Source organism: Sphingobium sp. CCH11-B1 (assembly GCF_001556865.1).
Classification (GTDB): domain Bacteria; phylum Pseudomonadota; class Alphaproteobacteria; order Sphingomonadales; family Sphingomonadaceae; genus Sphingobium.
In genome coordinates, this window is the sequence record NZ_LSJY01000134.1 from 114,337 (window position 1) to 169,980 (window position 55,644).

Consider the following 55,644-nt stretch of genomic DNA (forward strand, 5'->3'; position numbering starts at 1 on the left):
GACCGTGCGGGAGCCGCCCGCAACAGTGGCCCGGCTGCTGTCCCTCTTCCTGCCGCTGGTCATGTGGTTCGCCGCCGCCGCCATCGGCTGGTTCGTGGTCAACCGGCTGTTGATCCGCCCGCTCGTCATCCTGCGGCGCGTGGTCGCTGCCTATCAGCCAGGCGAAGTGCTGGAGCCGATGCAGCGGGTCCGCACGCCTGCGCAGGAGATCATCGCGCTGGGCGACACGTTCCGCGAGATCAGCGAGGACGTCGCCACCCATGAGGCGGAGATGGCCGAGGGACTGGAGACGCAGCGCAAATTGACGCGCGAGGTGCATCACCGGGTCAAGAACAACCTCCAGATCATCTCCAGCCTCATCAGCCTGCATGCCCGGTCGGCGCACGAGCCCGAAGCGGTGGAGGCCTATTCATCGATCCAGCGCCGGGTCGACGCGCTGTCCGTGGTTCACCGCAATCATTTCGCCGAGCTGGAGGAAAATCGCGGCGTCGGAGTACGGTCGCTGATCAGCGAATTGTCCGCCAGCCTGCGCGGCACCGCGCCGGCCGCGGCGCGACGCTTCGCCATCCAGATCGAAAGCGACAATCTGAACATCAGCCAGGATGTCGCCGTGCCGATCGCCTTCCTCATCACCGAACTGGTCGAACTGGCGATGATGCTGGCACCGCAGGGATCGATGCACATCGCCGTGCAGGAAGATGCGGAGGGGACCAATCGCGCGCAACTGATCATGCGATCGCGCGGACTGGTCGAATCGGAGGCGATGAGCGCATATCTGAACGATCGATATGGCCGGGTGCTGACGGGCTTGTCCCGGCAACTGCGCGCACCGCTCGTTCATGACGGCGAGGCTGGCAGCTACGCGATCGCCATCACCGTCCTGCCCTGAGCCGTCAAACCCGCCGATAGTCGCGGCGGAAATCGGTGGCGAAGCTCGCCAGCCTGCCCGCTGCGATGCTGTCGCGCAGGCCCTGCATCAGTTCCTGATAGAAGTGGATATTATGCTGCGTCATCAGCATCGCGCCCAGCATTTCCCCTGCCTTCACCAGATGATGCAGATAGGCGCGGCTCCATGTGGCGCAGACCGGGCAACCGCAGCGCGGATCGAGTGGGCCCTGATCCTCGTTGAACTTGGCGTTGCGGATGTTGAGAGGCCCTGCCCATGTAAAGGCCTGGCCGTTGCGGCCCGAACGGGTCGGCAGGACGCAGTCGAACATGTCGATGCCGCGTTCGACCGCGCCGACGATATCGTCGGGCTTGCCGACGCCCATCAGGTAGCGGGGGCGATCCGCTGGCAGCATGTCGGGCGCGAAGTCGAGCGTGGCGAACATCGCATCCTGCCCTTCCCCCACCGCGAGTCCGCCCACGGCATAGCCGTCGAAGCCGATGTCGATCAGCTGCTCCGCTGACGCGCGGCGCAGCCCTTCGTCCAGCGATCCCTGCTGGATGCCGAACAGGGCGGCGCGTTCGGCATGATCGCCGCCCGCATCGAAGCCTTCGCGCGAGCGCCTGGCCCAGCGCATCGACCGCTCCATGGACCTGGCGGCTTCGTCATGGGTGCAGCCGTTCTTCGTGCATTCGTCGAAGGCCATGACGATGTCGCTGTCGAGCAGGCGCTGGATTTCCATCGAGCGTTCGGGGGTCAGCATATGTTTCGACCCGTCGATATGGCTGGAAAAGGCGACGCCTTGCTCGCTCATCTTGGTGAGGGCGCTGAGGCTCATCACCTGATAGCCGCCGCTGTCGGTGAGGATCGGCCGGTCCCATCCCATGAAGCCGTGAAGGCCGCCCAGGCGCGCGACACGCTCCGCGCCCGGACGCAGCATCAGATGATAGGTGTTGCCAAGGATGATGTCCGCGCCTGCCGCGCGCACTTCGGCCGGGCGCATCGCCTTGACGGTGGCGGCGGTGCCCACGGGCATGAAGGCGGGCGTGCGGATATCGCCGCGCCGCATCCGGATGACACCGGTCCGCGCCTTGCCATCAGTGGCGCTAATGGAAAAGGAAAAACGGGGTGCAGTCATGCCGCGCCTCTAGGGGCGAAGCGACCGGGACACAAGGATTGACGGGCTGTCAGCCCGCCCGCTTCACGCCGTCGAACAGGGCAAGCGCGTCGATATTGAAGCCTTCCACCCGGCGATAAGGACCGACAAAACGCAGGCAATCGGCAGACAGGCGCAGCGGCCATGGCGCGCCAGCGGCATCATGCAGGGCGAGTGTGACGGACGGCGAGGAGGAACGGATGTGGCGCATGACCCCTTTGTAAATGGCGAAGGTTAACAAAGGGCTAGACGCCGGCACAGGAAAGCCGGCCCCAAAACTATTTGTGGCTTTGAGGTGACATGGGGGTCGATTTCCGGCGGTCAGGACGAGTCTTATTTGCAACAGTTGCAATGAAAAATGGTTAATGCTCTGTCAATATCCGGCCGGTTGATTGCATCATGCCTGCAAGCCTGTTCACTTCATTTCCAATAGAAAAACGGGGACGCAGATGATTGATTCAGGCCGGTTCAGCCCGACCAGACACGATGCGGAGGACGCGTCGGAGGAACATTTTGCCGCGGCGGACGACCTGCCGCCGCTCGCGCGGGGCAAGCCAGCGGGCGGGGAAGAAACAGGCCGGTCGGCCTTGTTCGACCTGGGCCAGATCGATGTCCGGTGGGACGCCGACGCTGCGACATTATGGGCCTATATGGCCCCCACGCATCGTCCCAATTTCAGCATGACGATGCTGCGCGATGTCCAATATTGGTATGCGGAATCGAAGCGGCTGTTCGACGCCGGTGTGCTGCCGATCAAATATATGGTCGCTGCATCCCATTTCCCCGGCGTGTTCAACCTTGGCGGCGACCTGGAACTGTTCGCCGGCTGCATCGAGCGCGGCGACCTGCCGGGACTGGTGCAATATGGCCATGCCTGCATCGACGTGGTGCATCGCACATGGCGCAACGCCGACATGCCCGTGATATCGGTCGCCCTGGCGCAGGGCGACGCGCTGGGTGGCGGTTTCGAGGCGCTGCTCTGCTTCGACGTGGTGATCGCCGAACGCAGCGCGCGGTTCGGCCTGCCCGAAATGCTGTTCGGCCTGTTCCCCGGAATGGGTGCCTATTCCATCCTGAGCCGGAAGCTTGGCCGCCTGGCCGCCGAGCGCATGATCCTGTCGGGCAAGGTCTACAGCGCCGAGGAAATGTACGACATGGGCATCGTTCACCGGCTGGTGGACGATGGCGAAGGCGAACAGGCCGTGCGGGACTATGTGACGGAGAACCGTCCGCATCATGCCGGGCATGTCGGCGTGTTCGAGGCGGGACGACGGGTCGATCCGCTCCACTATGACGAATTGAAGGACATTGTGGAGAATTGGGCCGCGTCCGCGCTGAAGACGGACCTGCGCGATATCCGCATGATGCGGCGGCTGGCATCGGCCCAGACCAGGCTGGGCCGGTAAACGGGAGGCTCAGGCGACGCGGCGTGCCTGGATCAGGGTCGCCGCCGCGGCTGGCACGGTCTGCCGATCCCCCATCAGCGCGAGCAGCCGGTCCTGCGGGATCGGGCGGCTGAGGATGAAGCCCTGCAAATTGGTGAAGCCGGCATCCTGCGCATAGCGCAGCTGTTCCTCCGTTTCGATGCCTTCGGCCACGGTTTCGACATAGAGGGCGCGGGCGAGTTGGGCGACGGATTGCGCGATCACCCGGTTGCGCGGATTGTCCGCGACATCGCGCATGAAGCTCTGGTCAACCTTGATCGTGTCGAATTCGTGCGTCCGCAGCGATCCCAGCGACGAATAGCCGGTGCCGAAATCGTCAAGGGCGAGGCGCAGGCCGATGCGGCGCAGTTCGTTGAGAATGAGGTGAGTGCGGCGATCATCGTCCAGGAAGATCGATTCGGTGACTTCCAGTTCAAGACGCCGCGCCGCAAGGCCCGAGGCCAGCAACGCGGAAATGACCGAGCGGGGTAAACCGTCGGCCTTGAGCAACGCAGGCGAGATGTTGACGGCGAGCCGCACGTCGTCGGGCCATTCCATCGCGTCGTGGCAAGCCTTTCGCACCGCCCAGTGGGTGATCGGCTCGATCAGCGCGGTGCTTTCCGCGATCGGGATGAATTCGCCCGGCGAAATGGGGCCGTGCACCGGGTGGTTCCAGCGCATCAATGCTTCGCACATGGCGATGCGCCCCGTCGCGCTGTCGAAGATCGGCTGATAGTGCAGATGCAACTCGTCGTTCGCAAGAGCGGCGCGCAGACCGGTTTCCAGTTCGTAGGTGCGGTCCTGCTCCGCCCGCATGCTCCAGTCGAAGGTGGTGAAGCGATTGCGGCCGGCATGTTTGGACCGGTACAGTGCCAGGTCGGCATGCTGGAGCAGTTCGTCGCCGCCCTGCCCGTCCTCCGGCGCGACCGCGATCCCCATGGAGGCAGTGACGGTCAACTGGTGGCTGCCGATTTCCATCGCGCCTTCGACGGCGCGCATGATGTCGGACGCGATCAGGCGCGCATCGTCGCGATCCGCGTTCGGACAGATGAGGACGAATTCGTCGCCGCCGAAGCGGGCGACATGACCACGCGACCCGACCACGATTTTCAGCCGCTCCGCCACCGCGCAGAGCAGTTGATCGCCGACGATGTGCCCCAGCGTGTCGTTGATTTCCTTGAAACGGTCGAGGTCCATCCACAACACGGCCATGGGCGCATCATCGACGGCCCGGCTGTCGAACAGGTCGCGCAGCCGCCGCTGCATCGCCATGCGGTTTTCGACGCCGGTCAGGCTGTCATAATGGGCGAGCCGCTCGAACTTGAGGGCGAGCTGCGACTTTTCATATTTGCCCTGATGCGCGTCGAGCACGATGCGGTGCGTGGACCGCGTGATTTCCGCCATGGCAAAGATCATGAGGAAGCAGAGGATGCTCAGGATCACATAACCAAGCCCGCCCGCCAGAATCAGGCCAAGGGCTGTCGGCAGAAGGGAAAAGCAGGTCTGCCCCACGGCAACCGGCACGCGACCGGCATTGCGGCCCGATATGCCGCCCGCATAGGAAGCGACCATGCCGACGGCCAGGACATGCAGCTTCGCGTCGTGCGTGAGGACGAGGGTCGCAAGCGATTGCAGTCCAAGGAGAGCGGCGTAGAACCACGCACCCAGCTCGTAGGCCAGGCCCCAGATGGGGCGGGCGGGCTTGTCCCGATGCGCGAGCGCGCGCTGGAAATAATAGGACGACACCGACCGGCTGAAACCGATCATCACCACCAGGCAGGCGATGATGGTCATGGGAAGCGTCGCCGCCTGCCATGCGAGCACCGCGCTCAACGACCCGCCCGAAATCGCGCCGGCCAGCAGCGAGGCAGGCGAGGCGTAGAGCGCCTTCAAAAGACCGTCGCGCACCTCCTCGCCGTGCTCGGAGAGTGGCGCAGCGCGCCGGCGCAGAAATCCCGCGCCCCGGAGGCGGAATGGTAATGACACGTCGACAGCATAATGCCGCCACAGCCTTTCCATTTGGTAAACCATTCCGGGCGACCCGCCACGCGCCGGAAAAACCCGCCGCCCGTGCCGCCGGGCGGGATGGAAAAACCGTTCAGCCCGGCTTCTTGTCCGGTACGGTGGCCGCGTCGACGCGGCCGATATTCTTCATGCGCGACCAGAGATCGTCCGGCACGGGGACGTTGTTGGCAATGACTTCGGCAGGATCCACCGCTTCGGGAAAGCGGATGCCGCACACGCCGTCCAACAGCCACATGATGCGCGCCTCCGCCTCGAACCGGCGGGCCTTGAGCATTATCCAGTCGCCGACCGCAAGACCGCGATTGTCATTGAGCATCGCGCCCCCGGCTGAAATGTCACCGACGACGATGGGCCAGCTTTGTTGGCCCCGGATCAGTTCGGCCGAAAATTCGGTGGTGAACCGGGGATGACGACGCCGTTCGGGAAGGCCGGAACGATCTTGGGACGTCATCTGCGCACACTCCTCGATGCTTTCTGTCCACTCCTGCGCACCGGCCCAGTGCCGATGTCGCGGAGCCGCACGCCACCGGCAACCAGCGCCCACCAGCAGATCAGCGGCTGGGCGAACAGGCGGGGAAAATGATAGAACCAGCCAAGACCCGTCCCCGTCGACAAATCCCGGACCGCATGATTGATGTTCACAGGATAGACGCAAACGGCGTATATAGCTAGCATTACCCCGGCAAGCGCCCGCACGCGCGGGACGAAAAGGCCGAGCGCTCCGGCCACTTCCGCCATCCCGGTCAAGGCTATCACCAGGAAGGGCATAGGCACGTCGCGCGGCATCAGCGGCGCGAAGATGTCCGGCCGCCAAAGGTGGAAGCCGCCCGCGACCAGGAAAACAGGCGCTATCGTGATGCGGGCGATGTCCCCGCGATGAAGCCGCTGCACAAGCATCGCTCCTTATCCCCCCACCCCGGTTCTTAGGCAAGCAGGCGCGAAAAGGGCCGACGCATCGCTGCGCCGGCCCCTTTCATTCCGTGCAGGCTCTCGCCTGCCGGGTGAGATCCCGGCCTGCGCCGGGATGACACCGGGTCCACGTCTTCCATCGCGATCGAACCACGGGCCGGGCAAAGCCGGCCCGCTACGATCGCTTTAGAAGTCCATGCCGCCCATGCCGCCCATGCCGCCCGGCATCGCGGGAGCAGCGGACTTGTCGTCCGGCAGCTCGGCGATCGTGGCTTCGGTGGTGATCAGCAGGCCAGCGACCGATGCAGCGTTCTGCAGCGCGGTGCGCACGACCTTGGTCGGGTCGATGACGCCAGCGGCGACCAGGTTTTCATACACGTCGGTCGATGCGTTAAAGCCGAACGAGGTGTCGTCCTGGTCCAGCAGCTTGCCCGAAACGACCGCGCCGTCATGGCCGGCGTTGGCGGCGATCTGACGCACCAGAGCCGTCAGCGACTTGCGGACGATGTCCACGCCACGGGTCTGGTCGTCGTTGATGCCGGTCAGGCCTTCGATCGCCTTGGTGGCATAGAGCAGCGCGGTGCCGCCACCGGGAACGATGCCTTCTTCGACGGCTGCGCGCGTGGCGTGCAGGGCGTCGTCGACGCGGTCCTTGCGTTCCTTGACTTCCACTTCCGACGCACCGCCGACCTTGATGACGGCAACGCCGCCAGCCAGCTTGGCCAGACGCTCCTGCAGCTTTTCGCGGTCATAGTCCGAAGTGGTGACTTCGATCTGCGCGCGAATCTGCTCGGTGCGGCCCTTGATCGCGTCGGCGTCGCCAGCACCATCGACGATGGTGGTGTTGTCCTTGTCGATGGTGACGCGCTTGGCGGTGCCGAGCATGCCGAGCGTGACGTTTTCGAGCTTGATGCCGAGGTCTTCGCTGACGACTTCGCCCTTGGTGAGGACGGCGATGTCTTCCAGCATGGCCTTGCGGCGGTCACCGAAGCCGGGCGCCTTGACCGCAGCGACCTTCAGGCCACCGCGCAGCTTGTTGACGACCAAGGTCGCCAGCGCTTCGCCTTCGATATCCTCAGCGATGATGAGCAGCGGACGACCCGACTGCACGACCGCTTCCAGGATCGGCAGGATCGACTGCAGGTTGCTGAGCTTCTTTTCGTGGATCAGGATGTAGGGGTCGGCGAGTTCGACCTGCATCTTTTCCGGGTTGGTGATGAAGTAGGGCGACAGGTAGCCGCGGTCGAACTGCATGCCTTCGACGACGTCCAGCTCGAATTCGAGGCCCTTGGCTTCCTCGACGGTGATGACGCCTTCCTTGCCGACCTTTTCCATGGCTTCGGCGATCTTCTCGCCGACTTCACGGTCGCCGTTGGCGGAGATGATGCCGACCTGGGCCACTTCGTTCGACCCGGAAACCGGCTTCGAGCGCGACTTGATGTCTTCCACGACCTTGCCGACGGCGAGGTCGATACCGCGCTTCAGGTCCATGGGGTTCATGCCGGCCGCAACCGACTTCATGCCTTCGCGCACGATCGCCTGGGCAAGGACAGTGGCGGTGGTGGTGCCGTCACCGGCGATGTCGTTGGTCTTCGAAGCGACTTCGCGGACCATCTGGGCGCCCATATTCTCGAACTTGTCCTTCAGTTCGATTTCCTTGGCGACGGAAACGCCGTCCTTGGTGATGCGGGGCGCGCCGAAACTCTTGTCGATGACGACGTTGCGGCCCTTGGGGCCCAGGGTCACCTTGACCGCGTCGGCCAGGATGTCGACGCCGCGCAGGATGCGCTCACGAGCGTCACGCGAAAACTTTACGTCCTTCGCTGCCATGATCTAATTCCTCTACTTATGTTTCGAGTTGAGTTTCCAGAACTCCGTCCGGGCTGAGCTTGTCGAAGCCTGCCGCCGAGCGGAGCGAAGTGCCTCGCTTCGTTCGGCCGAGCCTTTCGACAGGCTCAGGGCGAACGGGGAGAGGCAGGATCAATTCAGGCGACGATGCCCAGAATGTCCGATTCCTTCATGATGAGCAGGTCTTCGCCATCGACCTTGACCTCTGTGCCCGACCATTTGCCGAACAGGATGCGGTCGCCGGCCTTGACGTCGAGCGGGGTCACCTTGCCATCTTCGGCCTTGCTGCCGGTCCCGACGGCGACGATTTCGCCTTCCTGCGGCTTTTCCTTGGCGGTGTCGGGGATGATGATGCCGCCAGCGGTCTTCTCTTCCGCTTCCACGCGGCGGACGAGAACACGGTCGTGCAACGGACGAAATGCCATGTTGAGTGCCTTTCCCTAGCTGTTTCGAGAGTGAATGAACGGCCGGTCAAGCCCGCACCGCCTGTCCTGCTCCCGATGAACTTTCCCTTGTTAGCACTCATTGAAGGAGAGTGCTAGCGCCGCGAATATGGCTGCGCAGGCGTGAGCGTCAAGATGGGTGCGGCACTTTTTTATGCCGCGCGCGCGATCCGCGCGACCATGGTGCGACGAAGCGGGCGAACAGCCGGTCGCAAGCCTTGTGCCGCCCTATCCCGCTTCCTACGTGCGCGCCATCGTTTCCGTGTTGAAAGGATCGTGCGTTGAGCGACACTCCCTATATTCCCCCTGAAGTCTGGACCTGGGACAAGGGAAGCGGCGGCGCGTTCGCCAATATCAACCGCCCCGTCGCCGGGCCGACGCACGACAAGGCGCTGCCGGTCGGCAAGCATCCGCTCCAGCTCTATTCGCTCGCGACGCCCAACGGGCAGAAGGTCGGCATCCTGCTCGAGGAATTGCTGGCGGCAGGTGTGGCCCAAGCGGAATATGACGCCTGGCTGGTCCGCATCGGCGATGGCGAGCAGTTTTCGAGCGGCTTCGTCGAGATCAACCCCAACAGCAAGATCCCGGCGCTGGTCGACCACAGCGTGTCGCCGCCGCGCCGCCTGTTCGAGTCGGGTTCGATCCTGCTCTATCTGGCCGAGAAGTTCAGCAAGTTCCTGCCCAAGGACGGTCCGGGCCGGACCGAGACGCTGAACTGGCTGTTCTGGCAGATGGGCGCCGCGCCGATCCTGGGCGGCGGCTTCGGCCATTTCTTCGCCTATGCGCCGGAGAAATACGAATATCCCATCAACCGCTACGCGATGGAGGCAAAGCGGCAGCTGGACGTGCTGGACCGGCATCTGGCTGCCCATGAATATATGGCGGGCGACGAATATACGATCGCGGACATCGCGATATGGCCCTGGTATGGCGGAGTGGTGCTGGGGCGCAGTTATCCGGGCGCCGACGTGTTTCTCGATGGGCCGAGCTACAAGAACCTGATGCGCTGGGCGCAGCAGATCGACGCCCGGCCGGCGGTGAGGCGCGGGCGGATCGTCAACAAGGCGAACGGGCCGCTGGAGGAGCAGCTGCACGAGCGGCATGACGCCAGCGATTTCGACACGAAGACGCAGGACAAGCTGCAGGGCGTGGCATAGGCCATTTCGAGGCAGAGGCCGTTCCCCGGCGACGGCCGGGAAACAAGGACGGCGGGTGCGAAAGCTAGCCCGCCGCCTTGACGATTTCGGCCCAGGCGGCCTCGTCGATCACGTCTATTCCCAGCGCGGCGGCCTGTTTCAGCTTGCTGCCCGCGCCGGGCCCGGCGACGACGAGGTCGGTCTTGGCGCTGACCGATCCGGCGGCTTTCGCGCCCAGCCGTTCGGCCTGCGCCTTCGCTTCGTCGCGGCTCATGGTTTCGAGCTTGCCGGTGAAAACGACCGTCTTGCCGGTGACGGCGCTGGCGGTGGTTTCCACGACATAGGGCGGCGGCGCGACTTCCGAGAGGAGGTCGTCCCATGCGGCGATATTGTGCGGTTCGTGGAAGAAATCCGCGAGGGCATGGCCGACCGCCGCGCCGACATTGTCGACGCCGATATGGTCGGCAATGGCCTTGTCGCGCTTTGCCGGGCTGTCAAAGGGCTGGTCCCGCAGAGCGATGATCTCTGCCGCGAGGACATGAACGGCGGGCAGCGTCGTGTAGCGCTTGAGCAGGTCGCGCGCGGTGACCGCGCCGACATGCCGGATGCCCAGGCCAAAGAGCAGGCGCGCGGCGTCGGGCTGGCGCTTGGCCTCGATCGCGGCGAGGAGATTGTCGACCGACTTGTCCTTCCACCCTTCGCGGCCGAGCAGGTCGGCACGGTGCGCTTTCAGGCGGAAGATGTCGGCGGGTTCGGCGATCCAGCCGAGGTCGAGAAATTCCTGGATCGTCTTTTCGCCCAATCCTTCGATATCGAGCGCGGCGCGACTGACGAAATGGCGCAGCCGCTCGAAGCGCTGGGCCGGGCAGATGAGACCCCCGGTGCAGCGTATGTCCACCTCCCCTTCCTCGCGCACGGCTTCCGATTGGCAGACGGGGCAATGATCGGGGAAGAGGAAGGGGTCGCGCGGTTCGTCCCGCGTGAGGTTGTCGACCACCTGCGGGATGACGTCGCCCGCGCGCTGGACGACGATGCGGTCGCCGGGGCGAACGCCGAGTCGCGCGATCTCGTCGGCATTGTGGAGCGTGACGTTGGAGACGACCACGCCGCCCACGGTGACGGGGGTGAGCCGGCCGACGGGGGTGAGCTTGCCGGTGCGGCCGACCTGGATGTCGATGGCCTCCAGCGTCGTCTGCGCGCGTTCGGCGGGGAATTTGTGGGCGATGGCCCAGCGCGGGGCCTTCGCCACGAAGCCCAGGCGCTGCTGCCAGTCGAGCCTGTCCACCTTGTAAACGACGCCGTCGATGTCGAAGGGAAGATCGGCGCGGGCGGCTTCGATGGCGCGATAATGGGCGATCAGGGCGTCGAGGCCATCGACGCAGGTCAGGCGGTCGGAGACCGGCAGCCCCCAGCTTGCAATCGCCTGCATGACGCCGAGTTGGGTTTCGGCGGGGACGTCGCTGTGCGCGCCCCAGCCATGGGCGAGGAAGCGCAGCGGGCGGCTGGCGGTGACGGCGGCGTCCTTCTGTCGCAGCGAACCGGCGGCGGCGTTCCGTGGATTGGCGAACTGGCGGGCTTTTTCAGGGTCTTCGGCTTCGGCAAGAAGGCGGGCGTTGAGAGCGACGAAATCGGCCTTCGCCATATAGACTTCCCCGCGTATCTCGAACAGGTCCGGGACGTCGGGGCCGGCGAGCGTCTGGGGGATGTCGGATATGGTGCGGACGTTGGCGGTGACATCCTCCCCGGTCGTGCCGTCGCCGCGCGTGGCGGCGAGGACAAGGTCGCCCTTCTCGTAGCGCAGCGAGCAGGACAGTCCGTCGATCTTGGGTTCGGCGGTAAGCGCGACAGGGGCGTCTTCCGGCAGCGCGAGGAACCGTCGGACGCGGGCGAGAAATTCGACGATGTCCTCATCGGAAAAGCCGTTGTCGAGGCTCATCATGCGGACGGCGTGGGGGACTTTCTTGAGCGCCGTGGTGGCGGCCGCTCCGACCTGGGCATTGGGCGAATCGGCGCGGATAAGGTGCGGGAAGGCGGCTTCGAGCGCGTTGTTCTCGCGAATGAGCACGTCATAGTCCGCGTCGCTGATCTCCGGCGCGTCCTGATCGTGATAAAGCCGATTGTGGCGCGCGACCTCTTTGGCGAGGCGCATCAGGCGGTTGGCGGCTTCGGCTTCGGTGAGGGTGGCGGGATTGGTCATGGGGATGCCTTAACGCCTCGCATGCTCGTGCGAAAGCGTGAGCCCTGCGGACAGGGTCATGTCAGCAAGATCTGGTCTCCCGCTTTCGCAGGAGCCGCTTGGTTCACACACCGGCAACCGGCACTGTCTCGAAGCTCTGCGGGAAGCCCGCAATGAGCGGGCGGGCCTTGGCGATGGCGGCGCGGACGGCAGGGAGTTTGAGTGATGCGGCGTGGCTGTCCTTGCTGTCCCAGACCTCAGTGATCCAGATGGCGTCGGGGTTGGCGGTGTCGAGCGCGACGATGTAGGAGAGGCAGCCGGGCATCGCGCCGGTGGCTTCGGTCAGGATGGCGACGACGGCGTCGCGTTTGCCGGGCGCGCTCAGCATCTGGCCGATGAGGCCGTAGCGGGGCTTCGGTTCTTGCGCAGCGACGGGGACAGCGTTGGCGGCGAGGGTTGCGGCGGCAAGCCCGATTATGTCTCTGCGGTTATGGGTCATTGGCTTACCCCCCTCTCCCAACGGACAAGATTACCCTCTTTCCAGCAACCGTTCCGCCTGCGCCCTTGCCTCCGCCGTGATCTCGGCGCCGGAGAGCATCCGGGCGATTTCCTCGCGGCGTTCCGCGTCGTCGAGCGCTTGGACGCCGGTGCGCGTGACCGTGCCGTCGCTGGATTTGGCGATGAGCAGATGCCCGGCGCCCCTCGCCGCCACCTGCGGGCTGTGGGTGACGACGAGGATCTGGTTGCTTTGCGCGAGGCGGGACAGGCGTTCGCCGATGGCGTCCGCCACCGCGCCGCCCACGCCCCGGTCGATCTCGTCGAAGATCAGCGTATCCGCCCCGCCTTGCTCCGCCAGGGCGACCTTGAGCGCGAGGATGAAGCGGGACAGTTCGCCGCCCGAGGCGATCTTGACCAGCGGGGCGAAGGGCGCGCCGGGGTTGGTCGAAATCTCGAACTCCACCCGATCCATGCCCTGCGCGCTCCATTGCCCCTCGTCGAGCGGGGCGACGACGGTGCGAAAGCGCGCGGCATCGAGCTTCAGCGGCGCGAGTTCGCCAGCAACGGCAGCATCGAGGCGGCCGGCGGCCACTTGACGCTCGGCAGAGAGCGCCTGCGCGGCGATGCGATAGGCGTCGGCCTTCGCCGCGACATCTTTTTCCAGCGCGGCGATATGCCCCTCCCCGCCTTCGATCGCGGCAAGCTTCGCCGCCATCTCGTCGCGCAGCGCGGCGAGATCGTCGGGCGCGACCTGATGCTTGCGGGCAAGGCCGCGCAGATCGAACAGGCGTGTCTCGATCGCGTCGAGACGCGCGGGATCGAAGGACAGCGCCTCGGCCGCTTCGGCCAGACGGTCCTCCGCCTCACCGGCTTCCACCACCGCCCGATCGAGCGCTTCCAGCACGGCGGCGAGCGCGGCGTCCTCCCCGGCGATGCGATCGAGCCGGCGGGCCGCCTGCCGCAACTGGGCAAGGCCACCATTCGATCCGGTAAGGCAGTCGCTGACGGCGGCAAGATCATCGGTGAGGCGCGCGCCCTTCTGCATCGTGGCGCGTTCGGCGGCCAGTTGCTCTTCCTCCCCCGGTTCGGGCGCGAACTTCGACAGTTCTTCCACCGCATGGGCCAGATAATCGCGGTCGCGCGCGGCATTTTCCACGGTCGCCCGAGCGTCGGCAAGCGTCGCCGTGGCCGCGCGCCACGCGAAATGGGCCGACGCCACCGCCGCCGCGTCGCAGCGGCCATAGGCATCCAGCAGCGCACGGTGTCCGCGCGGATTGAGCAGGCCGCGATCGTCATGCTGGCCGTGAATTTCGACCAGCATCCCGCCAAGGTCGCGCAGCAGCGCGGCGGAACAGGGCTGGTCGTTCACGAAGGCGCGACTGCCGCCATCCGCCTTCAGCGTACGGCGGATGAGCAGCGGCTCGCCCGGCTCCATCTCTATGCCATTATCAGCAAGCAGCGCTGCGGCGCGCGTGTCGCCGGCCGGCGGTTCGAAGGTGGCGACCACGCTGGCCTGCGCCTCCCCCGCGCGGACGAGGCCGCTGTCGGCACGCGCGCCCAGAGCGAGGCCGAGGGAATCGAGCAGGATCGACTTGCCCGCGCCGGTTTCGCCCGTGAGGACGGAGAGGCCTGCGCCAAACTCCAGATCCAGCGCTTCGATCAGCACGACGTTGCGGATGGCGAGCGAGATCAGCATGGCGTTCGTCCTTGAACGTCATCCCAGCGAAGGCCGGGATCTCTTGCCTCTTGGTCGTCCCAAGCCGCCTGAGACCCCAGCCTTCGCTGGGGTGACGCCATCATGATGGCGTCAGGCCTTGCCGCCATGCCGCTCCATCAGCTTGTAGCTGCGCACATACCATTCGGAACCGGGATAGTTGCGGCCGAGGACGGCGGCGGCCTTCTGCGCTTCGATGGGAATACCGAGCGAGAGATAGGATTCGACCAGACGCTCCAGCGCTTCGGGCGTATGGGTGGTGGTCTGATATTTGTCGACGACGGTGCGGAAGCGCAATGTGGCGGCGAGCCACTGGCCCCGGCGCTGGTAGAAGCGGCCGATCTCCATTTCCTTGCCGGCAAGGTGATCGTTGACGAGATCGACCTTCAGCCGCGCGTCGGCGGCGTAGCGGGTGTCGGGATAGCGGCGGATCAGTTCGCCCAGCGCGTCCAGGGCCTGCTGCGTGATCTTCTGGTCGCGGGTGACGTCCGCAATCTGCTCATAATAGCAGAGCGCGATCAGATAATAGGCGTAGGGCGCATCCTTGTTGCCGGTGTGGATCGAAAGGAAGCGCTGCGCCGCCGAAATGGATTCGGCGTAATCCTGGTTCATATAATAGCTGAATGCCGACATGAGCTGCGCGCGGCGGGCCCAAGGCGAATAGGGATGCTGGCGTTCCACCTCGTCGAACAGGGCGGCCGCGAGCTTGTACTGGCCGCGATCCAGCCTGTCCTTGCCGCTATTGTAGAGGGTGGACACGTCGCGGGCGACATATTGCGTGTCAGCCTTGTTCTTCGACGTCGCGCATCCAGACAGCAGGGCAGCAAGCAGGATCGGGGCGGCAATGGCGGTGATTGGGGCCGCGCCGATGCGCGTCATGGATTTCGTCAGCATGGCCGGGTCATAGCGGAGGGAGGCGCGCCAGCCAAGCGGCAGAATGGCATGGCACAGCAGAAGGTTCAGCGCACCGCGACGGCCGGCAGGGTGAGTGTCGCCACCGCCCCGCGATCCGGTCCGGGCGTCAGGGTGAAACGGCCACCAAGCTGGCTGGCGAGCGCCTGGGCGATGCGCAGGCCCAGGGAGGATTGCTCGCGTCCGATCTGGAAACCCGGGGCGATACCCTCCCCGTCGTCGGCGATGCGCAGCGTCAGCGCGTCCGCGTCCCGGACCAGCAGGATGCGGATGGTCCCGGCGCTATGCGGCAGGCCATGTTCGATCGCGTTGCTGACCGATTCCGCGACGATCAGCGCCAGCGGCACGGTGATGTGCGACTCCAGTTTCAGGCCTTCCGGCGCATCGACGGCGACGGCGACATCCTGCCGTGCGCTGGCATCCAATATGTCCGCCGCCAGCGTCGAGAGGAAAGTGCGCATATCCTGTCCCGCGCCCGATGGATCGTACAGCGCCCGGCTGATGCGGCCGACGAGAGAAACGCGGGCGGAGGCATCCTCCAGCGCACGGCGGGCGACCTCATGATCCAAATGGCGCTGCTGCAGGCTCAGCATCGCGGCAACGACCTGAAGATTGTTCGACACGCGATGCTGAAGCTCATGGAACAGAAGCTCGCGATTTTCCGCCAGCGCACGGTTGCGTTCCCGCTCCACGGCGAGGTTGTAATTGGCGCGCTGCATGAAATGGACGAGGACGATGTCCGTGGTCACTACGCCGGAGTAGAAGAGCATCGCCATCGCCACCCCGGGGTTCAGGGCCAGATCGTAGGCAGGCGGGATGAACATATACCAGGCAAGGAAGCCGCACAGCAGCGCCGCGCATAGTCCCGGCCGCACCCCGAACAGAAAGGAGGCAAGAATGACCGCGGGAAAGAAGGTAACGAACGGATAGCCGCTGGGCAGCAGCGGGGCGGCCGCGAGACGGAGGGCAAGTGCGACGAGACAGAAAAGAAGCGTGATCAGATAGGCATAGACGGGGCGACCCGGCACAAGCGGCAGACGCTCAACAAACCGCTCATTCATCCGCTGCATGCTGATTCCCGACCCTGGTGCGCAACCGTAACAGAAAGATTGGGGCGCACATTGATCGAGATTAGGCGGACGGCCGCAGGCACGAAAAAGGGACGCATGGGTTAATCATGCGTCCCTTTTTTTTCAGCATCCATCAGGATACTGCGGGTCAATCCTGCGTCAGGAAATCGGGCAGGCCGGCGTTGGAGCCGTCGTCATCGCCGCCCCCATTGCCGCGGCCGCCGCCATCGCCACGCGGGCCACGGTCACGGCGCGGGCCGCGATCGCCGCCCCGGTCGCCACCACGACCGCCACGGTCACCACCGTCGCGGCGCGGGCCACGACCCCGGTCGCCACGCCCTTCGCCACGATCACCGCGCGGTTCGCGCGGTTCGCGGGCGGGACGGGTGTCCTCCAGTTCCTCGCCGGTTTCCTGGTCGACGACGCGCATGGACAGGCGCACCTTGCCGCGCGGGTCGATTTCGAGAACCTTGACCTTCACTTCCTGGCCTTCCGACACGACGTCGGTCGGCTTTTCCACGCGCTCATTCTTCATTTCGGAGACGTGGACGAGACCGTCCTTGCCGCCCATGAAGTTCACGAACGCGCCAAAGTCGACGATATTGACGACCTTGCCGCTGTAGATCTTGCCGACTTCCGCTTCCTCGACGATGCCGAGGATCCACTTCTTGGCGGCTTCGATCTGGGCGATGTCGGACGAACTGATCTTGATGATGCCCTCGTCGTCGATGTCGACCTTCGCGCCGGTTTCCGCGACGATCTCGCGGATGACCTTGCCGCCGGTGCCGATGACGTCGCGGATCTTCGACTTGTCGATCTGGATCGTCTCGATGCGCGGGGCATGGGCCGACAGTTCGGTGCGGGTCGAGGACAGCGCCTTGCTCATCTCACCCAGGATATGGGCGCGGCCTTCCTTCGCCTGACGCAGCGCGACTTCGAAGATCTCCTGGGTGATGCCGGCGACCTTGATGTCCATCTGCATCGTGGTGATGCCGTTTTCCGTGCCCGCGACCTTGAAGTCCATGTCGCCGAGATGATCCTCGTCACCCAGAATGTCGCTGATGACAGCGAAATCCTTGCCTTCCAGGATCAGGCCCATGGCGATGCCGGAGACCGGACGCTTGAGCGGAACGCCCGCATCCATCATCGAGAGCGAGCCGCCGCAGACGGTCGCCATCGAGGAGGAGCCGTTCGATTCGGTGATGTCGGAAAGGACGCGGATCGTGTAGGGGAACTCGTCCTTGCTGGGCAGCACGGGGTGCAGCGCGCGCCAGGCGAGCTTGCCATGACCTACTTCACGACGGCCCGGCGCGCCGAAGCGGCCGACTTCACCGACCGAATAGGGCGGGAAGTTGTAGTGCAGCATGAAGTTTTCATAATGCAGGCCGGTCAGGCCATCGATCATCTGTTCGGCATCCTTGGTGCCGAGCGTGGTGGTGCAGATCGCCTGCGTTTCACCGCGGGTGAACAGCGCCGAACCATGGGTACGCGGCAGGAAGCCGACCATCGCCTCGATCGGGCGAATCTGCGTGGTGGTGCGGCCGTCGATGCGCTTGCCTTCCTTGAGGATGGCGGTGCGGACGATTTCGGCCTCCAGCTTCTTGGTCAGCTTGATGCCGGCCATCACGGTCTGGGCGTCGAGCCCTTCCTCCGCGAAATAGGCCTTCGCCTTGGCACGGGCTTCGTTGAGCGCGTTGGAGCGGGCGGACTTGTCGGTCAGCTTGTAGGCCGCCGCGATGTCCTTGCCGATGAGCTTGGTGAGCTTCTTCTTGAGATCGCCCAGGTCGTCGCCCTTGGCGATGTCCCAGGGATCCTTGGCGGCCTGTTCGGCAAGGTCGATGATCGCGTTGACGATCTTCTTCGACGCTTCATGCGCGAAGAGGACGGCGCCCAGCATCACGTCTTCCGACAGTTCCTTGGCTTCGGATTCGACCATCATCACCGCGTCGTGCGTGGCGGCGACGACCAGGTCGAGTTCGCCTTCCTTCACTTCGTCGAGCGAGGGATTGAGCTGATACTCGCCATCCTTATAGCCAACGCGCGCCGCGCCGATGGGGCCAAGGAACGGCACGCCCGACAGGGTCAGCGCGGCCGAGGCGGCGATCATCGCCACGATGTCGGGCTCGCTGTCGCCGTCAAAGCTCAGAACCTGGGCGATGACGTTGATTTCGTTGTAGAAACCTTCCGGGAAGAGCGGGCGGACCGGACGGTCGATCAGGCGGGAAACCAGCGTTTCCTTTTCCGTCGCGCCGCGCTCGCGCTTGAAGAAGCCGCCCGGAATACGTCCGGCAGCCGAATATTTTTCCTGATAGTGAACGGTCAGCGGGAAGAAGTCCTGCCCGTCCTTGACCGACTTGGCAGCGGTCACGGCGCAGAGTACCACCGTCTCGCCATAGGTCGCCAGCACGGCGGCGTCGGCCTGACGCGCAATGCGACCGGTTTCGAGAGTCAGGGTCTTGCCTGCCAGCTCGATCGAAACTTTCTTTACATCAAACATGCTTTTTCCTTCGCCCGCCATGGCCCTATTGCCCGGCGGGGCCTCATCTGCGGGCTAAACCGGCCCGCTGCGGTTGCGGGGCATCGTGTGGCCCCTGGGACAGAACGGGTCGCCGGATTGCGCCCCTTCCGGAATCGGAAACGGCCCCGGTTGGGGCCGTTCCTTCTGTAGCAGACTTACTTGCGCAGGCCCAGCTTGGCGATGAGGTCGCTGTAGCGGCCCTCATCCTTCTTCTTGAGATAGTCCAGCAGCGAACGGCGCTTGTTGACCAGCATCAGCAGGCCGCGACGGCTGTGGTTATCCTTGTGGTGACCCTTGAAATGCTCGGTCAGGTTCGAAATGCGTTCCGACAGGATCGCAACCTGGACTTCCGGCGAACCGGTGTCGCCTTCGGCGCGGGCATGTTCCTTGATCAGCGCGTCCTTGCGCTCTGCAGTGATCGACATCGGGCTTCCTTTCGTATCTAGAGATTGAAGCCGCGCACCACCCGGATATCCGGGCCACTGGACTGCACCAGCGCGACGGGCGTATCGCCCGACATCGCCAGCATGAGACCGGTGTGCGGTTTCCCCACGAGCGACTTCCCCTGGCGGAGAGCGAGCGCTTCATCGGGAGTGACGAGCAGAGCCGGGATGTCGTCCAGCCCCGCCGTCAACGGCAGCATCACGCCACCGAGGTCGCCGCCCCTAGCAGCTTCGTCCAATTTGTCCAGCGAAATCGCCGATTCGAGCGTGAAGGGTCCGGCCTTCAGGCGGCGCAGCATGGTGACATGCCCGACCGTGCCCAGCGCCAGCGCGATGTCGCGGGCGAGGCTGCGGATATAGGTGCCCTTCGACACATGGGCAGTGAGGGTGACGGCGCTCAGCAGTCCCCCGCCCGTTCCGAACCGGGTGGGGGCGAGAGAATGGATCGTCACCGCGCGCGTCTTCATCTCAACCTCCTCCCCCTTGCGGGCGAGGTCGTAGGCGCGCTGGCCGTCGATCAGGATCGCGCTGTATGCAGGCGGGGCCTGTTCGATCGGGCCGGTGAAGTGGCGCAGGATCGCCTCGACCTCCGCCTGCGTCGGGCGATGGTCGCTCTGCGCCACCGGCTTGCCTTCAAGGTCCAGCGTGTCGGTCTGGATGCCGAACTCGACCGTGAAGTCATAGATCTTGTCGCTGTCGAGCATCCGGCCGGCGAGCTTGGTCGCCTCCCCCACGGCGATGGGCAGGACGCCGGTCGCCAGCGGATCGAGCGTGCCGCTATGGCCGACCTTCCATTTTTCCGTGCCGCCCGTCACCTCCCGCTGGGTGCGGAGGGCGCGCTTGACCGCGCTCACCGCCTGGGTGGAACCAAGGCCCAGGGGTTTGTCGAGAATGATCCAGCCATGCATGGCGGCCGCCCTTAGCGGGGGTCGCCGCCGCTGTCAGCCCTGCATCTGTTCGACGAAGTGGCGGCGGCAGAGCGCGATATAACGGTCGTTGCCGCCGATTTCCGTCTGCGCGCCCTGGCGGATCGCACGCCCCTGCCCGTCCACGCGCAGGTTCATCGTCGCCTTGCGGCCGCAATCGCACACGGTCTTGATCTCGCTCAGAACGTCCGCCAGCCCGAGCAGGTGAGCGCTGCCGGGGAAAAGTTCGCCCTGGAAATCGGTCCGCAAGCCATAGCAGAGGACGGGGATGCCGAGGCGATCAGCCACAGCCGCCAGTTGCCACACCTGATCGCGGGTCAGGAACTGCGCTTCGTCCAGCAGCACGCAGGACAGCGGCGTATCCTGATGCCGGGCCGCGATGGCGGCAAAAATATCGACCGCCGGATCGAACAGATGGGCCTGCGCCTCCAGCCCGATGCGCGAAACGATGCGCCCCCGCCCGAAGCGGTCGTCCACCGCCGCGGTCCACAGCATCGTGGCCATGCCGCGTTCGCGATAGTTGAAGTCCGATTGCAGCAGGGTCGTCGATTTGCCCGCATTCATCGAGCTATAATAGAAATAGAGCTTCGCCATCGCGCGGCTCTAGCGCATCGTCGGCGCTACGCCAGCGAGGAAACGGACGAGTGCGTCGGCCAGCACGATCCGCTTGTCGGAAAAACTATGGTCGGTGGGCCATATGCTGAGCCGCGCGTCGGGATTGGCGCCTTGCGCGTCGGCGGCGGCCCGGCGCGCCTGATCGCCGATGCCGCGTTCCGCCCCGACGATGCTGAGCGGGCGACGGCCGTAGCCGGCAAGGCGACGGCCAAGGTCGAACTTGGCCGTGTCTTCCTTTATCTCGGCGGTCAGGCTTTCATAGGTGGCACCGGCGAGCGGCGGCAGGTCGCCTGCTACTTCCGCCTTCCACGCAGCCTCCCCCTGTGGCGTCGCAAGCGCGGCGGCGGTTTGCGACGGATCCCATGGATCGATCAGAAACAGGCCGGCGACGCGTGGCTCGGCGGCGGCCGCGTCGGCCGCCATGAAACCGCCCATGCTGTGGCCGGCGACGACGATCGCGCTGGTGTCGATGCGGAAACGGGCGACCGTGGCCGGCTGCTGCAAATATTGGACTGCGGCGAACGCGTCCTGCGAGGCATTGCCGAACGAGAAACGGCCGGGGCTGCCCCAGCTACCGCGATAATGAAGCGTAAGGACGTTCCACCCGGCGCGGCGGGCGGCCTGCGCCAGATCGAGATTCTGCTCATTGCCGGGAAAGCCGTGAAGCAACAGCAGCGTCGGGTGCGTGCCGCTGCCCGACGCGGTGTACATGACCGCATTCATCGCGCCGTCCTGCACGGGGATGACGAAGGCGCTCATGCCGGCGGGATAGGCTGCATCGGGCGACGGGTCGGCGATGACGGCGGAATGGATGGCTGGCTCCCTGGCGTAAGCTGCGGGAGACGCCAGCGACAAGGCGGCCGCGATCCATCCGATAGTCCTCATTTGCACCGCCCCTTCGCCTGTTCGATCAGGTGGTTGTGTTAGCGCAGCGGCGCGCCGGGGCGAAGACTATTCTTCCCCTTCCTCGCCGGAGGGCAGATCGCGGGCGACCTTGGGGTCACGCAGCAGCCGGTCGATATGGCTGCCCTCGTCAAAGCTTTCGTCGGCAAGGAATTTGAGCTTGGCGGCATATTTCAGGCGAATGCGGGTCGCGACCTCGCGCTGAAGATAGGCGGTGTTGGTTCGCAGCGCTTTCAGCACCGCTTCCTCATCCTGCCCCAGCAGCGACTTTATGAACACGGTCGCATGGCGCAGGTCGGGGGACATGCGGACTTCCGTGACGCTCATCACATGACTGGCGAGCACATCGTCATGCACGTCCCCCCGCTGAAGGATGTCGGACAGGACATGCCGCACCTGTTCGCCCACGCGGAGCAGGCGGACGGACGGGCCTTCGGATGAAGCAACCATATGCAATCCTCGTCACCCCGGCGAAGGCCGGGGTCTCAGGCGACAGCGTAGGGGACACGAAATCCCAGCGTTGGCTTCGCCGCCCTTCCGGGTCGCTGGGGTAACGCGTTTTCCCGTTAAAGAGTCCGCTGGCGTTCCTCGACCTCGAACAGTTCGAGCGTGTCGCCGACCTTGATGTCGTTCGTGTCCTGCAACACAGCACCACATTCCATGCCGGCGCGGACTTCGGACACGTCGTCCTTGAAGCGGCGGAGCGACGCGATGTTGGTGCGCGACACGATGACATCGTCGCGGGTGAGGCGCGCGGCCAGGCCCTTGCGGATGATGCCGTCGAGGACGAGCAGACCCGCCGCCTTGTCCTTCTTGCCCGCCGGGAACACCTGAAGCACTTCGGCGCGGCCAACGACCGTTTCGATGCGTTCGGGCGCCAGCTGGCCCGCCATTTCGCCACGAACCTCCTCAAGCAGGTCGTAGATCACGTCATAATAGCGCAGCGACACCTTCTCGCGCTCGGCAAGCTGGCGCGCCTTCGCATTGGGACGGACGTTGAAGCCGATCAGCGGCGCGCGGCTGGCAGCGGCCAGCGTGACGTCGCTTTCGGTGATCGCGCCGACGCCCGAATGCAGGATGCGCACCTTGATCTCGTCGGTCGAAATGCGGTTCAGCGACGACACGATCGCTTCGACCGAACCCTGCACATCGCCCTTCACCACCACCGGATATTCGATGACCGTGGTGTTGAGCGCCGAGAACATATGTTCAAAGCTGGTCGGCGCGGCGGTCGTGCGCTTCTTGGTCGCCTGTTCCTGACGATAGGCGGCGACTTCGCGGGCGCGGGCCTCATTCTCGACGACGGTGAGTTGATCGCCCGCCATCGGCACGCCGGAGAGACCCAGCACCTCGACCGGAGTCGAGGGACCGGCGGTCTTCACCTGCTGGCCCTTGTCGTTGATCATCGCGCGGACCTTGCCGCTTTCCGAGCCGATGACGAAGGTGTCGCCGATTTTCAGCGTACCCTTGCGCACCAGCACGGTGGCGACCGCGCCACGGCCCTTGTCGAGCTGCGCCTCGACCACATTGCCTTCGGCGGCGCGGTCGGGATTGGCGGTCAGTTCGAGCAGTTCGGCCTGCAGCAGGATCTTGTCCAGCAGTTCGTCCAGCCCCGTCCTCTTGAGCGCGGAGACCTCGACGTCCTGCGTCTCGCCGCCCATATCCTCGACCACGATTTCATGTTCGAGCAGGCGTTCGCGGATGCGCTGCGGGTTGGCGTCGGGCTTGTCGACCTTGTTGATCGCCACGATCATCGGCACGCCGGCCGCCTTGGTATGATTGATCGCCTCGATCGTCTGCGGCATCAGCCCGTCGTCGGCCGCCACCACCAGGATGACGATGTCGGTGACGTTCGCGCCGCGCGCGCGCATTTCCGAAAAGGCTTCATGGCCCGGCGTGTCGAGGAAGGTGACGAGATCGCCGCCCTTCGTCTTGATCTGATAAGCGCCGATATGCTGGGTGATGCCGCCGCTTTCGCCCGATACGACATTGGTGCCGCGCAGCGCGTCAAGCAGCGAGGTCTTGCCGTGATCGACATGGCCCATGATCGTCACAACCGGCGGACGCGGCTTCAGCGTCTCGGGCGCGTCGAATTCGCCTTCCATGCCGATCTCGACGTCGGCGTCGGACACGCGCTGGATGCGGTGGCCGAATTCCTCGACCAGCAGCTCCGCCGTATCCTGATCGATCGGCTGGTTCAGCGTGACGGCAGTGCCCATCTTGAACAGGGCCTTGACCAGATCCGCGCCCTTTTCGGCCATGCGGTTGGCCAGTTCCTGCACGGTGATGCTTTCGGGCACAACGACGTCGCGGACCTGCTTTTCGCGCTGCTGGCTGCCGCCGGCATAGTGCGCACGACGCTCCTTCTCTCGCGCGCGCTTCAGTGCGGCGAGGCTGCGGGCGCGGGCGCTGTCGTCATCCGCGAGCGCGCGAGTGACGGTAAGCTTGCCGGCCTGACGGCGATTGTCGTCGCCACGCTTCGCCCGCTCGGGCTTGGCGGGTTCGGGGCGCTTGACGGGCGTGACCGGGGTGAAGCGGCGCGGCGGCGGCGCGGCAGAAGCGGCCGGAGCGGCAGCCGCCTCCTCCGGCGTTTCATCCGCGGCAGGCGCGGCCGGTTCCTCGACCACTGCCGGCGCGGGGGTCGCTTCAGGCGCGGCTGGCGCAGGCGCGACATCCGCCTCCGCAGCGAGGCGGTTCTCCTCGGCGCGACGCTTTTCCTCTTCGCTCGCGGCCTGGCGCGCGGCATCCTCACGGCGTCGCACATCCTCCAGCGCAGCCATGCGGGCTTCCTCAGCCTCGCGCAGCAGCTTGGCCTGCAGTTCCTGACGCGACATCAGGCTCTGCGGCGCGGCGGGACGGGCCGGCGCGGCCGGCTGCGGCGCGCGCTGTTGCGGCGCGGGCGCGGCGGGACGCTGGGCCGGCGTCGGATCGGGCTGGGGCGCAGTCGCAGGAGCAGCACCGGCCGTCTCGCCGGGCTTGCCCAGAACACGGCGCCGCTTCACCTCAACCACGACCGTATTCTTGCGGCCATGGCTGAACTGCTGCTGCACCTGGCCGGATTCCACGGTCCGCTTGATGCCCAGCGGCTTGCGGCCCAGAACCGGCTTGTCTTCCTTGCTGTCACTCATACGACTGAACTGTACCCTTCAAACATGCACCCGACCGGAAAAGGCCCGTCGGCGCCCAATATGATGCCTAGCCGCTGACGCCCGGCGCATCGGCGGAGACATGCTCCACACGCGCAGGCGCCCCGTTAGCGCAACCCAGATAGCTTTCCAAGCGGCCTATGGCCGCGCGCAGGCGCGAGGCAGCGCGCGAGTCGATTACCGCGATATGGACGACATTATCCCGCCCCATTGCCATAGATAGGGCGTTCCGGTCCACAGGCAAGGTTATCCCCGCCAAATCCGTGCCTTCCGCTTCCTGTCCGACGCGCAAGGCCTGATCCAGCTTGCGATTGCCGTCCGCCGCGGCGTCGGCGGCGTGGAGCAGCAATTGCACCTGCCCCTTGCGGCAGGCGACGTCGATCTTTTCCGAGCCCGTAAGGGCCATCGACGCGCGCGCCTCCAGCCCCAGCCGGTCGAGCAGCGCGCGGCGCAAACCATCCTCGATCAGCGCCGGCAGATCGTCTGGAATGGAAAGATCGTTCGTTTTGAACGCGCGCGCGAGCGCGCCCCGGAGCTTGCCCTTGGCCAGCGCGGTTTCCAGTTCGGCGCGGCTGACGCCGATCCATGCGCCGCGTCCAGGTGCCTTGGCGCGGATATCGGGCAGCACTTGCCCTTCGGGTCCGACGGCCAGGCGGATCAGCGTTTCGGGATCGGCGCGATCGCCGGTCAGGATGCATTTGCGTTCGGTCATGAACACCTCCCCTGCTGCGCCGGACGCGTTTCCGCGAGAGCAGGAACGCGGTTCCGCCGCCGGGAAAGCACGAAACGACGGGACCGGCTCCCCGCTTTCGCGGGAGCACAGGGTCCGAACGGCAATGCTTTGGAGAGCGTCAGCCTCTCATCGGGGAGTGTCCGCAGCATGGGCGTCCTCCCTTGGTTGCGGCGTTGCGGCGCGGTCGGCGAGCAATTGCCCGGCGGCCGCGTAATTTTCCGTGGAAATTTCGGAGATCACGATCTGGACGGCAGCCGCCGGCTTGCCCAGCCGCTCAACGAGCGACCGGGTGACATCGGCAACGACCGCGGCCTTTTGCTCGCGAGTGGCGCTGCCCGCCAGGCGGATGTCGACGAACGGCATTCCCTTACGCTTCCTCTTCGAACCAGTGGGCGCGGGCAGCCATGATGATCTCGTTGCCCTGCTCGTCGCTCAGGCCATAGGACGCCAGGATGCCGCCCTTGTCCTCGCTGCCGCTGTCATTCTTGCGGCGACGCTGATCGACGCGCTTCTTCTGCACCAGTTCGTCGGTGGCGAGGTCGGCAAGATCGTCCAGCGTCTTGATGCCAGCCTTGCCCAGCGTCACCAGCATGGCTTCGGTGAGGTGCGGCATGTCGGCCAGTGCATCCTCGACGCCCAGCGCCTGACGCTCCTCGCGCGCAGCCGCCTCGCGGCGCTCCAGCGCTTCCTGCGCACGGCTCTGCAGCTCGGCGGCCAGTTCCTCGTCGAAGCCCTCGATCCCGGCGAGTTCGTCCACCTCGACATAGGCGACTTCCTCCAGCTCGCCGAAGCCTTCGGCCACCAGCAGCTGCGAGAGGGTTTCGTCGACGTCCAGTTCGTTCTGGAACATTTCGGAGCGGGCGACGAATTCCTTCTGGCGCTTCTCCGACGCGTCGGCTTCGGTCATGATGTCGATCGCCTTGCCGGTGAGCTGGCTGGCGAGGCGGACATTCTGGCCGCGGCGACCGATGGCGAGCGAAAGCTGATCGTCGGGAACGACCACCTCGATGCGCTCTTCCTCCTCATCGATGACGACGCGGGCGACCTGAGCGGGCTGGAGCGCGTTGACGACGAAGGTCGCGGTGTCCTCGCTCCAGGGGATGATGTCGATCTTTTCGCCCTGCATTTCCTGCACGACGGCCTGCACGCGGCTGCCCTTCATGCCGACGCAGGCGCCGACCGGATCGATGCTGCTGTCGCGGCTGATGACGCCGATCTTGGCGCGGCTGCCCGGATCGCGCGCGGCGGCCATGATGGTGATGACGCCGTCGTAAATCTCGGGGACTTCCTGCGCGAACAGCTTCTTCATGAATTCGGGATGCGCGCGGCTGAGGAAAATCTGCGGCCCGCGATTTTCGCGGCGGACGTTGAGCACGACCGAGCGGATGCGGTCGCCGACGCGGACGACTTCGCGCGGAATTTGCTGGTCGCGGCGGATGACGCCTTCGGCGCGGCCCAGGTTGACGACAACATGGCCGAATTCGACCGACTTGACGACGCCGGTGATGATCTCGCCCACGCGGTCCTTATATTCCTCATATTGCCGCTCGCGTTCGGCGTCGCGGACCTTCTGGAAGATCACCTGCTTGGCTGACTGGGCATCGATACGGCCAAGGTCGATGGCGGGCAGCGGATCGACGATGAAGTCGCCCACCACGGCGTCCTTCTTGAGCTTCTGTGCCTGCTTGAGATCGACCTGCTTGAAATAATCCTCGACCACGTCGACCACTTCGACGACGCGCCACAGGCGCAGGTCGCCGCTGTCGGGGTCGAGCTTGGCGCGAATGTCGTTCTCCGCGCCGTAGCGGGCGCGCGCCGCGCGCTGGATCGCGTCTTCCATCGCCTCGATGACGATAGCCTTGTCGATCATCTTTTCGCTCGCCACCGAATTGGCGATGGCGATCAACTCGGCCTTGTTGGCGGAAATGGCGTTGGCCATGACGTTATGAACCCTTATTCCTCGGTTTCAAATTCATCCGCCCCATCGGAAGAGAGCGGCATTGTAGCAGAAATCAGTCGATCGGTCAGCACCAGCTTCGCATCATGGACCAGGGCGAAGGGGATGCGCACATCCCCCGCCTTCGCATCGGTGAAGAGGATATCCTCGCCCTCGATGCCGTTCAGCACGCCACGGAAGCTCTTGCGCCCCTCGACCGGTTCGGTCGCGGCGATCTTCGCTTCATGCCCGACCCATTCGCGATAGTCGTGCAGCCGGGTGAGCGGACGGTCGATGCCGGGCGAGCTGACTTCGAGGCGATAGGCTTCCTCGATCGGGTCAGTTTCGTCCAGCATGTCCGACAGGCGGCGCGAGATGGTGGCGCAATCCTCGATGACGAGCTGCTTCGTCTTCGGGTCTTCGGCCATGATCTGCAGCGTATAGTCGTCGCCCGACCCGAACAGCTTGATGCGCACGAGGTCGAAGCCCAGGGCCTTCACCTCAGGTTCGATCAGCGCGGTCAGTGCGGCGATGTCCGCCATGGAGTCTCCAGATACGAATGTGCAGCTTCCTTCGTGCCGCGAGCGATCCGCCCGCGACCCCGACATGTTTGACGATGTAAGGAAGCAAGGCGGATATAGGCGCGGCACCGAATTTCTGCAACATTATTCGTGCCCGATCATTTTAGGGGGAATTTCCAGCCGCGTTCGCCCCGAGCTTGTCGAGGGGCCTATTTTCCTTTCAAGAAGAGCGGGGCCACGACAAGCTCAGCCCGAACGGAGAACAGAATGTCCCGCACCGTGATGATCGCCGCCCTGCCCCTGCTGCTGATCGCCTGTTCCAGCGACGGCGCGAACAGCCAGACCGCGGCCTCGGCCGACAAACCGTTCAAGACATCGATCATCGCAGATTTCGATTCGCCCTGGGCGATGACCTTCCTGCCGGACGGTCGCGCGCTGGTGACGGAGAAAGCGGGCGAGATGATCCTGTTCGATCCGAAGAACGGCACCAAAATCCCGGTCGCGGGCATTCCGAAGGTCGACAGCGCTGGGCAAGGCGCGCTGATGGATGTAGTGCTGTCGCCGACATTCGACCGGGACAAGGCGGTCTATTTCAGCTTTTCCGAGGCGCGCGACGGCATGAAGGGCGTGGCGCTCGCCAAGGGCAGCTTCAATCAGGCGAGCGATGGGACAACGAAGCTGGACAAGGTGCAGGTGATCTTCCGCGCCAGCCCCTATGTCGATGGGAACGGCCATTATTCGGGCCGCATCGCTTTCTCGCCCGACGGCAGATATCTGTTCTTCACCAATGGCGAACGACAGAAGTTCGACCCGGCACAAGACCCCAAGGCGACACTGGGCAAGCTGTTGCGGCTGAACCTTGACGGCACGCCGGCCGCCGGCAATCCGTTGGCCGCGAAGGGCTTTCATCCGGCTATCTGGTCCTACGGCCACCGCAACCTGCTGGGCATCGCCTTCGACAAGGACGGGCGCCTGTGGGAGCAGGAAATGGGGCCGAAGGGCGGCGACGAGGTGAACCTCATCAAGCCGGGCCTGAACTATGGCTATCCCCTGGCGTCGAACGGCAGCCATTATGACGGGCGCGACATTCCCGATCACAAGGCGGGCGACGGGTACGAGCCGCCCAAGGTCTGGTGGAATCCGGTGATCTCGCCGGGCGGGCTGCTCTATTATTCAGGGGACCTCTTCCCGCAATGGAAGAACTCGCTGTTCATCGGCGGTCTGTCCAGCCAGAGCCTTGTCCGCGTGAAGCTGAATGGCGAGAGCGCGTCGAAGGCCGACCAGTGGGACATGGGCGGCCGCATCCGCGAAGTCGAGCAAGGCCCCGATGGCGCGCTCTGGCTGCTTGAGGATGGCAGGGACGGATCGCAGGGGCGGATGCTGAAGCTGACTCCGGCCAGCTAAATCCTAACCCCTGCGTAAACTGGGTCTCAGGCGGCCGTAAGCGACATGCCGCCTGAGACGCCAGCCTTCGCTGGCATGACGCTTCTGGTTATACAAGCCGGCTCTGCTTGACGGCCGCTTCGATGAAGCTTGCGAAGAGCGGATGGGGGTCGAAGGGTTTGGATTTCAGTTCCGGGTGGAACTGCACGCCCACGAACCAGGGATGGTCCGGCCGCTCGACGATTTCAGGCAATGTGCCGTCGGGCGACATGCCCGAAAAGATCAACCCGCCCTTTTCCAGCGGCTCGCGGTAGCCGGCATTCACCTCGTAACGGTGGCGATGCCGTTCGCTGATGTCATTCGTGCCGTATATGCCCGCGACTACGCTGTTGCCGGTGAGCTTCGCGGGATAGGCGCCCAGCCGCATCGTGCCGCCCAGATCGGTTTCGGCGGTGCGTTTCTGAAGTCCTTCCGCGCTCATCCATTCGGTGATGAGGCCGACGACCGGCTCCGACGTTTCGCCAAATTCCGTGGTCGATGCGTCGGCGATGCCCGCCGTGTTCCGCGCGCCTTCGATACAGGCCATCTGCATGCCAAGGCAGATGCCGAAGAAGGGGACGTTGCGTTCGCGCGCGAATTTGACCGACGCGATCTTGCCTTCCGACCCGCGCACGCCAAAGCCGCCGGGGACGAGAATGCCGTGCATGGGTTCGAGGCTGGCGGCGAGATCGTCGCCCTTCTCGAACAGTTCGGCGTCGATCCACTTGATGTTGACCTTCACCCGGTTGGCGAAGCCGCCATGGGTCAGCGCTTCATAGAGCGACTTATAGGCGTCGAGCAGGCCGACATATTTGCCGACCACCCCGATCGTCACCTCGCCCTCGGGATTCTGCTGCCGGTCCATGATGTCGGTCCAGCGGTCAAGCTTGGGCGCGGGCGCATCGGCAATGCCGAAGGCGCGCAGCACTTCCTCGTCCAGCCCTTCGGCATGATATTGTTCGGGCACCGCATAGATGCTCTTGGCATCGAGCGCGGGGATGACCGCTTCGGGCCGGACATTGCAGAAGAGCGCGATTTTTCGCCGCTCGCTTTCGGGCAGCGGCTTTTCACAGCGGCACAGCAGGATGTCGGGCTGGATGCCAAGCGAGGTGAGTTCGCGCACGCTGTGCTGCGTCGGCTTGGTCTTCAGCTCACCCGCCGCCGCGATATAGGGCACCAGCGTCACATGCACGAAGATCGACTGGCCGCGATCGAGGTCGTTATGCAGCTGGCGGATCGCCTCCATGAAGGGAAGCGATTCGATGTCGCCCACGGTGCCGCCGATTTCGCACAGGACGAAATCCAGATCCTCGGTATCCGCGGTCGCGAAGGCCTTGATCTCGTCGGTGACGTGCGGGATCACCTGCACCGTCGCGCCCAGATAATCGCCGCGCCGTTCCTTCTGAATGATCGTCTGATAGACGCGACCTTGCGTCACATTGTCGCTCTGGCGCGCGGAAACGCCGGTGAAGCGCTCATAATGGCCCAGGTCGAGATCAGTCTCCGCCCCGTCGTCGGTCACATAGACCTCGCCATGCTGGTAGGGCGACATCGTGCCGGGATCGACGTTCAGATAGGGATCGAATTTCCGGATTCGCACACGGAAACCCCGCGCCTGCAGCAGTGCTGCAAGGGATGCGGCCATCAGGCCCTTACCAAGCGAGGAGACCACGCCGCCGGTGATGAAAATATACCGCGTCATGGGAGGAGAGGCTTAGCCTTTCGGAACAACAAAGGGCAAGCGCGCGAATCCACGCACGCTTAAAAAAAGATCGAAGGATCGATGGAGCGGTTAGTTGGCGAGCGGAACCGCGCCGTTGGACGCGGGCGCGGACGCCGCGTTGCTCGCCGCGCCAGCCAGCGGATCGGCGTTCGGCTGGGCCGGCGCCGACTGGGTGGCGGGCGCCTGACGCACCAGCGAGGTGTCGATGTCGGCCGGCGCGTGCCGCACCGATGCGATCACCGCCATGATGATCGACAGAATGACGAAGATGCTGGCGAGGATCGTGGTGGAGCGCGTCAGGAAGTCCGCCGCACCACGCGCCGACATGAAGCCCGAGGGGCTGCCGCCCACGCCCAGGCCACCGCCTTCAGACTTCTGCATCAGGATGACGGTGACCAGCAAGGCCGCCACGATGGCCTGCACGACGAGGAGGAAGGTGAACATGCGACGTTTCTGTCCGGTGATGGGTGGGTTGGCGCGCACATAGCGACGATGGGGCGTCGGGGCAACCTGTGGCTGCACCCAGTCTTTTCAAGCTCACCTCCAGCCCGTCGTCACGCCGGACGCGTTCCAGGCTTCATCCATGCCGACGGGCGCGGACCCCGAAGGCGCGATGGATGCCGAAACACGTCCAGCATGACCAATCCTGGCCGGTTGGCCGCTCGTCAGGCCGCTGCCTTCATCCGCCGGTCGGCCGCCTCGATAATCGGGGCGAACTTGGCGGCGGAAAGGCTGGCGCCGCCCACCAGGCCGCCGTCCACATCGGCGATTGCCAGGAGGTCGGCGGCATTGTCGCCGTTCATCGATCCGCCATAGAGGATGCGCACCTTGTCCGCTTCCCCGCCGATCCGGGTGGCGAGAGCGGCGCGCAGGGCGGCATGCATCGACGCGACCGCCTCCATCGTCGGGATGCGGCCGGTGCCGATCGCCCAGATGGGTTCATAGGCGACGGCCAGCCAGTCGGCCGCCGCGCCTTCGGGCAGGGACGCGAGCAGCTGTTCCGACACGACGGCTTCGGCGTCGCCGGCGTCGCGCACCTCGATCGTCTCGCCCACGCATAGGATCACCTTCATGCCGACGCGGTGGGCGGCTGCGGACTTCGCCGCGATATCCTCGTTGGTTTCGCCCCGCGCTTCGCGCCGTTCGCTATGGCCGGTGATGACCCAGCTCGCCCCCGCTTCGCACAGCATCTCTGCCGAGAGCGAGCCTGTATAGGCGCCACTGATGTCCATATGGCAATTCTGCGCGCCGATGAAGGCTGCGCCGCGCCGCTCCGATCCCGCCATGATGAGCGTGGCGGGGAGGCACAGTCCCACCTCCACCGCCGGGTGTTGCGCCGCGACCCGGCCGATCGCTTCCACCTCGTCGAGATGCGCCCGCATCCCGTTCATTTTCCAGTTGCCGACTACCAGCTTGCGCCTGTCCATCGCCTGTATCCCTTGTCATTATTGCTGCACGTCGCCCCCGCCGTTCCGCCGCCACGGCTTTGGCCACGGCGTCTCCCCGGATCGGCGGGATGCTGTATCGAGCCGATGAACGGCCCTCACGCATTTGTCCAGCCCAAGCCTTGCCGACAGACGCTTCCCCGCCTAAAGCGGGCCGCCATATCGCCCGCAGTTCCGGACCCATTCATGCTCTCTGTCTTTCGCCGCATCATCCATTCCAAGTTCGGCGCGCTGATCGCGATCCTGTTCCTTGGGATCATCGCCGCCGCCTTCATCCTGGGCGACATCAGCAGCGGGAAATTCGGCGGCGGATCGATCCTGAGCGGCGGGTCGGCCGCCAAGGCGAAGGGTTATTCGCTGAGCGAGGGCGAATATCAGGACCGGGTGCAGCGCGTGTTCGAAAATGCGCGCAAGTCCAATCCGGGCCTTCAGATCGGCGATTTCCTGGCGCAGGGCGGCGCGGCCCAGGTCTATGACCAGCTGGTCGCGGCACTGACGCTGAAGGCCTTTGCCGACAGCCAGGACGTCCATATCTCCAAGCGGCTGGTGGACGCGCAGATCGCGCAGATCCCGGCCTTTCAGGACGCAGCCGGTAATTTCAGCCAGGATCAGTTCCGCGCCCTGCTGTCGCGCGAGCGGCTGACAGAGCAGGCGCTGCGCGACGACATCAGCCGCGAGATGCTCCAGCGGCAGCTGCTTGCTCCCGTAGGCCTGGGCGCGAAGCTGACCGACAGCCAGGTGATGCCGTACGCGTCGCTGTTGCTGGAAACGCGGCAGGGCATGGTCGCGGCGATCCCCTCCATTGCGTTGCTGGATGACAAGAATCCGACCGATGCGCAGCTGGCGGACTATTACAAGAAGAACAGCGCGCGCTTTACGATCCCCGAGCAGCGCCGCATCCGCTACGCCCTGATCGATGCTCAGCGCTTCGCGCAGGCGGCCCAGCCCACCGACGCCGAGATCGCCGCCAATTACAATCAGAACAAGGCCGCCTACGCCGCCAAGCAAAGCCGCAGCGTCGAGCAGCTGGTGCTGCCGACCGAGGCGGGCGCGAAGGCGATCGCCGCGAAGGTGAAGGGCGGCGCGTCGCTCTCCGCCGCCGCGCAGGGCGCTGGCCTTGCCGTGGCCACGCTCGCCGACCAGAGCCGCGAGGCGCTGACCGCATCGGCCGGCAAGGCCGCGGCCGACGCCGCATGGGCGGCGAAGCAGGGCGATCTGGTCGGGCCGATCCGCGCGCCGCTCGGCTGGTTGCTGGTGCGGGTCACGGCGGTCAAGGAAAAGGATGCGATCGCCGACGGCGGCACTTTCGAGGAAGTGGTGAAGGACAACGGTCTGAAACTGGAAACCAGCCCGCTGGTCCTGGCGACAGGCAAGCAGGTGCGCGACGCGGCCTTCACTGCAGGACCGGACTTGCAGCCGCTGATCGCGCCCGTGTTCGGCATGAGCGCCGACGACGACGCGCAACTGGTGCCGATCACGCCGGACAAGCGCTACGCGCTGGCCGCGCCGGGCGAGATCGTGGCCGCAGCGCCGCCGCCGCTGGCCGAGGTCAAGCAGCTGGTGCTGGCGCAGTACAAGCTCAACGAAGGCAACCGCAAGGCGAAGGCGCTGGCCGACCAGATCCAGGCGAAGGTCGCCAAGGGCATGAAGCTGACAGACGCGATCGCGCAGGCGGGCGTCAAGCTGCCCCCGCCGCAACAGCTGGGCGGCCGCCGCGCGGACATCATGCGCGGCCAGCAGCGTCCGCCGGCGGAAGTCGCGATCATGTTCGCCATGGCGGCCAACACGGTCAAGACGCTGCCGATCGGGCAAGATCGCGGCTATTTCGTGGTTCAGCTCAACAGGATCGAGCGCGGCGACGCCAAGGGGCAGCCCGAACTGCTCAATCAGGTCCGCACCCAACTCGCAGAGGTGGTGGGCCAGGAATATGGCCAGCAGTTCGAGCGCGCCGTCGAGAAGGATCTGGGCGTGACCCGCAATGCGAACGCGGTCGCCAAGGTGCGGCAGGCGTTGTCCGCCACCAACAGCGGGCAGTAAAATGACGGTGGCGGGGGGAGCGGACGGCATCGAGAGCGCGCGGGCCGCGTTGGCGCGAGGCGAATCGGCGCTGGTGTGGCGGCGGCAGATCGCGGACACCGACACGCCCATTTCCGCCGCGCTCAAGCTGTTCGAGCCCGACCGGGGCGACTATCTGCTGGAATCGGTGGAGGGAGGCGCGGTGCGCGGCCGCTACAGCCTGATCGGCCTCGCTCCCGACCTCGTCTTCCGCGCGCAGGGCGAACGGGCCGAGATCAACCGGCAATGGGCGACTGACCGCGACGCCTTCGTCGCGGAGAGCGCCGGCGCGCTCGATGCGCTGCGCGCGCTGGTGGCGGAATGCCGCGCCACGATGGACCCGGTCCTGCCCGCAGCGCTTGCCTGTCTGGTCGGCTATTTTGGCTATGAGACTGTGGGGCTGGTCGAGAAACTGCCGCGTCCCGCCCCCAATCCCATCGGCGTGCCCGACATGCTGTTCGTGCGGCCGACGGTCATCCTGATCTTCGACAGGCTGGCCGACCAGCTGTTCATCATATCGCCGGTGTGGAAAGGCAGCTTCACAGACGCCGACCGCGCGATAGAGACCGCGCTTGAGCGGATCGACGCCGCCGCCGCGAAGCTGGCCGCGCCCCTGCCGCCCCTGCCAGCACCGACAAAGATCGCCGATGTCGCGGTGACGCCAGTGCTGGAACCGGGCCATTACGCACGCATGGTGGAGCAGGCGAAAGACTATATCGTCGCGGGCGACATATTCCAGGTGGTGCTGGCGCAGCGCTTCACCAGTCCCTTCACCCTGCCGCCCATCGCCCTGTATCGCGCATTGAGGCGGATCAATCCGTCGCCCTTCCTCTATTATCTCGACCTGCCCGGCTTCGCGCTGATCGGCTCCAGTCCCGAAATATTGGTGCGCGCCCGCCACGGCGAAGTGACGATCCGCCCCATCGCGGGTACGCGGCCGCGCGGCACAAACGCCGTGGAGGATGCCGCCAATCGCGAAAGCCTGCTCGCCGATCCCAAGGAACGGGCCGAGCATCTGATGCTGCTGGACCTGGGCCGCAACGATGTCGGTCGAGTTGCCGCCGCCGGATCGGTGACGGTCACGGAAAGCTACACCGTCGAATTCTACAGCCACGTCATGCACATCGTGTCGAACGTGGTCGGGCGGCTGGCGGAGGACAAGGATGCGATCGACGCGCTGTTCGCCGGCTTCCCCGCCGGCACCGTGTCCGGCGCGCCCAAGGTCCGTGCCTGCGAGATCATCGCCGAACTGGAGCCGGAGACGCGCGGCGCCTATGCCGGCGGCGTCGGCTATTTCGGGCCGGACGGCAATATGGACAGTTGCATCGTCCTGCGCACCGCCGTGCTGAAGGACGGCATGATGCATGTGCAGGCGGGCGCCGGCATCGTCGCGGACTCCCAGGCCGAATATGAACAGCGCGAGTGCGAGGCGAAAAGCGGCGCGCTGCTGGCGGCCGCGCGCGAGGCTGTGAGCGTGGCGCGGCAAGCCGGGTACGGACAGTAAGCCCCCGGAGCATTTTCGAAGCGGACGGCGTCGTCCGCTGCGTGGGAAAATGCGGAAAACAAAAGATAGTTAGAGCATGATGCGATTCAGTATGAACGGATCATGCTCTAGCGGCAGGCGCGCCAGCCGGTCGCCCCGCGTTCCGCCTGGTCGAGATGCAGATGGTCGCGATGCGCCGCATTATAATCGGGTGACAGCACGGTCGAGAACAGGTCGCAGGCACCGTCACGCACGTCGCGCAGGAAAGCTGCGTTTTTCCCCTCCCCCTTCCAGTCCCCGACGATGCTGATCTGCCGTCCGTCCTTCAACACGAAGGCAGCGACATCGATCGCGTCGGCGGTCGCATGTTCACTGAAATCGCCCGCACTCCGCCCGTACATGCGACGGCAGCTATAGCTGCCGAAATGGCGGATCGAGCGGACCGGCTGGCCGTACAACAGCTTGAGCGCGGCGACGACGGGGCAGGACGGCGCGACCGACGCGGGCGCGAGCGCGATGGCGTCCCGATCCGGCCGCAACCGCAGCGCATCGGCATAGGCGCACTGTCCCGTGCCGCCCGGCTTCATCGCGACATAATCCACGCCGGCCCGATCGAGCAGCGCGCGGCAGCCCTCTGCGTCTCCGGTCAGCGCAGCCAGCTTTCGCCCGGTAAACATACCGATCGGCTGCGACAGGTCGAGCGGCGTCCAGGGCAAGTCCTGCGGCCGCTGGCGCAACCAGGCATAAGCGAGGAAGAGAAGGAAAAGGACGCCGGCGAGAACGATGAGGCGGCGGAGGGTCAGATGGAGGCGGCGCATGGATCAACCACGCAGGGCATGCTCCATTGGTTCCGACGTGACCGGATAGCCCAGATGATCGGGAATGCAGATATGAAGCGTCCCGTCCCTGATCTCCTGCCACGGCCGGATCTTGTCGACAGGAAAGCGCCTGGCGTCCGCGGTCAGCGCCTCGAACGAAGGAGACAGCGCCAGCCGCTCGAGATTGCGGCGCGTGGGAAAGATGACATGGCCCCGCCCCGCGTCGCACAAGGCGAGCGTGTCGGCGGCGCTGCTCCAGAACAGGCGGACATTTTCCGTGGTGTCCACGCTCGCGACCTGCCCTTCCGGCGCGCGGGCCAGGTAGAAACGCGCATCGTAGACCCGCCGCAGCCGGTCGGACAGCGGGGGGTGCCAGCGCGCGAACGGAATGAGCGCGTCGAGGTTCAGCGAAAGGCCATGCCGGTCCAGCAACTCGCCCAGCGTCCGGCCGTCGCGCAGCCCGTCGCGCAGCCGCAGCACAGTCGGCTGGTCGATCACGCCCTCAAAGCCGAGGCCGATGCCGGCTTCCTCGATCGTTTCGCGAATGGCGGCAATGCGCGCGGCGGCATCCTCCACATCCAGCGCGCCGGCCGCGCGCGCGGCGAGCATATGATCGCCTTCGTCCACGCCACCGCCGGGGAAAACCAGCGCACCCGCCGCAAAGGCCATGGCGGGCGACCGTTCCACCATAAGCAGTTCAGCCGATTGCCCTGGCCGATCCCGTACGACGACCAGCGTGGCCGCAGATCGGGAGGAACGTTCATCATCTGTCATGGATACCGCATGCAGCGGAAAGCCTTCGGGAACAACCCCCTGTGGAGGAGTTGGTGGAGCCGAGGGGGATCGAACCCCTGACCTCGTCATTGCGAACGACGCGCTCTCCCAGCTGAGCTACGGCCCCGAAGGAGCGCTGCCTATAAGCGAGCGATTTCCGGCGTGCAACGGTCTTTGTGCAAAAATCTGCGTGCCTGTCCGAAGACCTGCTTTGCGCCGCGACGGGCCGGCAAGGCGCGCCGTGGATGGGATATTACCCCGGCGTAACGGCCGGAACGTTGGTCCGGTCCACTCATTGTTCAGGGTGACGACGCCCGACGCGCGTCGCCGGCAAACGAAGGAGAAGGACGATGGGTTACCAAGGCGGACGCCGCTATGGTGGCGATGACCGATATTCGGGCAACTGGGATCGCGGCGGTGATCGCTACCGGGGATCGGGCGACTATCGGCGCGACGATCGCGGATATCGCTATGGGACGCGCGGACAGTTTGGCGGCCCTGACTATCGCCGCCCGCCGGGCGACTATGACCCGGAGGACCGTGGCTTCCTGGACCGTGCAGGCGACGAGATTCGCAGCTGGTTTGGCGACGAGGAAGCAGAACGTCGCCGCGAATATGACGATTATTATAATCGTCCCTATGGCGATCCCCGCGACCAGTCGAGCCGGATGGGCTTCGCTTCGGCCGCGCGCAGCGACTATCTGCCCAATCGGGGCTATGCCCCCTACACCAACGAGCGCAGCGGTTTCGGCAGCGAGGACCATGGCTACCGCACCCGCGCCTACGGCCCGCAGCAGGACTATGGCGCGCATCACGACAGCAATTACCATAGCTGGCGTCAGCAGCGCATCGACGAGCTGGACCGCGACTATGCCGAATATCAAAATGAAAATCGCGACCGCTTCAACAGCGAATTCGGCGCGTGGCGCACCCGGCGCGGCGAGCAGCGGCAAGCGATCCAGCAGGTTCGGGAGCATATGGACGTCGTCGGCAAGCTGCGCGGCGACCGCATCATTCTGACCAAGAATGACGAGGATGCCGGCGGCGTGCATCATTCGATCCCATCAAGCTGGATCAAGACGGTGGACGCGACACGCGTGACGCTGGAGAAGACCGCAGCGCAGGCGCAGGACGCCTGGCGGACCGAGCGCGAGCAAGGCGCGATGTTCGGCGGCCGCGACGAAGACCGGAGCGGATGGAGCCAGGAAGGCCAGTCCGGGTCGAGCACGGCGTGGAGCCAAACCCGTTATCGCTGATCGCGCGTGACGCTGGAAAAAGGCCCGGTGCTGCAACCGGGCCTTTTTTCTGTTCGCTTGCATCGCGCGCCTTTCCAGTGGCAAGCAGCGAGCCATGCCCACTTTCCTGCTGCTGCTGCTCTCCAACGTCTTCATGACCACGGCCTGGTACTGGCATCTGAAGGGCGGCATGAACAAGCCGCTGCTGGTCGTGATCCTCATCAGCTGGGGCATCGCCTTCGTCGAATATTGCCTGGCCGTGCCCGCGAACCGGATCGGCTATGCCCATGGCTGGAGCGCCGGGCAGTTGAAGATCGCGCAGGAAGCGATCGCGCTCATCATATTCGGCGTGTTCATGGTGACGGTGCTGGGCGAGCCTTTGCACTGGCGGCACGCGGCGGCCTTCGCCTGCATCATGGCCGCCGTGGCGTTTTTGTTCGTCGGGCGCAGCTGATCCGTTTCGGGCGCAATGTCGCGTCGGAAGCAGACGGTTCGGAACCGCGCGCGGCGTCACAATCTCCACTCCCCCGTGGCGCAGGACGCCATCAACGCCCAACGGATAACGGATTGGAAAAATTTGCTCGACCTTGGCGGATGATGGCGTCAATGCGTCGCATATGCATTTTCAATCGATGTGGATGATGCCCTTCTGGTTTGCGCAGCTGTTCACGGGCGCAAAGTCATTCGTGGACAATCCGCTGATCGGATCGAAAAGGCTGAACGGCATCGGCTTGCATGCGGGGCGGGTTCGGGCTGCGCACGCGTTGACGGCATTCAGGCGGCGCGGGCTTGCCGCGGCGGTCATGCCAGAGGATCGGGCGGCCTTCGATCGCGACGGCGTGGTCGAAATCCGCAACTTCCTGCCCGCTCCGCTTTTCCGCGCAATGCAGGCGGACGTCCTTGCCTATCGCGGCGCGGCCCGCGAGACGGTCCAGGGCGACACTGTCACGCGGCGCATGGCGGTCGATCCGCAGGCGATCCGGGCGATCCCCGCCCTCGACCATTTCCGCAAGGATGAGCGCTGGCGCGCGCTGTGCCGCTATGTCGCGGGTTTCGACGTCGAACCACTGCTTTATATCCAGTCGATCATGCCGAACCGGCACGATGCGCCCCGCGACCCGCAGCATGAACTCCATGCCGATACCTTTCATCCATCGATGAAGGCCTGGCTGTTCCTGGAGGACGTGCCGGCGGAGGCCGGTCCCTTCTCCTATGTGCGGGGATCGCACCGCCTGACACCGTCACGGCTGAAATGGGAACATGCTCGCAGCCTCAGCGTCCGGGACGAAAACTGCCGGCTTTCGGCGCGCGGTTCCCTGCGCATCCGGGCGGACGAACTGGACGGTCTCGATCTGCCACAGCCCAGCGTCTTTGACGTGCCCGCCAACACGCTGGTTATCGCAGACACATTCGGCTTCCATTCGCGCACCGCTGCCGCTGGCCCGGTTACGCGCGTCGAACTATGGGCCTATAGTCGGCGCAATCCGTTCCGCATTCGCCGCGGCTGGGACATCGGCAGCCTGCCCGGGCTGGCCGAACGGCGCATCCCGCTGCGCTGGTGGCTGGGAGACAGGGTCCACCCCCTCATCCGCCAGCAATGGCGAGCGGTGGGCAAGAAATCCGCATTCGAATAGCGGGGCTGCGCCCCTGCATCGCGCCGCGTCACCGTTCCGGCAACAACAGGCTCGAGTCGCCATAGCTGTAGAAGCGGTAGCCCAGCGCAATGGCGTGGGCATAGACCGCCTGCATCCGGTCGCGTCCCATCAGCGCCGATACCAGCATGAACAAGGTCGATCGCGGCAGGTGAAAGTTGGTCATCAGTCCGTCAATCGCGCGGAACCGATAGCCCGGGGTGATGAATATCCGGGTTTCGTCCGCGAACGGGCGGATGAGGCCGTCTTCTCCGACCGCGCTTTCCAGCAGGCGCAGCGAGGTCGTCCCGACCGCGATCAATCGCCCCCCCGCCGCGCGCGCGGCGTTGAGCCGCTCGGCGGTCGCAGCCTCGATCCGTCCCCATTCGGCATGCATTCGATGATCGTCGGTGTCGTCCGCCTTCACCGGCAGGAAGGTGCCCGCGCCCACGTGAAGCGTCAGCGTTTCGGTCAGCACGCCAGCCGCGGCGATGGCGTCCATGAGGTCCGGGGTGAAGTGCAGCGCGGCCGTCGGCGCGGCGACCGCGCCGTCTTCCCGCGCGAACATCGTCTGATAATCGCTCCGGTCGCGCTCGTCCGTGGCGCGCTTGCTGGCGATGTAGGGCGGAAGCGGCATCCGCCCCGCCCGCTCCAGCAGCAACTCGACCGGCTCGTCGCCCTCGAAGCTCAGGGTAACGCCGCCATCTTCATCGCGCGGGCCGGCGATCGCGCTGACACCCGCGCCGAAATCGATCCGGTCGCCGGCACGCACCCGCTTGGCGTTGCGCAGGAAGGCCTGCCACTGCCGCAGGCCAAGCCGCTTGTGCAGCGTCGCGCCGATGCGCGCCTCGCCGCGCGTGCCTTCCAACTGGGCCGGAATGACCTTCGTATCGTTGAACACCAGCACGTCGCCAGCGCGCAGCAGCGACGGCAGGTCGCGCACGGCATGATCCTGCATCGCCCCATCGCCGGGAACCAGGAGCAGCCGGGCGCTATCGCGCGGCGAGGCAGGACGCAGCGCGATATTCTCCGGCGGGAGATCGAAATCGAACAGGTCTACGCGCATCAGAGGGCAACCGGACCCGCCGGCTTATTTGCTGGCGGCCGGCTTCTTGGGCGCAGCCGGTTTCTTGGACGCAGCCGGCCTGGGGGCAGGCTTGCGCGCCGGGGTGGGCGTGTCGACGATGGAGGGCGCGACGGCGGCCGGCGGGGGCGCGGCGGTCACGGGCGGCTTCCCGTCGCTCTCGATCGACGCCTGGAGGATGACGGTCGGGTTTGCCGGCGGCTCGCCCGGCGCGATCGCGTCGACATATTGCATGCCCTCGATCACGCGGCCGAAGACGGTATATTTCTTGTCGAGCTGCATGCGGGGCAGCAGGACGATGAAGAACTGGCTGTTGGCGCTGTCCTCGCTCTGGGCGCGCGCCATGGACACCGTCCCGCGCAGATGCGGCATCGGATTGAATTCGGCTTTCAGGTCCGGCAGCGTCGATCCGCCGGTGCCGTCGCCCTTGGGATCACCGCCCTGCGCCATGAAGCCGGGGATCACGCGGTGGAATTTAAGGCCGTTGTAGAAGCCCTGCCGGGTGAGTTCCTTGATCCGCTCGACATGGCCGGGCGCGATGTCCGGCCGCAACTGGATGCGCACGCGCCCGCCGCTGGACAGGTCAAGGTCCCATATATTCTGGGGGTCGGCCGGCACCGTCGCGGGCGGCAACTGCGGCGTGACGCTGGTGCCCAGAGATTCAAGATTCTTCTGCGCGCGGGCAGCCGTCTCCGCCTTCTTCATTTCGTCGGCGCGGCCGCCGCCACCGCCACCCTGGGCGAAAGCGACGCCGGATGCAGTGATGGCGAAGCCGATCGCGACGGTCTTGAGCGCGCTAGTGAGACGCATGAGTGGACGCTTTCCTCAAAAAATTCTGGGCCGGCAGGCTTGGATGGCCCTGATAGCGCGCTGATCGCGATTGGCAACTGAACGCAGGCTGAAACCGCAGGTCAAACGCCCTTGCGCCCGATCTGCTCGACGCGCGCGACCACCTCGTCGCGCACGGCGGGGCTGACGAATTTCTGGATCGGGCCGCCATAGAGGGCGATTTCCTTGACCAGACGAGATGCGATCGGCTGCAGGGACACATCCGCCATCAGGAATACGGTTTCGACCCGGCCGTTGATCTGCTGGTTCATGCCCGCCATCTGATATTCATATTCGAAGTCCGCGACAGCGCGCAGGCCCCGGATGATGATGCTGGCCCCCTGCGATTCGGCAAAGTCCATCAGCAGCGAGTTGAAGCCGGTGACGACGATCTCCGTATCGATGCCCGCGCATTCACGCCGCACCATCTCCAACCGTTCCTCGTCCGAAAACATGGGCGATTTGGAGATATTGGTGGTGACGCCGAGCACCAGCTTGTCGACCAGCTTTGCGCCGCGCCGGATGATATCCATATGACCCAGCGTGATGGGGTCGAACGTGCCCGGATAGACACCGATGCGCTTTTTGCTCATGGGTTAGCGGTCCCTCTCCACGATATAGTCGGCAATGGCGCGCAGCAGGTCCGCCTCTCTGCCATGGCCGTGCAGATGGGCCTTTGCCTGCGCCACCAGAAGATGCGCCCGGTCGCGCGCGCGTTCGACGCCCAGCAGCGACACGAAGGTTTCCTTGCCCGCCGCCGCGTCCTTGCCGAGCGCCTTGCCCGCAAGCGCGGCGTCGCCCTCCACGTCGAGGAGATCGTCGGCGATCTGGAAAGCAAGGCCGATGTCGCGCGCATAGCCGTGCAGCGACGTGCGCGCCTCCTGCGGCAGGCGCGCCATGATGGCGGCGGCATCGACGCAGAATGCGATCAGCGCGCCGGTCTTGAGATTTTGCAGCCGCGTGACGGTGGCAAGGTCGAAGCGGGCCTTTTCCGCCTCCAGGTCCATCATCTGCCCGCCAGCCATTCCCGCAGGACCGCTGGCCAGCGCCAGAGCCCGCACCAGTTCGATCCGCACGAAGGGATCGGGGTGTGTGTCCTCATCCGCCAGCACTTCGAAAGCGAGATCATGAAGGCAGTCGCCCGCCAGGATGGCGCTCGCTTCGTCAAACGCCTTGTGGACCGTGGGCTTGCCGCGACGCAGATCGTCATCATCCATAGCCGGCAGATCGTCATGGATCAGCGAATAGACATGGATGCATTCGACCGCGAGCCCGACCCGCAGCGCCGATTCGCGCGAGATGTTGAAGAGGTCGCTTGCCGCCTGCACCAGCAGCGGCCGCAATCGCTTGCCGCCGCCGATGGCCGCGTGCCGCATCGCATCATAAAGGCGGCGGCGCGGATCGTCGGGAAGGGCGAGAAGACGGTCAAAAGCGGCATCGATGGCGTCAGCGACTTCCGCTGCGCGCGCACCGACCAAAGCAGAAGCGGAGCCCCCCTCTCCCCCGGACATGGCCGTCAGTCCGCGCCGAACGGCTGCGCGCCGCTGACCACGCCGCCGGCATCGACCGTGAGCTTTTGAATGCGCGCCTCTGCCGCCTGAAGCCTTTCCGTGCACCGTTTGCGCAATTCCTCGCCGCGCGCATAAAGCGCGATCGACTCGTCGAGCGGCACGTCCCCGCTTTCAAGGCGGCGCACGATCTGCTCCAGAGCGCGCAACGCATCCTCGAACGACAGGGTTTCGGGATCGGGGGTCGACATATCCTCAGCCATCGCCCTGCATTGACCGTGCCCAGGCGGATGGTCAAGCCCGCTGCGCCACAAAGGCCCGATGGTCATCACGCCGTCATGACGTCAATTCAGTGCAATGGAGGAAAATGCGTCATTTTGCGTTGACGCACCATGTTGCACGTGCACATAAAAGGATCGCTATGAAATATTATGTCCCCCTGATCGCCGTTGCCGGCCTGACCATGCTGTCTGCCTGCAACAAGAATGATGAACCCGAAGTCGTCGGCGGCCCCGCCGATCCAATGGCCGAAAGGCTGGCCAACGCCGCGCCGGTCGAACTGCCGCCGTCGGTCAAGGCCAACAAGCAGTATCGCTGCAAGGACAACAGCCTGATCTTCGTCGACTTCATGACCGACGACAAGACCGCGAACCTGCGCACCGAAAAGACCGGATCGCCAACGAAGCTGACCGCACCCGAAGCCGGCAAGGCCTATGTCGCGGAAGGCGGCTACGAAGTGTCGGGCCAGGGCGACGACGTGACCATCACCGTTCCGGGGAAGAGCGCGCAGAGCTGCCACGTCTGATCGCCGCGTCTTACTTCCGTTCCCAAGGCCGGCCCCTCCCAAGGGACCGGCCTTTTCTTTTGGCAAAAGGGATGGACTACGGCCCGCGCGGGGAAACGCGGCGAATCTCTCGCGATGGATCAGGCCGAAGCCTGCTCCGCCTCCTCCTCGGCCGCCTGCCTGCGGTCGGTGAACCAGATGGCGACGATCGTGATTTCGTACAGCAGCAGCAGCGGGATCGCGAGCATCAGCTGGGACACGACATCGGGCGGGGTGAGTACCGCCGCCAGGATGAAGGCGGCAACGATCATGTAGCGGCGCAGACCGATCAGCTGGGTGCGGGTCACGAACCCGGCGCGGTTGAGCAGCATCAGCAGCACGGGCATCAGGAAGCTGATGCCGAACGCGAGGATGAACTGCATGACCAGGCCCAGATAGGCATCCGCGCTGGGCAGCGCCTCGACCGACAGGCCGCTGCTATTCCCCTGAAATTCCAGGAAGAAGTGGAAGGCAGTCGGCATCACCACGAAATAGGCAAGGCTCGCCCCCATCGCGAAGAGGAAAGGGGTCGCGATGATGAAGGGCAGCAGCGCCTTCTTCTCCTTGGCATAGAGGCCCGGCGCGACGAAGGCCCAGAGCTGGTTGGCGATGACGGGAAAGGAGAGGCAAAAGGCACCGAACACCGCGATCTTCACCTGCACGAAGAACGCCTCGTAGAGCTTGGTATAAACCAGCCGGCCACCGCCGTCGCCGAACGCCTCCTTCAGGGGATGGACGAGGATGGCGAAGAGCTGCTCGGAAAAATAGAAGCAGACAGCGCCCGTGAGGAAAAGCGCATAGACGCATTTGAGCAGGCGGCTGCGCAGCTCGATCAGGTGGTCGAGCAACGGTGCCTTGCTGTCGTCGATATCGCTGATCATGCCGCGGCGTCGCTTTTACCCGCGGAGCCGGCGAGATAGGGCGGCCCGCCCGGCGTCGGCGCAGGGGCCGGCTCGACGGGGGCCGACTGAGCGACGAAGGCAGGCGATTCTTCCGGGGCGGACTGGGCGACGAAAGCGGGCGCGTCCGGCGTGCCGTCAGGCGGCGGCAAGGCGGCCTCCGCCGTTTCGGGCGGATGCTCTTCCATGATGCGCTTGTTCTGCGCCGCCCACTTCTTTTCCAGCTCTTCCAGTTCCACCTCGCGCACCATCGCATCGATGCCGGTGCGGAAATGGCGGGCCATGCCCTGCGCCTTGCCCACGATCTGCCCCACCTTGTAGAGCGCGCGCGGCAAATCCTTTGGGCCGATCACGATCACGGCAATGATCACGATCACCAGAAGTTCGGACGAATCGATACCAAACATGCGCGACTACCGGCCTGTGCTTGAAGGGGTCAGGCCTTGCTCTTTTCTTCGGTGGCGCTCGGCGCATCCTGTTCGGGCACGCGATGGCCTTCGATCCGGGTCGCAGGCTTGGCCGGCGGCACGTCGTCATCCTCGGCCATGCCTTTCTTGAAGCTCTTGATGCCCTTGGCCACGTCACCCATCAGGCCGGAAATCCGGCCGCCACCAAACAGCAGCATGACGACCAGGAGCACGATCACCCAGTGCATCAGCGAGAAGGAACCCATTTTCAAATACTCCTGAAAGGAGGCCTATCTAGGCCTCTTCCTCGTCATTTTCCACAACGGATTGGCCAGCCAGACCCTCCAGCGCCAAATCCACAGGGTCGAGCAGGCCAGCGGCGCGAAGATCGTCCAGTCCCGGCAGGTCGCGTCGGCTGCTAAGGCCGAAATGCGTCAGAAATTCTACGGTCGTGGCGTAGATGAGCGGACGGCCGGGCAATTCCCGCCGGCCCGCCGGACGGACCCAGCCCGCCTCCATCAAGACGTCGATCGTGCCCTTGGCCACCTGCACGCCGCGAATCGCTTCTATCTCCGCGCGGCTGACGGGTTCATGATAGGCGATGATGGCCAGCGTCTCCGTCGCCGCGCGCGAGAGCTTGCGCGTCTCGTCCTTTTCACGGCGCAGCATGTGGGCGAGGTCCGGCGCGGTCTGGAAATGCCAGCGCCCGCCGCGTTCCACCAGATTGATCCCGCGACCCGCATATTGATCCCCAAGCGTCGCCAGCGCGGCCCGAAGATCGCCGTCCTCCCCCACATGCAGCCTGATTTCCGCGGGGGTTAGCGGCGTTTCCGCCACGAACAGCGTGGCTTCGACGGCGCGAAGATAATCGTCGGGTTCCTGCATCACGCCGCCGCCTCCGGCATCGGCGCGCGCAGGTAGATCGGCTGGAAGATGCCGTCCTGCGCAATGTCCAGCCGGCCCTGCCGCGCCAGTTCCAGCGCCGCCACGAAACTGCTGGCCAATGCCGACTTTGCGCGTGGCGGATCGATGTCGGGCGGCAGAAAGGCTTCGAGCCGGGTCCAGTCCAGCGCCGCGCCGACCAGCGACCCCACACGCTGGAGTGCCTCATCCAGCGTCATGACCGGGCGCACGGCGATGCTATGCACCACCGGCTGCGTCCGCGCGCGCACTTGCCCGTAGGCGGCGATCAGGTCGTAAAGGGTGGCGCGCCACTGGGCCTTGCGGATGAGGCGCAACCCTTCCGGCGCGCGGCGAGGAAACACGTCGCGGCCGATGCGGTCGCGCGCCATCAGCCGTGCCGCCGCATCGCGCATGGCGTTCAGCCGCTGGAGCCGAAGATGGAGCCGCAGCGCCAGTTCCTCAGGGCTGGGGTCCGGCTGTTCCGCCTTGGGCAGCAGCAACGCGGATTTGAGATAGGCCAGCCACGCCGCCATCACGAGATAATCGGCCGCCAGTTCCAGCTTCAGTTGCCGGGCGCTGTCGATGAAGGCGAGATATTGTTCCGTGAGCGCCAGGATGGAAATTTCCCGCAGATCGACCTTTTGTCCCCGCGCCAGCGTCAGCAACAGATCCAGCGGCCCTTCCCAACTGTCGAAGCTGACCGTGAGGATATGGGGCGACGGGACCGCCGGGGACTCGAAAAGGTCGCTCAAGCCGGCACCAGGCCCAGCAAGCTGTCGCGCGTCGCGATCAATGTCTCGAACGCAGGCGGATCGGCATCGTGGCGGACAGACGCCATGGCCCTGTCGAGCCGGGCGCGGGAGGCTTCCGCGATATCGGGCAGGCGATCCGCAATGCCGATCATGTCGTCCATCCGCGCCCAGCAATTGAGCGCAAGATCGCATCCCGCCGCGACGACGCCCGCCGCAAGTTCGGGGATCGACCCCTTGAGCGCCTTCATATCCAGATCGTCGGACATCAGCAGCCCTTGAAAGCCGATCGAGTCGCGGATGATCTCGCCAATGATGGCGGGGGACAGGCTGGCCGGGCGATGCGCGTCCCATTCGGTATAGATGACATGGGCGGTCATGCCGATCGGCGCGCTGCGCAGGGTGCGGAAGGGCGCGAGATCGGTTTCGAGCGCGTTCAAGTCGGCATCGACCACGGGCAGGTCCAGATGGCTGTCGACCAGCGCCCGGCCGTGCCCGGGCATATGCTTGACGATGCCCACCACGCCGCCCTCGGACAGCCCCTCCAGCGTCGCGCGGCCAAGCGCCGCCACGCGCATAGGATCCGCGCCCAGCGTCCTGTCGCCCATGATGTCGCTTGCGCCGTCCTGCCGCACGTCGAGCAGGGGAAGCGCGTCCACGGTGATGCCGACGTCCGCCAGCATCAGGGCCAGGGCCCGACCATTGGCGCGGGACGCCGCGATCGCGCTGGAAGGCGCGATATCGTAAAGCCGGTCGAAGGCCGCGGCGGCGGGAAAGGCAGGCCAGTGCGGCGGCTGCATCCGCGCGACGCGGCCGCCCTCCTGGTCGATCATGACAAGCAGGTCGTCGCGCCCGTGCAGCGTCCGAAGATCGTCCGTGAGCGCGCGTAGCTGGTCACGGTCGGCGCAATTGCGCTTGAAGAGGATATATCCCGCCGGCTCCGCCTCCGCGAAGAAGGCGCGTTCGTCCGGGGTGAGCGACAGGCCGGCCATGCCGAAGATAACAGGCTTCATGGCCCGGATGGTAGCGCCTGCCGCCGCCGCTGTCGAAGGGCTTTATGCCGGTCAGTTCACCACGATGCAGCTTTCGCCCGCAACCTTGAGCTTGCCGCACACCAGGCTGGCCTGCTTGCCCGCCCCAGCACGCAGGCGGTACAATGTGCTCCCGCCGATTTCCACCGGCTCGATCGTCATGCTGAGCGGCGCGAGATAGGCGAAGCGCTTGGACAGCTTGCCCCATGCATCCTTCGCGAGCGCGGCGTTGCCATAGGCGCCAAGCTGGATGGTGCCGCCGGGCACCGCCTTGGGCGTCGCAGCCCGGGCTGGCGCCGCGGTTTCGTCTGCGACACGCGTCGACACGCTCTGGGCGGGCTTGACCGGCGCGGCGGGCCGGGCAGCGGCGAGCGCCGGCGTGGTCTTTTCGATTGGCGCTTCGGGCACGCGGCTCGGATCGATGCGGCCGTCGCGCGCCACGCCTTCGCTGGCGGCGAAGCTGGCGTCGCCTTCGCCATCGAACTTCTTGGCATCGGCCTCGTTCGCTGCGATCTTGTAGTCGCCCGGCGGGGCAGCGATCAGCGCCCCTTCGCCGGCGCTGCCAGCGCCGTTGCGGTTCTGGACGAGCCAGACCCCCGCCACCACCGCGCCAATAAGAACGAGGCCAAGGAGGATAAGCCCCAGCAGGCGCAGCGGCGAAATGCGGTCATCCTCCGCATCGTCGATCGCCGGCTCAAGCCATGGGAGACGATCCTCATCGTCAAGGTCAAGCCGGCCGCGCGCATAATCACCCATAGTCTTCAGCGCCTCATTGCATTTCCGTCAAGGCAGCCACGCCCATCAGGGTCAAGCCGTTACGGATAATCTGCCCGATTCCCTGAGCGAGGAAAAGGCGGGTTGCGGTGAGTGCGGGATCATCGGCGACGATTACGCGCGCGCGGGGATCATCATTGCCAATATTCCACCATCCATGAAAGGCGGACGCCAAGTCATTGAGATAGAAGGCGACACGATGCGGCTCACGCGCTTGCGCAGCACCATCGACGACGCGAGGGAACTGCGCGGCCAGCTTGACCAGACCAAGCTCCGCTGTCCCGAGAAGGGACAGGTCAGGCGCGGGCATATCGATCCCGGCCTCCTCCGCACGACGGCCAAGCGAGGCAATACGCGCATGGGCATATTGCACGTAGAAGACCGGATTGTCCTTCGACGCCTCCACCACCTTGGCGAAGTCGAAGTCCATCTGGGCGTCGGCCTTGCGCGTCAGCATGGTGAAGCGGACGACATCCTTGCCCACTTCCCGCACCACGTCCGCCAGCGTCACGAAATTGCCGGCGCGCTTGGACATTTTCACCGGCTCACCGTCGCGCAGCAGCCGGACCATCTGAATGAGCTTCACGTCGAAACGCGCCCGCCCTTCGGTCAGCGCGGCGACGGCGGCCTGGATGCGCTTCACCGTGCCGGCATGGTCCGCGCCCCATATGTCGATCAGCTGGTCCGCGCTCTGGGCCTTCTGGAAATGATAGGCCATGTCCGCGCCGAAATAGGTCCAACTGCCGTTCGACTTCCTGATCGGGCGGTCCTGATCGTCGCCAAACTTCGTTGATCGGAACAGCGGCAGTTCGACCGGTTCCCAATCGTCGGGCAATTCGCCCTTGGGCGCCTCCAGCGTGCCGTCATAGACGAGGTCGTGCGCGCGCAGCCAGGCTTCGGCCTCATCGGGCTTCCCGGCCGCCTGCAATTCGGCTTCGGACGAGAAGATGTCGTGATGGATGCCCAGCAGCGCGAGGTCGCTGCGGATCATGTCCATCATCTTCGCGACGGCGAAGCTGCGGAAGAGCGCCAGCCATTCGCCTTCCGGAGCGCCCACGAAACGATCGCCATATTCCTGGGCGAGCGCCTGCCCGACCGGCACCAGATAGTCGCCGGGATAAAGCCCTTCCGGAATGTCGCCCACATCTTCGCCCAGCGCCTCGCGGTAGCGCAGGTGCGCGGATCGGGCGAGCACGTCCACCTGGCCGCCCGCATCGTTGATATAATATTCGCGGATGACCCTATGCCCGGCATATTCCAGCAGGGTGGCGAGCGCGTCGCCCACCACCGCGCCGCGACAATGGCCCATATGCATGGGGCCGGTGGGATTGGCGGACACATATTCGACGTTGACCGTCACGCCCTGCCCCATGGCCGAGCGCCCATATTCGTCGGCGTCCACATGGATCGCAGCCAGCTCGGCGCGCCAGGTGGCGTCGGTCAGGGTCAGGTTGATGAAGCCCGGCCCGGCAATGGCAGCGCTCTCCACCTCTTCCAGGGCCTGCAGCCTGGCGACGATCGCCTCCGCAAGGGTGCGTGGATTGGTCCCGGCGGGCTTTGCCAGCACCATCGCCGCATTGGTCGCCAGGTCGCCATGACTCGCGTCGCGGGGCGGCTCGACCGTGACGGGCTTGCGATTGAGGCCCGAGGGCAGCGCGCCATCGGCCTCCAGCGCATCCAGCACGGCGTCGAGATGAGCGGTGAAACGGGTGTAAAGGGACACGGAGCGAAACTTTCTTGCAAGTTCCGTTCGCCCTGGGCCTGTCGAAGGGCTGCTCCTGTCTTTCAAGAAGGGCAGCGCTTCGACAAGCTCGGCCCGAACGGTTGAACGGGACTGAGCTTAACGGGTGGCGTTATATCGGAGCTGGTCCTGCGTCAGGTTGAACCCGACCAGCAGTTCAAAGCTGGTCCGCTGCAACGCCGCCTTGACGTCCGGCTGGGCAAAGGGATCGATCGCCGCGTCCGCATCGCCGGCCTTGCGCTTCTGCGTGATCTTCGTCTGGATGTCGGCTGGAAGGGTCGCTGCCGCCTTGTCCACATAGGACCCCGCCTTGGCTTGCGCGCTGGCGAGATATTGGCCGGGCGCGAAGGTCAGCGTCACTTGCCCCACGCGCTTGGCAACGACGTTCGTCCCCGCCTGCACGACGGCCGAGAAATAGGGCAACGTCACCTGGCGCGCGGCGGTGGCATCCGTGCGGCGCGCATTCACGGTGAAGGTCGCTTCGGTGTAGAATTGACTGCCATCGGCACAGGTGGACCGCAGATCGGTGATGTTGGCGACAATGTCGATCGCGGAGGCGTCCGTGCTGTTTGCCGGGTTGAACAGCGTCATGTCCCCCGTCTGCGCCGGGATCGCCGCGACCGGACAGGCCGACCGGACCGCGACGATGCCGCCGCTGGCATCGATCTCGCCCCGGCTCGAGCACCCCGCCACAGCGAGGGCAAGCATGGCGACAGCGGCAAGACGGACGGTTTTCACGAGCAGACAATCCTTGGCGGGCCGGCCGGGGCCGGGAACTTTGCGCTTCCTTATCCATCCCCCGCCGCCCGCGCAACCTCAAGGCTCTTTCTTCCGGAACCACATTGTCCTAAGCGGCTCGCATGACCCAAGCGCCAGACGTCCGCCGCCCGATGACCCTGTTGATCGCCGCGCCGCGCGGCTTTTGCGCCGGGGTCGATCGCGCCATCGTCATCGTCGAACGGGCGATCGAGAAATATGGCCCGCCTGTCTATGTCCGGCACGAAATCGTCCACAACAAATATGTGGTGGACAGCCTGAAGGCCAAGGGCGCGATTTTCGTGGAGGAACTGGACCAGGTGCCAGACGGCGTGCCGGTCGTCTTTTCCGCCCATGGCGTGCCCAAGGCGGTGCCGGCCAAGGCCGAGGAACGCGGCCTCGACTATCTGGACGCGACATGCCCGCTCGTCAGCAAGGTCCATCGCCAGGCCGAACGGCAGGTGGAGGCCGGCCGCCACATCCTGTTCGTCGGGCACAAGGGGCATCCGGAGGTGATCGGGACGTTCGGCCAGGTGCCGGCCGGCACCATGACGCTGATCGAGACGGTCGAGGATGCCGAAGCTTTCCATGCGGCCGATCCGGACAATCTCGCCTTCCTGACGCAGACCACATTGTCCGTCGATGACACGGCGGCGATCGTCGCGACGCTGGAGCGGCGTTTCCCGACCATCGCCGCGCCCAAGGGCGAGGACATCTGCTACGCCACGTCAAACCGCCAGACGGCGGTGAAGGCGATAGCGCCGCGCTGCGACGCGCTCTATGTGATCGGCGCGCCGAACAGTTCCAATTCGCTGCGCCTGGTGGAAGTGGCGGAGCGGGAAGGCACGCCCGCGCGCCTCATCCAGCGGGCGGACGAGATCGATTTTGCCTGGCTGGCGGATGTCCGCACGCTGGGCCTGACCGCCGGGGCGTCAGCGCCCGAAATATTGGTGCGCGAGGTGGTCGACCGGATCGCCAGCCGGTTCGCCGTGACCGAGGAACAGGTGGAAACCGCGCGCGAGAGCATCGCCTTCAAGCTGCCACGCGGGCTGGAGGCAGCCTGATCCATGGCGGTCTATACCCATGTGCCCGCCGAAGAGATCGACGCTTTCCTGACCCGCTACGACGCCGGCCGGCTGGTGTCGGCCAAGGGCATCGCCGAAGGGGTCGAGAACAGCAACTACCTGCTGGAAACGACCGGCGCGGATGGAAAGGGCCATCGCTTTATCCTGACCCTCTATGAAAAGCGGGTGGATGAGGCCGACCTGCCCTTTTTCATGGATCTGCTGGACCATCTGGGCGCGCGCGGATGCCTTGTCCCACGCTTCATCGCTGACAAAAGCGGACAGCGACTGCAACAGCTTGGCGGCCGTCCGGCCTGCCTGATCGAGTTTCTGACCGGGATCAGCGTGACCGAACCGACCCCGGCACAGGCGCGCGCGGCGGGCGTTGCTCTGGGCGAGTTGCACAGGGCGGCGCAGGGTTTTGCCGGCGAGCGGCGCAACGCGCTCGACATTGCGGGATGGCACGATCTCGCCACGAAATGCGGCGACGACTTCGACAGCGTCGCCCCCGGCCTTGGCGCGCGGGTAGCGCGGGAACTGGCCTTTCTCGACGCCCATTGGCCATCGGACCTTGCCCGGTCGGTGATCCATGCGGACCTGTTTCCCGACAATGTGCTGATGCTCGGCGACCGGGTAACCGGCCTTATCGACTTTTATTTCAGCTGCACGGACCTTCGCGCCTACGACCTCGCCGTGACGCACAGCGCCTGGTGCTTCAGCAATGACGGAGCGACCTGGTTCGCGGAGCGGGCAGCGGCGCTGGGGTCGGGCTATACGGCATCGCATGGGCTGACGGAGCAGGAACGGGCCGCCTTCCCGGTCCTCTGTCGGGGGGCGGCGCTTCGCTTCCTGCTGACGCGCGCCTATGATTGGATCAACACGCCGGCCGATGCGCTGGTGACGCGCAAGGATCCCCTCGCTTATTTGCGCCGTCTGGATTTCTACGCCAGCGCCGATCCGGCGGTCCTGCTCGGCGCATGAGCGAGCTTCCCCAGGTCGACATCTTCACCGACGGCGCGTGCAAGGGCAATCCCGGCCCCGGCGGCTGGGGCGCGGTGCTGCGCTTTGGCACCGTCGAAAAGGAGATTTCCGGCGGCGAAGCGCAGACGACCAATAACCGCATGGAAATGATGGCAGCCATCGAAGCCCTTACCACGCTCAAGAAACCATGCCGTGTAACCCTCTACACTGACAGCAAATATGTGATGGACGGCATCACAAAATGGGTGTTCGGCTGGCAGAAGCGCGGCTGGAAGACGGCCGACAACAAGCCGGTGAAGAATGTCGAGCTGTGGCAGGCTCTGCTGGCCGCCGCAGGACGGCATAAGGTGACGTGGCAGTGGGTGAAGGGCCATGCCGGCCACCCGGAAAATGAACGGGCCGACCAGCTCGCCTGCGCGGCGGCGGAGAGCTTCCGGCGCTAGGCCGCGCGCTCGCCGCGCAGGATCGTCTCGATCAAGGTCACATCCTCCGGCTTGTCGGCGTCGATACAGGCTTCGGCCTTGTCCATCGCCACCAGCCGCGCCGCAAGGCCGAACTTGCGACCGACGCGGGCGATCCCGCCACGCAGCGTGAGGAGGCGCAGCAGCGCCCCGAGCAGGGCGACCGGACCGAAAGCGGCGAGGATCTTCCAGCCTTTCTTCCGATCCTGCTCCACCTCCTGCCACAGCGCGATGACGCGCTTTGCCCTGTCGCTCCCGAACCAGAAGAGGTTCGCGCCCGACCACCAGCCGTCGCGGAACTTGAGCCAGGTGCGGCGCGATTGCGGATAGCGGGCCAGCAAGGTGCGGCGCTCCACCAGCGCGACGGCGACGTCCGCGCCCGCGGCCTGCGCCACAAACTGGTCGAGCATTGCCAGGTCCAGCAGGACATGATCGGCCGTCGTCAGCAGGAGCGGATAGGACAGCCCCCCTCCATCCATCAGCGACAGCAGCGAGGCGGCAATCCCCTGCCCGCCCGTTTCGAACCGGACGCGCGGATGGCTCGCGAGCCAGGCGGTGGCCGGGTCGGCGGCGTAGAGGTCCGGGCGCTGGGTCAGGATGACGAGCTGCCCGACCGCCGGATGATCCAGCAGCGCACGGGCGGGATAGTCGATCATCGGCCGGCCGGCGACCGGCGCGAGCGGCTTGACCGGCACGCCAGCCGCGAGCGCCAGCGGATCGGGAACCGGGCGCGCGCCCGCAAGCAGGATGGCGGTGACTGGAGCGGTCATGCGCCGCCGTTAGCGGAACCGGCGACAGGCGGAAAGCAGCTTATTTGCTCCGAACGGCAGGGCCCGCGCCGGCAGCCTGCGCGAAACTGTCATGCAGGCCGACGCGCAGCTGGCGATAGTGGGCGAGCTTCGCGCGGAAGGCCGCCAGTTCCGCGCCGGCCAACTGCGCCGTGGTCGTGAAGCGCACCGACAATGGGTTGACCGTCACGCCGTTGCGATACAGCTCATAATGGAGGTGGGGTCCGGTGGACAGGCCCGTGGAGCCGACATAGCCGATCACCTGCCCGCGCCGCACCCGCTGGCCGGGTATCGCGGCGATGCGGCTCATATGGGCATAGCCG

The 55,644-nt window shown here is 65.5% G+C and carries 57 protein-coding genes and 1 tRNA gene (2 of these 58 cut by a window edge); 13 read left to right on the forward strand and 45 right to left on the reverse strand.

Annotated elements, in window-relative coordinates:
• Positions 1-889, forward strand: partial view of a sensor histidine kinase gene (locus AX724_RS14410; protein ID WP_066767772.1) — the 3' portion only. 620 nt of this gene lie to the left of the window's left edge; only the last 889 of its 1,509 coding nucleotides appear in the window; the start codon falls outside the window, past its left edge; its stop codon occupies positions 887-889.
• Between the two features lie 4 nt (positions 890-893).
• Here the strand turns inward: AX724_RS14410 and tgt are convergent, their stop codons facing one another.
• On the reverse strand, positions 894-2,024 hold the full coding sequence (gene tgt / locus AX724_RS14415) for a tRNA guanosine(34) transglycosylase Tgt (protein WP_066767629.1): 1,131 nt from the start codon (positions 2,022-2,024) through the stop codon (positions 894-896).
• A gap of 49 nt (positions 2,025-2,073) precedes the next feature.
• Positions 2,074-2,253: a hypothetical protein gene (locus AX724_RS14420; RefSeq protein WP_066767631.1), complete on the reverse strand. Its 180-nt coding sequence runs from the start codon at positions 2,251-2,253 to the stop codon at positions 2,074-2,076.
• Between the two features lie 238 nt (positions 2,254-2,491).
• On the opposite strand from AX724_RS14420, the gene AX724_RS14425 reads away from it, so the two are divergent.
• Positions 2,492-3,448, forward strand: a complete 957-nt coding sequence (locus tag AX724_RS14425; RefSeq protein WP_066767633.1) for a crotonase/enoyl-CoA hydratase family protein — start codon at positions 2,492-2,494, stop codon at positions 3,446-3,448.
• A 9-nt stretch (positions 3,449-3,457) separates the two neighbouring features.
• On the opposite strand, the gene AX724_RS14430 is transcribed toward AX724_RS14425, so the two are convergent.
• The 5 genes from AX724_RS14430 to groES all read right to left on the reverse strand — a co-directional run bounded on the left by AX724_RS14430 (position 3,458) and on the right by groES (position 8,673).
• Positions 3,458-5,485, reverse strand: coding sequence for a putative bifunctional diguanylate cyclase/phosphodiesterase (locus tag AX724_RS14430; RefSeq protein WP_082733541.1), 2,028 nt, complete (start codon positions 5,483-5,485; stop codon positions 3,458-3,460).
• Positions 5,486-5,564: 79 nt separating this feature from the next.
• Positions 5,565-5,942 carry a PilZ domain-containing protein gene (locus AX724_RS14435; RefSeq protein WP_066767635.1) on the reverse strand — a complete coding sequence of 126 codons (378 nt, stop codon included), beginning with the start codon at positions 5,940-5,942 and terminating at the stop codon, positions 5,565-5,567.
• Positions 5,939-6,382 (reverse strand): DoxX family protein, encoded by a 444-nt coding sequence (locus AX724_RS14440; RefSeq protein ID WP_231736693.1) that lies wholly within the window; start codon positions 6,380-6,382, stop codon positions 5,939-5,941. The genes AX724_RS14435 and AX724_RS14440 overlap by 4 nt, the downstream gene beginning before the upstream one ends.
• Positions 6,383-6,586: 204 nt before the next feature.
• A complete protein-coding gene (gene groL / locus AX724_RS14445) occupies positions 6,587-8,230 on the reverse strand; it encodes a chaperonin GroEL (protein ID WP_066767637.1) in 1,644 nt (547 codons plus the stop codon).
• Positions 8,231-8,385: 155 nt separating this feature from the next.
• Positions 8,386-8,673 (reverse strand): co-chaperone GroES, encoded by a 288-nt coding sequence (groES, locus tag AX724_RS14450; RefSeq protein ID WP_066767639.1) that lies wholly within the window; start codon positions 8,671-8,673, stop codon positions 8,386-8,388.
• A 299-nt stretch (positions 8,674-8,972) separates the two neighbouring features.
• On the opposite strand from groES, the gene yghU reads away from it, so the two are divergent.
• Positions 8,973-9,848, forward strand: coding sequence for a glutathione-dependent disulfide-bond oxidoreductase (gene yghU / locus AX724_RS14455; RefSeq protein WP_066767642.1), 876 nt, complete (start codon positions 8,973-8,975; stop codon positions 9,846-9,848).
• 64 nt (positions 9,849-9,912) lie between these two features.
• Here the strand turns inward: yghU and ligA are convergent, their stop codons facing one another.
• From ligA to rimP, 16 genes are all read right to left on the reverse strand, one after another.
• A complete protein-coding gene (gene ligA / locus AX724_RS14460; protein ID WP_066767644.1) occupies positions 9,913-12,024 on the reverse strand; it encodes an NAD-dependent DNA ligase LigA in 2,112 nt (703 codons plus the stop codon).
• 103 nt (positions 12,025-12,127) lie between these two features.
• Positions 12,128-12,502 (reverse strand): putative quinol monooxygenase, encoded by a 375-nt coding sequence (locus AX724_RS14465; RefSeq protein ID WP_066767647.1) that lies wholly within the window; start codon positions 12,500-12,502, stop codon positions 12,128-12,130.
• Between the two features lie 30 nt (positions 12,503-12,532).
• Complete coding sequence (gene recN, locus AX724_RS14470; protein WP_066767649.1) at positions 12,533-14,197, reverse strand: DNA repair protein RecN; 1,665 nt, start codon at positions 14,195-14,197, stop codon at positions 12,533-12,535.
• A gap of 111 nt (positions 14,198-14,308) precedes the next feature.
• Positions 14,309-15,109, reverse strand: a complete 801-nt coding sequence (locus tag AX724_RS14475) for an outer membrane protein assembly factor BamD (protein WP_066767650.1) — start codon at positions 15,107-15,109, stop codon at positions 14,309-14,311.
• 65 nt (positions 15,110-15,174) lie between these two features.
• Positions 15,175-16,197: a sensor histidine kinase gene (locus AX724_RS14480; RefSeq protein ID WP_066767652.1), complete on the reverse strand. Its 1,023-nt coding sequence runs from the start codon at positions 16,195-16,197 to the stop codon at positions 15,175-15,177.
• Positions 16,198-16,345: 148 nt separating this feature from the next.
• Positions 16,346-18,694, reverse strand: a complete 2,349-nt coding sequence (gene pnp, locus AX724_RS14485; RefSeq protein ID WP_066767777.1) for a polyribonucleotide nucleotidyltransferase — start codon at positions 18,692-18,694, stop codon at positions 16,346-16,348.
• A 176-nt stretch (positions 18,695-18,870) separates the two neighbouring features.
• On the reverse strand, positions 18,871-19,140 hold the full coding sequence (gene rpsO, locus AX724_RS14490; RefSeq protein WP_066767653.1) for a 30S ribosomal protein S15: 270 nt from the start codon (positions 19,138-19,140) through the stop codon (positions 18,871-18,873).
• 17 nt (positions 19,141-19,157) lie between these two features.
• A complete protein-coding gene (gene truB / locus AX724_RS14495) occupies positions 19,158-20,066 on the reverse strand; it encodes a tRNA pseudouridine(55) synthase TruB (RefSeq protein ID WP_066767655.1) in 909 nt (302 codons plus the stop codon).
• A gap of 33 nt (positions 20,067-20,099) precedes the next feature.
• Positions 20,100-20,678 (reverse strand): thymidine kinase, encoded by a 579-nt coding sequence (locus tag AX724_RS14500; protein WP_066767657.1) that lies wholly within the window; start codon positions 20,676-20,678, stop codon positions 20,100-20,102.
• Between the two features lie 9 nt (positions 20,679-20,687).
• Complete coding sequence (locus tag AX724_RS14505) at positions 20,688-21,584, reverse strand: alpha/beta hydrolase (RefSeq protein ID WP_066767659.1); 897 nt, start codon at positions 21,582-21,584, stop codon at positions 20,688-20,690.
• 66 nt (positions 21,585-21,650) lie between these two features.
• Positions 21,651-22,052, reverse strand: coding sequence for a 30S ribosome-binding factor RbfA (gene rbfA, locus AX724_RS14510; protein WP_066767662.1), 402 nt, complete (start codon positions 22,050-22,052; stop codon positions 21,651-21,653).
• Between the two features lie 116 nt (positions 22,053-22,168).
• Positions 22,169-24,730 (reverse strand): translation initiation factor IF-2, encoded by a 2,562-nt coding sequence (infB, locus tag AX724_RS14515; RefSeq protein WP_066767663.1) that lies wholly within the window; start codon positions 24,728-24,730, stop codon positions 22,169-22,171.
• Positions 24,731-24,797: 67 nt separating this feature from the next.
• Entirely contained in the window at positions 24,798-25,460 is a 663-nt protein-coding gene (locus tag AX724_RS14520) for a DUF448 domain-containing protein (protein WP_066767665.1), read from the reverse strand.
• Between the two features lie 147 nt (positions 25,461-25,607).
• Entirely contained in the window at positions 25,608-25,844 is a 237-nt protein-coding gene (locus AX724_RS14525; protein ID WP_066767666.1) for a tautomerase family protein, read from the reverse strand.
• Positions 25,845-25,848: 4 nt separating this feature from the next.
• The gene (gene nusA / locus AX724_RS14530) at positions 25,849-27,420 is read right to left on the reverse strand and encodes a transcription termination factor NusA (protein WP_066767667.1); all 1,572 of its coding nucleotides are present in this window, start codon (positions 27,418-27,420) and stop codon (positions 25,849-25,851) included.
• A gap of 14 nt (positions 27,421-27,434) precedes the next feature.
• Positions 27,435-27,959, reverse strand: coding sequence for a ribosome maturation protein RimP (rimP, locus tag AX724_RS14535; protein ID WP_066767669.1), 525 nt, complete (start codon positions 27,957-27,959; stop codon positions 27,435-27,437).
• Positions 27,960-28,205: 246 nt separating this feature from the next.
• Here rimP and AX724_RS14540 point away from each other — a divergent pair, with 246 nt between their 5' ends.
• Positions 28,206-29,342 carry a PQQ-dependent sugar dehydrogenase gene (locus AX724_RS14540; protein WP_066767671.1) on the forward strand — a complete coding sequence of 379 codons (1,137 nt, stop codon included), beginning with the start codon at positions 28,206-28,208 and terminating at the stop codon, positions 29,340-29,342.
• Positions 29,343-29,430: 88 nt separating this feature from the next.
• Here AX724_RS14540 and AX724_RS14545 read toward each other — a convergent pair whose 3' ends face one another.
• The 3 genes from AX724_RS14545 to tpiA all read right to left on the reverse strand — a co-directional run bounded on the left by AX724_RS14545 (position 29,431) and on the right by tpiA (position 32,510).
• Positions 29,431-31,062, reverse strand: coding sequence for a CTP synthase (locus AX724_RS14545; protein WP_066767673.1), 1,632 nt, complete (start codon positions 31,060-31,062; stop codon positions 29,431-29,433).
• Positions 31,063-31,152: 90 nt separating this feature from the next.
• Positions 31,153-31,527, reverse strand: a complete 375-nt coding sequence (gene secG / locus AX724_RS14550) for a preprotein translocase subunit SecG (protein WP_066767675.1) — start codon at positions 31,525-31,527, stop codon at positions 31,153-31,155.
• A 221-nt stretch (positions 31,528-31,748) separates the two neighbouring features.
• A complete protein-coding gene (gene tpiA, locus AX724_RS14555; RefSeq protein ID WP_066767676.1) occupies positions 31,749-32,510 on the reverse strand; it encodes a triose-phosphate isomerase in 762 nt (253 codons plus the stop codon).
• A gap of 204 nt (positions 32,511-32,714) precedes the next feature.
• Here tpiA and AX724_RS14560 point away from each other — a divergent pair, with 204 nt between their 5' ends.
• Both AX724_RS14560 and trpE read left to right on the forward strand, forming a co-directional pair.
• Entirely contained in the window at positions 32,715-34,565 is a 1,851-nt protein-coding gene (locus AX724_RS14560) for a peptidylprolyl isomerase (RefSeq protein WP_066767678.1), read from the forward strand.
• A gap of 1 nt (position 34,566) precedes the next feature.
• Entirely contained in the window at positions 34,567-36,087 is a 1,521-nt protein-coding gene (trpE, locus tag AX724_RS14565; RefSeq protein WP_066767680.1) for an anthranilate synthase component I, read from the forward strand.
• A gap of 107 nt (positions 36,088-36,194) precedes the next feature.
• Here trpE and AX724_RS14570 read toward each other — a convergent pair whose 3' ends face one another.
• The 3 genes from AX724_RS14570 to AX724_RS14580 all read right to left on the reverse strand — a co-directional run bounded on the left by AX724_RS14570 (position 36,195) and on the right by AX724_RS14580 (position 37,785).
• Positions 36,195-36,884: an extensin-like domain-containing protein gene (locus AX724_RS14570; RefSeq protein WP_066767682.1), complete on the reverse strand. Its 690-nt coding sequence runs from the start codon at positions 36,882-36,884 to the stop codon at positions 36,195-36,197.
• Positions 36,885-36,887: 3 nt separating this feature from the next.
• A complete protein-coding gene (locus tag AX724_RS14575; RefSeq protein ID WP_066767683.1) occupies positions 36,888-37,658 on the reverse strand; it encodes an NUDIX domain-containing protein in 771 nt (256 codons plus the stop codon).
• A gap of 51 nt (positions 37,659-37,709) precedes the next feature.
• Positions 37,710-37,785: transfer RNA gene (locus AX724_RS14580), tRNA-Ala, on the reverse strand.
• 223 nt (positions 37,786-38,008) lie between these two features.
• Here AX724_RS14580 and AX724_RS14585 point away from each other — a divergent pair.
• The 3 genes from AX724_RS14585 (at position 38,009) to AX724_RS14595 (ending at position 40,527) form a co-directional block, all read left to right on the forward strand.
• On the forward strand, positions 38,009-38,914 hold the full coding sequence (locus AX724_RS14585) for a DUF2171 domain-containing protein (protein WP_066767685.1): 906 nt from the start codon (positions 38,009-38,011) through the stop codon (positions 38,912-38,914).
• A 94-nt stretch (positions 38,915-39,008) separates the two neighbouring features.
• A complete protein-coding gene (locus tag AX724_RS14590) occupies positions 39,009-39,347 on the forward strand; it encodes a DMT family protein (protein WP_066767690.1) in 339 nt (112 codons plus the stop codon).
• Positions 39,348-39,531: 184 nt separating this feature from the next.
• The gene (locus tag AX724_RS14595; RefSeq protein ID WP_443018722.1) at positions 39,532-40,527 is read left to right on the forward strand and encodes a phytanoyl-CoA dioxygenase family protein; all 996 of its coding nucleotides are present in this window, start codon (positions 39,532-39,534) and stop codon (positions 40,525-40,527) included.
• Positions 40,528-40,555: 28 nt separating this feature from the next.
• Here AX724_RS14595 and queA read toward each other — a convergent pair whose 3' ends face one another.
• The 5 genes from queA to AX724_RS14620 all read right to left on the reverse strand — a co-directional run bounded on the left by queA (position 40,556) and on the right by AX724_RS14620 (position 44,207).
• Positions 40,556-41,590, reverse strand: a complete 1,035-nt coding sequence (gene queA, locus AX724_RS14600) for a tRNA preQ1(34) S-adenosylmethionine ribosyltransferase-isomerase QueA (protein WP_066767694.1) — start codon at positions 41,588-41,590, stop codon at positions 40,556-40,558.
• A gap of 24 nt (positions 41,591-41,614) precedes the next feature.
• A complete protein-coding gene (locus AX724_RS14605) occupies positions 41,615-42,418 on the reverse strand; it encodes a peptidylprolyl isomerase (protein WP_066767696.1) in 804 nt (267 codons plus the stop codon).
• Positions 42,419-42,519: 101 nt separating this feature from the next.
• The gene (gene coaD / locus AX724_RS14610; protein WP_066767697.1) at positions 42,520-43,029 is read right to left on the reverse strand and encodes a pantetheine-phosphate adenylyltransferase; all 510 of its coding nucleotides are present in this window, start codon (positions 43,027-43,029) and stop codon (positions 42,520-42,522) included.
• A 3-nt stretch (positions 43,030-43,032) separates the two neighbouring features.
• Positions 43,033-43,947, reverse strand: a complete 915-nt coding sequence (locus tag AX724_RS14615) for a polyprenyl synthetase family protein (protein WP_066767702.1) — start codon at positions 43,945-43,947, stop codon at positions 43,033-43,035.
• 5 nt (positions 43,948-43,952) lie between these two features.
• Positions 43,953-44,207, reverse strand: coding sequence for an exodeoxyribonuclease VII small subunit (locus AX724_RS14620; RefSeq protein ID WP_066767704.1), 255 nt, complete (start codon positions 44,205-44,207; stop codon positions 43,953-43,955).
• Between the two features lie 158 nt (positions 44,208-44,365).
• Here AX724_RS14620 and AX724_RS14625 point away from each other — a divergent pair, with 158 nt between their 5' ends.
• Positions 44,366-44,749, forward strand: a complete 384-nt coding sequence (locus AX724_RS14625; protein WP_066767706.1) for a hypothetical protein — start codon at positions 44,366-44,368, stop codon at positions 44,747-44,749.
• 119 nt (positions 44,750-44,868) lie between these two features.
• Here the strand turns inward: AX724_RS14625 and tatC are convergent, their stop codons facing one another.
• The 9 genes from tatC to AX724_RS14670 form a co-directional block, all read right to left on the reverse strand.
• Positions 44,869-45,648 carry a twin-arginine translocase subunit TatC gene (tatC, locus tag AX724_RS14630; protein ID WP_066767708.1) on the reverse strand — a complete coding sequence of 260 codons (780 nt, stop codon included), beginning with the start codon at positions 45,646-45,648 and terminating at the stop codon, positions 44,869-44,871.
• Positions 45,645-46,073 (reverse strand): Sec-independent protein translocase protein TatB, encoded by a 429-nt coding sequence (tatB, locus tag AX724_RS14635; RefSeq protein WP_066767710.1) that lies wholly within the window; start codon positions 46,071-46,073, stop codon positions 45,645-45,647. Before tatB ends, tatC begins: the two co-directional genes overlap by 4 nt.
• A gap of 29 nt (positions 46,074-46,102) precedes the next feature.
• Positions 46,103-46,339 (reverse strand): twin-arginine translocase TatA/TatE family subunit, encoded by a 237-nt coding sequence (locus AX724_RS14640; protein WP_066767714.1) that lies wholly within the window; start codon positions 46,337-46,339, stop codon positions 46,103-46,105.
• 28 nt (positions 46,340-46,367) lie between these two features.
• Positions 46,368-46,961, reverse strand: coding sequence for an SMC-Scp complex subunit ScpB (gene scpB, locus AX724_RS14645; RefSeq protein WP_066767716.1), 594 nt, complete (start codon positions 46,959-46,961; stop codon positions 46,368-46,370).
• A complete protein-coding gene (locus tag AX724_RS14650) occupies positions 46,958-47,728 on the reverse strand; it encodes a segregation and condensation protein A (RefSeq protein WP_066767718.1) in 771 nt (256 codons plus the stop codon). Before AX724_RS14650 ends, scpB begins: the two co-directional genes overlap by 4 nt.
• Complete coding sequence (nagZ, locus tag AX724_RS14655) at positions 47,725-48,738, reverse strand: beta-N-acetylhexosaminidase (RefSeq protein ID WP_066767720.1); 1,014 nt, start codon at positions 48,736-48,738, stop codon at positions 47,725-47,727. Before nagZ ends, AX724_RS14650 begins: the two co-directional genes overlap by 4 nt.
• A gap of 51 nt (positions 48,739-48,789) precedes the next feature.
• Entirely contained in the window at positions 48,790-49,512 is a 723-nt protein-coding gene (locus tag AX724_RS14660) for an SPOR domain-containing protein (protein ID WP_066767722.1), read from the reverse strand.
• A gap of 13 nt (positions 49,513-49,525) precedes the next feature.
• On the reverse strand, positions 49,526-51,253 hold the full coding sequence (gene argS, locus AX724_RS14665; protein ID WP_066767724.1) for an arginine--tRNA ligase: 1,728 nt from the start codon (positions 51,251-51,253) through the stop codon (positions 49,526-49,528).
• A gap of 117 nt (positions 51,254-51,370) precedes the next feature.
• The gene (locus AX724_RS14670) at positions 51,371-51,979 is read right to left on the reverse strand and encodes a hypothetical protein (RefSeq protein WP_066767779.1); all 609 of its coding nucleotides are present in this window, start codon (positions 51,977-51,979) and stop codon (positions 51,371-51,373) included.
• Positions 51,980-52,131: 152 nt separating this feature from the next.
• Between AX724_RS14670 and ispH the strand changes: the two genes are divergently transcribed.
• The 3 genes from ispH to rnhA are packed head-to-tail and all read left to right on the forward strand — an operon-like array spanning position 52,132 to position 54,515.
• Positions 52,132-53,091 (forward strand): 4-hydroxy-3-methylbut-2-enyl diphosphate reductase, encoded by a 960-nt coding sequence (gene ispH / locus AX724_RS14675; RefSeq protein ID WP_066767726.1) that lies wholly within the window; start codon positions 52,132-52,134, stop codon positions 53,089-53,091.
• 3 nt (positions 53,092-53,094) lie between these two features.
• Positions 53,095-54,072, forward strand: coding sequence for a homoserine kinase (thrB, locus tag AX724_RS14680; protein WP_066767728.1), 978 nt, complete (start codon positions 53,095-53,097; stop codon positions 54,070-54,072).
• Positions 54,069-54,515: a ribonuclease HI gene (gene rnhA, locus AX724_RS14685; protein WP_066767729.1), complete on the forward strand. Its 447-nt coding sequence runs from the start codon at positions 54,069-54,071 to the stop codon at positions 54,513-54,515. The genes thrB and rnhA overlap by 4 nt, the downstream gene beginning before the upstream one ends.
• Here the strand turns inward: rnhA and AX724_RS14690 are convergent.
• A complete protein-coding gene (locus AX724_RS14690; protein ID WP_066767730.1) occupies positions 54,512-55,303 on the reverse strand; it encodes a nucleotidyltransferase family protein in 792 nt (263 codons plus the stop codon). The two genes, rnhA and AX724_RS14690, sit on opposite strands and share 4 nt — an antisense overlap.
• A 40-nt stretch (positions 55,304-55,343) precedes the next feature.
• Positions 55,344-55,644 carry the end of a M23 family metallopeptidase gene (locus AX724_RS14695; protein WP_066767781.1) on the reverse strand. 1,223 nt of this gene lie beyond the right edge of the window, so 301 of the gene's 1,524 nt are visible here — the last part of the coding sequence; its start codon lies beyond the right edge, outside the window — the gene reads right to left on this strand; its stop codon occupies positions 55,344-55,346.

What these genes read in the sequence shown, in the direction of transcription:
- AX724_RS14520 (WP_066767665.1), bottom strand. Translation starts at nt 25,460, where the DNA reads ATGACCGAACGCAAATGCATCCTGACCGGCGATCGCGCCGATCCCGAA.
- recN (WP_066767649.1), bottom strand. Translation starts at nt 14,197, where the DNA reads ATGCTGATCTCGCTCGCCATCCGCAACGTCGTGCTGATCGAAGCGCTG.
- AX724_RS14575 (WP_066767683.1), bottom strand. Translation starts at nt 37,658, where the DNA reads ATGACAGATGATGAACGTTCCTCCCGATCTGCGGCCACGCTGGTCGTC.
- AX724_RS14670 (WP_066767779.1), bottom strand. Translation starts at nt 51,979, where the DNA reads ATGCTTGCCCTCGCTGTGGCGGGGTGCTCGAGCCGGGGCGAGATCGAT.
- tatC (WP_066767708.1), bottom strand. Translation starts at nt 45,648, where the DNA reads ATGATCAGCGATATCGACGACAGCAAGGCACCGTTGCTCGACCACCTG.
- rpsO (WP_066767653.1), bottom strand. Translation starts at nt 19,140, where the DNA reads ATGTCGATCACTGCAGAGCGCAAGGACGCGCTGATCAAGGAACATGCC.
- AX724_RS14585 (WP_066767685.1), top strand. Translation starts at nt 38,009, where the DNA reads ATGGGTTACCAAGGCGGACGCCGCTATGGTGGCGATGACCGATATTCG.
- truB (WP_066767655.1), bottom strand. Translation starts at nt 20,066, where the DNA reads ATGCATGGCTGGATCATTCTCGACAAACCCCTGGGCCTTGGTTCCACC.
- AX724_RS14590 (WP_066767690.1), top strand. Translation starts at nt 39,009, where the DNA reads ATGCCCACTTTCCTGCTGCTGCTGCTCTCCAACGTCTTCATGACCACG.
- AX724_RS14690 (WP_066767730.1), bottom strand. Translation starts at nt 55,303, where the DNA reads ATGACCGCTCCAGTCACCGCCATCCTGCTTGCGGGCGCGCGCCCGGTT.
- AX724_RS14425 (WP_066767633.1), top strand. Translation starts at nt 2,492, where the DNA reads ATGATTGATTCAGGCCGGTTCAGCCCGACCAGACACGATGCGGAGGAC.
- AX724_RS14475 (WP_066767650.1), bottom strand. Translation starts at nt 15,109, where the DNA reads ATGCTGACGAAATCCATGACGCGCATCGGCGCGGCCCCAATCACCGCC.
- tpiA (WP_066767676.1), bottom strand. Translation starts at nt 32,510, where the DNA reads ATGGACAGGCGCAAGCTGGTAGTCGGCAACTGGAAAATGAACGGGATG.
- AX724_RS14545 (WP_066767673.1), bottom strand. Translation starts at nt 31,062, where the DNA reads ATGACGCGGTATATTTTCATCACCGGCGGCGTGGTCTCCTCGCTTGGT.
- AX724_RS14505 (WP_066767659.1), bottom strand. Translation starts at nt 21,584, where the DNA reads ATGAGGACTATCGGATGGATCGCGGCCGCCTTGTCGCTGGCGTCTCCC.
- groL (WP_066767637.1), bottom strand. Translation starts at nt 8,230, where the DNA reads ATGGCAGCGAAGGACGTAAAGTTTTCGCGTGACGCTCGTGAGCGCATC.
- AX724_RS14435 (WP_066767635.1), bottom strand. Translation starts at nt 5,942, where the DNA reads ATGACGTCCCAAGATCGTTCCGGCCTTCCCGAACGGCGTCGTCATCCC.
- AX724_RS14480 (WP_066767652.1), bottom strand. Translation starts at nt 16,197, where the DNA reads ATGCAGCGGATGAATGAGCGGTTTGTTGAGCGTCTGCCGCTTGTGCCG.
- AX724_RS14570 (WP_066767682.1), bottom strand. Translation starts at nt 36,884, where the DNA reads ATGCGCCGCCTCCATCTGACCCTCCGCCGCCTCATCGTTCTCGCCGGC.
- tgt (WP_066767629.1), bottom strand. Translation starts at nt 2,024, where the DNA reads ATGACTGCACCCCGTTTTTCCTTTTCCATTAGCGCCACTGATGGCAAG.
- nusA (WP_066767667.1), bottom strand. Translation starts at nt 27,420, where the DNA reads ATGGCCAACGCCATTTCCGCCAACAAGGCCGAGTTGATCGCCATCGCC.
- rbfA (WP_066767662.1), bottom strand. Translation starts at nt 22,052, where the DNA reads ATGGTTGCTTCATCCGAAGGCCCGTCCGTCCGCCTGCTCCGCGTGGGC.
- AX724_RS14420 (WP_066767631.1), bottom strand. Translation starts at nt 2,253, where the DNA reads ATGCGCCACATCCGTTCCTCCTCGCCGTCCGTCACACTCGCCCTGCAT.
- pnp (WP_066767777.1), bottom strand. Translation starts at nt 18,694, where the DNA reads ATGTTTGATGTAAAGAAAGTTTCGATCGAGCTGGCAGGCAAGACCCTG.
- rimP (WP_066767669.1), bottom strand. Translation starts at nt 27,959, where the DNA reads ATGGCGGACATCGCCGCACTGACCGCGCTGATCGAACCTGAGGTGAAG.
- secG (WP_066767675.1), bottom strand. Translation starts at nt 31,527, where the DNA reads ATGTTCACCTTCCTCCTCGTCGTGCAGGCCATCGTGGCGGCCTTGCTG.
- thrB (WP_066767728.1), top strand. Translation starts at nt 53,095, where the DNA reads ATGGCGGTCTATACCCATGTGCCCGCCGAAGAGATCGACGCTTTCCTG.
- AX724_RS14465 (WP_066767647.1), bottom strand. Translation starts at nt 12,502, where the DNA reads ATGACCCATAACCGCAGAGACATAATCGGGCTTGCCGCCGCAACCCTC.
- AX724_RS14605 (WP_066767696.1), bottom strand. Translation starts at nt 42,418, where the DNA reads ATGCGTCTCACTAGCGCGCTCAAGACCGTCGCGATCGGCTTCGCCATC.
- tatB (WP_066767710.1), bottom strand. Translation starts at nt 46,073, where the DNA reads ATGTTTGGTATCGATTCGTCCGAACTTCTGGTGATCGTGATCATTGCC.
- ispH (WP_066767726.1), top strand. Translation starts at nt 52,132, where the DNA reads ATGACCCAAGCGCCAGACGTCCGCCGCCCGATGACCCTGTTGATCGCC.
- coaD (WP_066767697.1), bottom strand. Translation starts at nt 43,029, where the DNA reads ATGAGCAAAAAGCGCATCGGTGTCTATCCGGGCACGTTCGACCCCATC.
- AX724_RS14595 (WP_443018722.1), top strand. Translation starts at nt 39,532, where the DNA reads ATGATGCCCTTCTGGTTTGCGCAGCTGTTCACGGGCGCAAAGTCATTC.
- AX724_RS14660 (WP_066767722.1), bottom strand. Translation starts at nt 49,512, where the DNA reads ATGGGTGATTATGCGCGCGGCCGGCTTGACCTTGACGATGAGGATCGT.
- infB (WP_066767663.1), bottom strand. Translation starts at nt 24,730, where the DNA reads ATGAGTGACAGCAAGGAAGACAAGCCGGTTCTGGGCCGCAAGCCGCTG.
- AX724_RS14625 (WP_066767706.1), top strand. Translation starts at nt 44,366, where the DNA reads ATGAAATATTATGTCCCCCTGATCGCCGTTGCCGGCCTGACCATGCTG.
- queA (WP_066767694.1), bottom strand. Translation starts at nt 41,590, where the DNA reads ATGCGCGTAGACCTGTTCGATTTCGATCTCCCGCCGGAGAATATCGCG.
- nagZ (WP_066767720.1), bottom strand. Translation starts at nt 48,738, where the DNA reads ATGAAGCCTGTTATCTTCGGCATGGCCGGCCTGTCGCTCACCCCGGAC.
- AX724_RS14525 (WP_066767666.1), bottom strand. Translation starts at nt 25,844, where the DNA reads ATGCCGTTCGTCGACATCCGCCTGGCGGGCAGCGCCACTCGCGAGCAA.
- groES (WP_066767639.1), bottom strand. Translation starts at nt 8,673, where the DNA reads ATGGCATTTCGTCCGTTGCACGACCGTGTTCTCGTCCGCCGCGTGGAA.
- rnhA (WP_066767729.1), top strand. Translation starts at nt 54,069, where the DNA reads ATGAGCGAGCTTCCCCAGGTCGACATCTTCACCGACGGCGCGTGCAAG.
- AX724_RS14540 (WP_066767671.1), top strand. Translation starts at nt 28,206, where the DNA reads ATGTCCCGCACCGTGATGATCGCCGCCCTGCCCCTGCTGCTGATCGCC.
- AX724_RS14430 (WP_082733541.1), bottom strand. Translation starts at nt 5,485, where the DNA reads ATGGAAAGGCTGTGGCGGCATTATGCTGTCGACGTGTCATTACCATTC.
- trpE (WP_066767680.1), top strand. Translation starts at nt 34,567, where the DNA reads ATGACGGTGGCGGGGGGAGCGGACGGCATCGAGAGCGCGCGGGCCGCG.
- AX724_RS14615 (WP_066767702.1), bottom strand. Translation starts at nt 43,947, where the DNA reads ATGTCCGGGGGAGAGGGGGGCTCCGCTTCTGCTTTGGTCGGTGCGCGC.
- AX724_RS14500 (WP_066767657.1), bottom strand. Translation starts at nt 20,678, where the DNA reads ATGGCGAAGCTCTATTTCTATTATAGCTCGATGAATGCGGGCAAATCG.
- ligA (WP_066767644.1), bottom strand. Translation starts at nt 12,024, where the DNA reads ATGACCAATCCCGCCACCCTCACCGAAGCCGAAGCCGCCAACCGCCTG.
- AX724_RS14620 (WP_066767704.1), bottom strand. Translation starts at nt 44,207, where the DNA reads ATGGCTGAGGATATGTCGACCCCCGATCCCGAAACCCTGTCGTTCGAG.
- AX724_RS14640 (WP_066767714.1), bottom strand. Translation starts at nt 46,339, where the DNA reads ATGGGTTCCTTCTCGCTGATGCACTGGGTGATCGTGCTCCTGGTCGTC.
- AX724_RS14560 (WP_066767678.1), top strand. Translation starts at nt 32,715, where the DNA reads ATGCTCTCTGTCTTTCGCCGCATCATCCATTCCAAGTTCGGCGCGCTG.